General features: G+C 39.8%; 66 protein-coding genes (2 of these 66 cut by a window edge). 50 read left to right on the top strand and 16 right to left on the bottom strand.

Annotated features, from left to right (window positions below; all coding sequences use genetic code 11):
* Positions 1-335, bottom strand: the beginning of a protein-coding gene (locus NSQ54_05170) for a metal-binding protein ZinT (GenBank protein ID WYP27501.1). The gene continues 643 nt to the left of window position 1, outside the view; only the first 335 of its 978 coding nucleotides appear in the window; the start codon lies at positions 333-335; the stop codon falls past the left edge of the window.
* Positions 336-552: 217 nt separating this feature from the next.
* On the opposite strand from NSQ54_05170, the gene NSQ54_05175 reads away from it, so the two are divergent.
* From NSQ54_05175 to NSQ54_05245, 15 genes are all read left to right on the top strand, one after another.
* On the top strand, positions 553-1,689 hold the full coding sequence (locus NSQ54_05175; GenBank protein WYP27502.1) for an FAD/NAD(P)-binding protein: 1,137 nt from the start codon (positions 553-555) through the stop codon (positions 1,687-1,689).
* 15 nt (positions 1,690-1,704) lie between these two features.
* The gene (locus tag NSQ54_05180; protein WYP27503.1) at positions 1,705-2,145 is read left to right on the top strand and encodes a Fur family transcriptional regulator; all 441 of its coding nucleotides are present in this window, start codon (positions 1,705-1,707) and stop codon (positions 2,143-2,145) included.
* Positions 2,146-2,271: 126 nt separating this feature from the next.
* Positions 2,272-3,264, top strand: a complete 993-nt coding sequence (locus NSQ54_05185) for a ZinT/AdcA family metal-binding protein (GenBank protein ID WYP27504.1) — start codon at positions 2,272-2,274, stop codon at positions 3,262-3,264.
* A gap of 186 nt (positions 3,265-3,450) precedes the next feature.
* The gene (locus tag NSQ54_05190; GenBank protein ID WYP27505.1) at positions 3,451-3,699 is read left to right on the top strand and encodes a hypothetical protein; all 249 of its coding nucleotides are present in this window, start codon (positions 3,451-3,453) and stop codon (positions 3,697-3,699) included.
* A gap of 31 nt (positions 3,700-3,730) precedes the next feature.
* The gene (locus NSQ54_05195; GenBank protein ID WYP27506.1) at positions 3,731-4,849 is read left to right on the top strand and encodes an NAD(P)/FAD-dependent oxidoreductase; all 1,119 of its coding nucleotides are present in this window, start codon (positions 3,731-3,733) and stop codon (positions 4,847-4,849) included.
* A 14-nt stretch (positions 4,850-4,863) separates the two neighbouring features.
* The gene (locus tag NSQ54_05200) at positions 4,864-6,522 is read left to right on the top strand and encodes a nucleoside recognition domain-containing protein (GenBank protein ID WYP27507.1); all 1,659 of its coding nucleotides are present in this window, start codon (positions 4,864-4,866) and stop codon (positions 6,520-6,522) included.
* Between the two features lie 346 nt (positions 6,523-6,868).
* A complete protein-coding gene (locus tag NSQ54_05205) occupies positions 6,869-7,258 on the top strand; it encodes a hypothetical protein (GenBank protein ID WYP27508.1) in 390 nt (129 codons plus the stop codon).
* Between the two features lie 43 nt (positions 7,259-7,301).
* Positions 7,302-7,985, top strand: coding sequence for a response regulator transcription factor (locus NSQ54_05210; GenBank protein ID WYP27509.1), 684 nt, complete (start codon positions 7,302-7,304; stop codon positions 7,983-7,985).
* Positions 7,986-7,996: 11 nt separating this feature from the next.
* Positions 7,997-9,034: a sensor histidine kinase gene (locus tag NSQ54_05215; protein WYP27510.1), complete on the top strand. Its 1,038-nt coding sequence runs from the start codon at positions 7,997-7,999 to the stop codon at positions 9,032-9,034.
* Positions 9,035-9,202: 168 nt separating this feature from the next.
* Positions 9,203-9,976 (top strand): ABC transporter ATP-binding protein, encoded by a 774-nt coding sequence (locus NSQ54_05220; GenBank protein WYP27511.1) that lies wholly within the window; start codon positions 9,203-9,205, stop codon positions 9,974-9,976.
* Between the two features lie 2 nt (positions 9,977-9,978).
* A complete protein-coding gene (locus NSQ54_05225; protein ID WYP27512.1) occupies positions 9,979-11,883 on the top strand; it encodes an ABC transporter permease in 1,905 nt (634 codons plus the stop codon).
* A gap of 15 nt (positions 11,884-11,898) precedes the next feature.
* Positions 11,899-12,213: a YxeA family protein gene (locus NSQ54_05230; protein ID WYP27513.1), complete on the top strand. Its 315-nt coding sequence runs from the start codon at positions 11,899-11,901 to the stop codon at positions 12,211-12,213.
* Positions 12,214-12,392: 179 nt separating this feature from the next.
* Positions 12,393-13,445, top strand: a complete 1,053-nt coding sequence (locus NSQ54_05235) for an aminotransferase class V-fold PLP-dependent enzyme (GenBank protein ID WYP27514.1) — start codon at positions 12,393-12,395, stop codon at positions 13,443-13,445.
* Positions 13,446-13,559: 114 nt separating this feature from the next.
* A complete protein-coding gene (locus tag NSQ54_05240) occupies positions 13,560-14,180 on the top strand; it encodes an SDR family oxidoreductase (GenBank protein WYP27515.1) in 621 nt (206 codons plus the stop codon).
* Between the two features lie 230 nt (positions 14,181-14,410).
* A complete protein-coding gene (locus NSQ54_05245) occupies positions 14,411-14,725 on the top strand; it encodes a hypothetical protein (GenBank protein WYP27516.1) in 315 nt (104 codons plus the stop codon).
* On the opposite strand, the gene NSQ54_05250 is transcribed toward NSQ54_05245, so the two are convergent.
* Together NSQ54_05250 and NSQ54_05255 are read right to left on the bottom strand one after the other, a co-directional pair.
* Positions 14,726-15,172, bottom strand: coding sequence for a hypothetical protein (locus NSQ54_05250; GenBank protein WYP27517.1), 447 nt, complete (start codon positions 15,170-15,172; stop codon positions 14,726-14,728).
* Between the two features lie 415 nt (positions 15,173-15,587).
* A complete protein-coding gene (locus NSQ54_05255) occupies positions 15,588-16,412 on the bottom strand; it encodes an alpha/beta fold hydrolase (protein WYP27518.1) in 825 nt (274 codons plus the stop codon).
* Positions 16,413-16,550: 138 nt separating this feature from the next.
* On the opposite strand from NSQ54_05255, the gene NSQ54_05260 reads away from it, so the two are divergent.
* The 3 genes from NSQ54_05260 (at position 16,551) to NSQ54_05270 (ending at position 19,450) form a co-directional block, all read left to right on the top strand.
* The gene (locus tag NSQ54_05260) at positions 16,551-17,804 is read left to right on the top strand and encodes an aminopeptidase (protein ID WYP27519.1); all 1,254 of its coding nucleotides are present in this window, start codon (positions 16,551-16,553) and stop codon (positions 17,802-17,804) included.
* A gap of 96 nt (positions 17,805-17,900) precedes the next feature.
* The gene (locus NSQ54_05265) at positions 17,901-18,770 is read left to right on the top strand and encodes an AraC family transcriptional regulator (GenBank protein ID WYP27520.1); all 870 of its coding nucleotides are present in this window, start codon (positions 17,901-17,903) and stop codon (positions 18,768-18,770) included.
* A gap of 230 nt (positions 18,771-19,000) precedes the next feature.
* Positions 19,001-19,450, top strand: a complete 450-nt coding sequence (locus NSQ54_05270) for a DUF1569 domain-containing protein (protein WYP27521.1) — start codon at positions 19,001-19,003, stop codon at positions 19,448-19,450.
* On the opposite strand, the gene NSQ54_05275 is transcribed toward NSQ54_05270, so the two are convergent.
* Positions 19,447-19,773 carry a hypothetical protein gene (locus NSQ54_05275; protein ID WYP27522.1) on the bottom strand — a complete coding sequence of 109 codons (327 nt, stop codon included), beginning with the start codon at positions 19,771-19,773 and terminating at the stop codon, positions 19,447-19,449. The two genes, NSQ54_05270 and NSQ54_05275, sit on opposite strands and share 4 nt — an antisense overlap.
* A gap of 194 nt (positions 19,774-19,967) precedes the next feature.
* On the opposite strand from NSQ54_05275, the gene NSQ54_05280 reads away from it, so the two are divergent.
* The 5 genes from NSQ54_05280 (at position 19,968) to NSQ54_05300 (ending at position 24,185) form a co-directional block, all read left to right on the top strand.
* On the top strand, positions 19,968-21,500 hold the full coding sequence (locus NSQ54_05280) for an AraC family transcriptional regulator (protein WYP27523.1): 1,533 nt from the start codon (positions 19,968-19,970) through the stop codon (positions 21,498-21,500).
* 105 nt (positions 21,501-21,605) lie between these two features.
* A complete protein-coding gene (locus tag NSQ54_05285) occupies positions 21,606-22,574 on the top strand; it encodes an ABC transporter substrate-binding protein (protein ID WYP27524.1) in 969 nt (322 codons plus the stop codon).
* Between the two features lie 49 nt (positions 22,575-22,623).
* Positions 22,624-23,355 carry a (2Fe-2S)-binding protein gene (locus NSQ54_05290; protein WYP27525.1) on the top strand — a complete coding sequence of 244 codons (732 nt, stop codon included), beginning with the start codon at positions 22,624-22,626 and terminating at the stop codon, positions 23,353-23,355.
* A 19-nt stretch (positions 23,356-23,374) separates the two neighbouring features.
* The gene (locus NSQ54_05295; protein WYP27526.1) at positions 23,375-23,893 is read left to right on the top strand and encodes a YfiT family bacillithiol transferase; all 519 of its coding nucleotides are present in this window, start codon (positions 23,375-23,377) and stop codon (positions 23,891-23,893) included.
* A gap of 13 nt (positions 23,894-23,906) precedes the next feature.
* The gene (locus tag NSQ54_05300) at positions 23,907-24,185 is read left to right on the top strand and encodes a hypothetical protein (GenBank protein WYP27527.1); all 279 of its coding nucleotides are present in this window, start codon (positions 23,907-23,909) and stop codon (positions 24,183-24,185) included.
* 159 nt (positions 24,186-24,344) lie between these two features.
* On the opposite strand, the gene NSQ54_05305 is transcribed toward NSQ54_05300, so the two are convergent.
* From NSQ54_05305 to NSQ54_05315, 3 genes are all read right to left on the bottom strand, one after another.
* Entirely contained in the window at positions 24,345-24,920 is a 576-nt protein-coding gene (locus NSQ54_05305) for a TetR/AcrR family transcriptional regulator (protein ID WYP27528.1), read from the bottom strand.
* A gap of 95 nt (positions 24,921-25,015) precedes the next feature.
* Positions 25,016-26,233 carry an MFS transporter gene (locus tag NSQ54_05310; protein WYP27529.1) on the bottom strand — a complete coding sequence of 406 codons (1,218 nt, stop codon included), beginning with the start codon at positions 26,231-26,233 and terminating at the stop codon, positions 25,016-25,018.
* 65 nt (positions 26,234-26,298) lie between these two features.
* Positions 26,299-26,949: a hypothetical protein gene (locus NSQ54_05315; protein ID WYP27530.1), complete on the bottom strand. Its 651-nt coding sequence runs from the start codon at positions 26,947-26,949 to the stop codon at positions 26,299-26,301.
* 165 nt (positions 26,950-27,114) lie between these two features.
* Here NSQ54_05315 and NSQ54_05320 point away from each other — a divergent pair, with 165 nt between their 5' ends.
* The 8 genes from NSQ54_05320 to NSQ54_05355 all read left to right on the top strand — a co-directional run bounded on the left by NSQ54_05320 (position 27,115) and on the right by NSQ54_05355 (position 34,457).
* Complete coding sequence (locus tag NSQ54_05320; protein ID WYP27531.1) at positions 27,115-27,327, top strand: hypothetical protein; 213 nt, start codon at positions 27,115-27,117, stop codon at positions 27,325-27,327.
* A gap of 101 nt (positions 27,328-27,428) precedes the next feature.
* Positions 27,429-28,805, top strand: a complete 1,377-nt coding sequence (gene rlmD, locus NSQ54_05325; protein WYP27532.1) for a 23S rRNA (uracil(1939)-C(5))-methyltransferase RlmD — start codon at positions 27,429-27,431, stop codon at positions 28,803-28,805.
* Positions 28,806-28,901: 96 nt separating this feature from the next.
* Complete coding sequence (locus tag NSQ54_05330) at positions 28,902-29,198, top strand: hypothetical protein (protein ID WYP27533.1); 297 nt, start codon at positions 28,902-28,904, stop codon at positions 29,196-29,198.
* A 215-nt stretch (positions 29,199-29,413) separates the two neighbouring features.
* Complete coding sequence (locus tag NSQ54_05335; GenBank protein WYP27534.1) at positions 29,414-29,839, top strand: NUDIX domain-containing protein; 426 nt, start codon at positions 29,414-29,416, stop codon at positions 29,837-29,839.
* 40 nt (positions 29,840-29,879) lie between these two features.
* On the top strand, positions 29,880-31,181 hold the full coding sequence (locus tag NSQ54_05340; protein ID WYP27535.1) for a DUF262 domain-containing protein: 1,302 nt from the start codon (positions 29,880-29,882) through the stop codon (positions 31,179-31,181).
* Positions 31,174-32,928 carry a DUF262 domain-containing HNH endonuclease family protein gene (locus NSQ54_05345; protein ID WYP27536.1) on the top strand — a complete coding sequence of 585 codons (1,755 nt, stop codon included), beginning with the start codon at positions 31,174-31,176 and terminating at the stop codon, positions 32,926-32,928. Before NSQ54_05340 ends, NSQ54_05345 begins: the two co-directional genes overlap by 8 nt.
* Before the next feature lie 168 nt (positions 32,929-33,096).
* Complete coding sequence (locus NSQ54_05350) at positions 33,097-34,080, top strand: tRNA-dihydrouridine synthase (GenBank protein ID WYP27537.1); 984 nt, start codon at positions 33,097-33,099, stop codon at positions 34,078-34,080.
* Positions 34,081-34,190: 110 nt separating this feature from the next.
* On the top strand, positions 34,191-34,457 hold the full coding sequence (locus tag NSQ54_05355) for a hypothetical protein (GenBank protein WYP27538.1): 267 nt from the start codon (positions 34,191-34,193) through the stop codon (positions 34,455-34,457).
* Between the two features lie 233 nt (positions 34,458-34,690).
* Here the strand turns inward: NSQ54_05355 and NSQ54_05360 are convergent, their stop codons facing one another.
* The 4 genes from NSQ54_05360 to NSQ54_05375 form a co-directional block, all read right to left on the bottom strand.
* Positions 34,691-34,987 carry a hypothetical protein gene (locus tag NSQ54_05360; protein ID WYP27539.1) on the bottom strand — a complete coding sequence of 99 codons (297 nt, stop codon included), beginning with the start codon at positions 34,985-34,987 and terminating at the stop codon, positions 34,691-34,693.
* Positions 34,988-35,002: 15 nt separating this feature from the next.
* Entirely contained in the window at positions 35,003-35,455 is a 453-nt protein-coding gene (locus NSQ54_05365) for an OsmC family protein (protein ID WYP27540.1), read from the bottom strand.
* Positions 35,456-35,506: 51 nt separating this feature from the next.
* On the bottom strand, positions 35,507-36,085 hold the full coding sequence (locus tag NSQ54_05370) for a hypothetical protein (GenBank protein ID WYP27541.1): 579 nt from the start codon (positions 36,083-36,085) through the stop codon (positions 35,507-35,509).
* A 303-nt stretch (positions 36,086-36,388) separates the two neighbouring features.
* Positions 36,389-36,772: a hypothetical protein gene (locus NSQ54_05375; GenBank protein ID WYP27542.1), complete on the bottom strand. Its 384-nt coding sequence runs from the start codon at positions 36,770-36,772 to the stop codon at positions 36,389-36,391.
* A 44-nt stretch (positions 36,773-36,816) separates the two neighbouring features.
* On the opposite strand from NSQ54_05375, the gene NSQ54_05380 reads away from it, so the two are divergent.
* Positions 36,817-37,290 carry a hypothetical protein gene (locus NSQ54_05380; GenBank protein WYP27543.1) on the top strand — a complete coding sequence of 158 codons (474 nt, stop codon included), beginning with the start codon at positions 36,817-36,819 and terminating at the stop codon, positions 37,288-37,290.
* A 152-nt stretch (positions 37,291-37,442) separates the two neighbouring features.
* Here NSQ54_05380 and NSQ54_05385 read toward each other — a convergent pair whose 3' ends face one another.
* On the bottom strand, positions 37,443-38,402 hold the full coding sequence (locus NSQ54_05385) for a LacI family DNA-binding transcriptional regulator (protein ID WYP27544.1): 960 nt from the start codon (positions 38,400-38,402) through the stop codon (positions 37,443-37,445).
* 304 nt (positions 38,403-38,706) lie between these two features.
* On the opposite strand from NSQ54_05385, the gene NSQ54_05390 reads away from it, so the two are divergent.
* From NSQ54_05390 to NSQ54_05460, 15 genes are all read left to right on the top strand, one after another.
* Complete coding sequence (locus tag NSQ54_05390) at positions 38,707-39,192, top strand: GNAT family N-acetyltransferase (GenBank protein ID WYP27545.1); 486 nt, start codon at positions 38,707-38,709, stop codon at positions 39,190-39,192.
* Complete coding sequence (locus NSQ54_05395; protein WYP27546.1) at positions 39,189-39,770, top strand: GNAT family N-acetyltransferase; 582 nt, start codon at positions 39,189-39,191, stop codon at positions 39,768-39,770. Before NSQ54_05390 ends, NSQ54_05395 begins: the two co-directional genes overlap by 4 nt.
* Before the next feature lie 14 nt (positions 39,771-39,784).
* Positions 39,785-40,012: a hypothetical protein gene (locus NSQ54_05400; GenBank protein ID WYP27547.1), complete on the top strand. Its 228-nt coding sequence runs from the start codon at positions 39,785-39,787 to the stop codon at positions 40,010-40,012.
* Positions 40,013-40,039: 27 nt separating this feature from the next.
* Positions 40,040-40,396: a hypothetical protein gene (locus NSQ54_05405; GenBank protein ID WYP27548.1), complete on the top strand. Its 357-nt coding sequence runs from the start codon at positions 40,040-40,042 to the stop codon at positions 40,394-40,396.
* A gap of 23 nt (positions 40,397-40,419) precedes the next feature.
* A complete protein-coding gene (locus NSQ54_05410) occupies positions 40,420-40,968 on the top strand; it encodes a DUF402 domain-containing protein (GenBank protein ID WYP27549.1) in 549 nt (182 codons plus the stop codon).
* Positions 40,958-41,467: a hypothetical protein gene (locus NSQ54_05415; protein ID WYP27550.1), complete on the top strand. Its 510-nt coding sequence runs from the start codon at positions 40,958-40,960 to the stop codon at positions 41,465-41,467. The genes NSQ54_05410 and NSQ54_05415 overlap by 11 nt, the downstream gene beginning before the upstream one ends.
* 77 nt (positions 41,468-41,544) lie before the next feature.
* Complete coding sequence (locus tag NSQ54_05420; GenBank protein WYP27551.1) at positions 41,545-42,249, top strand: response regulator transcription factor; 705 nt, start codon at positions 41,545-41,547, stop codon at positions 42,247-42,249.
* Entirely contained in the window at positions 42,236-43,240 is a 1,005-nt protein-coding gene (locus NSQ54_05425; GenBank protein ID WYP27552.1) for a HAMP domain-containing sensor histidine kinase, read from the top strand. Before NSQ54_05420 ends, NSQ54_05425 begins: the two co-directional genes overlap by 14 nt.
* A 79-nt stretch (positions 43,241-43,319) precedes the next feature.
* Entirely contained in the window at positions 43,320-44,003 is a 684-nt protein-coding gene (locus tag NSQ54_05430; GenBank protein WYP27553.1) for an ABC transporter ATP-binding protein, read from the top strand.
* The gene (locus tag NSQ54_05435) at positions 44,000-46,585 is read left to right on the top strand and encodes an FtsX-like permease family protein (protein WYP27554.1); all 2,586 of its coding nucleotides are present in this window, start codon (positions 44,000-44,002) and stop codon (positions 46,583-46,585) included. Before NSQ54_05430 ends, NSQ54_05435 begins: the two co-directional genes overlap by 4 nt.
* 223 nt (positions 46,586-46,808) lie before the next feature.
* A complete protein-coding gene (locus tag NSQ54_05440; protein ID WYP27555.1) occupies positions 46,809-47,372 on the top strand; it encodes a hypothetical protein in 564 nt (187 codons plus the stop codon).
* Between the two features lie 244 nt (positions 47,373-47,616).
* Complete coding sequence (locus NSQ54_05445) at positions 47,617-47,913, top strand: hypothetical protein (protein ID WYP27556.1); 297 nt, start codon at positions 47,617-47,619, stop codon at positions 47,911-47,913.
* A gap of 42 nt (positions 47,914-47,955) precedes the next feature.
* Entirely contained in the window at positions 47,956-48,210 is a 255-nt protein-coding gene (locus tag NSQ54_05450; GenBank protein ID WYP28500.1) for a hypothetical protein, read from the top strand.
* A 26-nt stretch (positions 48,211-48,236) separates the two neighbouring features.
* The gene (locus NSQ54_05455) at positions 48,237-48,665 is read left to right on the top strand and encodes a hypothetical protein (protein WYP27557.1); all 429 of its coding nucleotides are present in this window, start codon (positions 48,237-48,239) and stop codon (positions 48,663-48,665) included.
* Positions 48,655-49,899, top strand: coding sequence for an alpha/beta fold hydrolase (locus NSQ54_05460; protein ID WYP27558.1), 1,245 nt, complete (start codon positions 48,655-48,657; stop codon positions 49,897-49,899). Before NSQ54_05455 ends, NSQ54_05460 begins: the two co-directional genes overlap by 11 nt.
* Before the next feature lie 312 nt (positions 49,900-50,211).
* Here the strand turns inward: NSQ54_05460 and NSQ54_05465 are convergent, their stop codons facing one another.
* Positions 50,212-51,381, bottom strand: coding sequence for a DUF418 domain-containing protein (locus NSQ54_05465; GenBank protein ID WYP27559.1), 1,170 nt, complete (start codon positions 51,379-51,381; stop codon positions 50,212-50,214).
* A gap of 516 nt (positions 51,382-51,897) precedes the next feature.
* On the opposite strand from NSQ54_05465, the gene NSQ54_05470 reads away from it, so the two are divergent.
* Both NSQ54_05470 and NSQ54_05475 read left to right on the top strand, forming a co-directional pair.
* A complete protein-coding gene (locus NSQ54_05470; protein WYP27560.1) occupies positions 51,898-53,226 on the top strand; it encodes a sodium-dependent transporter in 1,329 nt (442 codons plus the stop codon).
* 273 nt (positions 53,227-53,499) lie between these two features.
* A complete protein-coding gene (locus NSQ54_05475; protein WYP27561.1) occupies positions 53,500-54,846 on the top strand; it encodes an IS4 family transposase in 1,347 nt (448 codons plus the stop codon).
* A 239-nt stretch (positions 54,847-55,085) separates the two neighbouring features.
* Here NSQ54_05475 and NSQ54_05480 read toward each other — a convergent pair whose 3' ends face one another.
* The 3 genes from NSQ54_05480 to NSQ54_05490 all read right to left on the bottom strand — a co-directional run bounded on the left by NSQ54_05480 (position 55,086) and on the right by NSQ54_05490 (position 57,212).
* Entirely contained in the window at positions 55,086-56,180 is a 1,095-nt protein-coding gene (locus NSQ54_05480) for a CAP domain-containing protein (protein ID WYP27562.1), read from the bottom strand.
* A gap of 90 nt (positions 56,181-56,270) precedes the next feature.
* Positions 56,271-56,765 (bottom strand): tetratricopeptide repeat protein, encoded by a 495-nt coding sequence (locus tag NSQ54_05485; protein WYP27563.1) that lies wholly within the window; start codon positions 56,763-56,765, stop codon positions 56,271-56,273.
* Positions 56,766-56,786: 21 nt separating this feature from the next.
* Positions 56,787-57,212 (bottom strand): NUDIX hydrolase, encoded by a 426-nt coding sequence (locus NSQ54_05490; GenBank protein WYP27564.1) that lies wholly within the window; start codon positions 57,210-57,212, stop codon positions 56,787-56,789.
* Between the two features lie 82 nt (positions 57,213-57,294).
* Between NSQ54_05490 and NSQ54_05495 the strand changes: the two genes are divergently transcribed.
* Positions 57,295-57,671, top strand: the 5' portion of a protein-coding gene (locus NSQ54_05495; protein ID WYP27565.1) for a GNAT family N-acetyltransferase. The gene runs 160 nt beyond the window's last position; 377 of the gene's 537 nt are visible here — the first part of the coding sequence; its start codon is at positions 57,295-57,297; the stop codon falls past the right edge of the window.

Here is a 57,671-nt window from a genome sequence, read left to right on the forward strand (position 1 = left end):
AACCCATCAGTAGTGGCTTCTTCAGAGAATGTATCTCCCTCTTGACCGGAAGCAGCTTCCCATTCAGCTTGCTCATCTTCTTTTGTGTACCAGTGCCAATGATCGTAATCAACATCTTCACTTAACGCAGCAGTTAATTCGATTTGATCACCTGTGTGATAATGGTGAGCTAATCCTTCAATTTCAATATCTGCAGAATCAACTGTTTCAGATTCTTCTGAGGCCGTATTATTATCAGCTTCTGTCGACGATGTAGTTGATTCACTTTCAGAACCGCAAGCAACAAGCGCCACTTGTAAAGCTAGTACGAATGATAATAAAGACAATTTCTTCAAATAATATCTCCCCTTATACTTATTAATCGTAATAATTACGATCGTAATCATTACGTTTTAAAGAATATAGAGATTTTCCCATATTGTCAAGAGAGTATTTTAAAATTTGTTGTACTCACCTTCTAAAACAATATTGACGTTAAGAAAAATAATAGCTATTATTAGTCCTAAATCGATAAATCGTAATTATTACGATTAAAGCAGATGAGGAAAGTGAGTGAATGATGTGAAGTGGGCCATCATTGGGGGAGGAGTGCAGGGTTGTACGCTGTTTAACTACCTCATTAAAAAGAAAAAAGCATCAGCTGAGGATATATGTGTGATAGATCCTCATAGTGATCCGATGGAGCTTTGGCGACAATATACAAGCCGAATTGGTATGTCTTACTTACGTTCACCTGTATCTCATCATATTGATGTGTTTAATGCATCTCTTGAACAGTTTGTCGAAAGTCATGCGGATAATAGGGAGTCAGCCTTTAGTCAGCCACATGACCGACCCTCACTATCGCTTTTTAACCAGCACACCCAAAAAACGTTGCAAGATACTCAAATTATGAAGTCTTGGATAAAAGGACGGCTTATTTCATTAGAAAAACTAACCGATAGCTGGCAGCTTGTCGTAGACATGACTCAATCGCAACAAATGTTCAAAGCAACTAACGTCGTTTTAGCTATTGGGAATTCAGAAAAACCAAACTGGCCAGAATGGGCAAGAACTGAACAAAAGGCAGGCAAAGATATTTCTCATGTCTTTGATCATTCATTCAAAGTGGAGAACAAAAAGGGACCAATCTTAATTTGTGGGGGTGGACTTACTGGTGCTCATTTAGCTTTAAAATACGCGGATGCTTCGCAAGGGCATGTCACACTAGCAACAAGACAGCCTTTAAAAGTCAGCGACTTTGAGACCGATTTAAGCTGGCTTAGTGAAGAAAAGGATCAAATATATCAACGGATACATTGTTATGAAAAACGAAGAAATGTTATAAGCTCTGCAAAGGAAAAAGGATCAATTACAGCCGAATTTAAGAAGAGTCTATATCATAGTGTTGCTTCCGGAGCATTATCGATTACGCATACAAATTCGTTTCGTGAATTATGTGCCAAAGCAAAAACTGTGATTCTTGCAACGGGCTTTCAATCCAACCCATTAGGAACAGAGTGTGCGTCCACATTCTTAAAAGAGAAAGTACCGTTAAGTGAATGTGGGTATCCCATACTAGACAAAAAGCTTCAATGGTTGCCTAACTTGTACTGTATAGGAGGGCTGGCAGAGCTTGAATTAGGGCCAATGTCTAGAAACATTGCAGGAGCAAAAAGGGGATCAGAACGAATTGTTAAGAGTCTTTAGTAGGAGTTGAAATTGATGGATTTAGAGGCATGTCACCAGCTATTACGAAACAATAAAATTAAGTCAACCGATCAACGTAAAGAGATTCTGTGCTATATCGCTGCACAAGCTCATATTCATCCTACTGCACAACAAATTCATGAAGCAATTGTACGTAAATACACCTCAACGAGTCTTGGCAACGTCTATCATAATCTATCTTTGTTTGAGGAAAAAAAAGTCGTTCGAAAAATAGTTAGTGGAGATGCGGCCTCACCCTCTAGGTATGAAATTGTCGAAGATCATTCTCATCTACATATTGTGTGTACAGAGTGTGGCAGCATTGAAGATGTATATAGTTTACGTTTTTCAGAAAAAATGAAACACCTTATTTTCCAAGAAACAAGATATCAATTGCATGAATTTCAATCAAACCTTTCTGGGATTTGCTCGAACTGTATTGAGAAGACTGATTAATCATACGGCATAGAATTGTTGGGGAGAAAGCGAAACAAAGGTCATGTTAAAACGAACACTTGACTTTAAATAAACGTTTACTATACTCTTAAATCGTAAGTATTACGATTTAAGAAAGGAGTATCAATGAAAAGTTTGTATGTTAGTAGTTTAAGCGTTATCATTTTAGCTTCGTTATTAGGAGGTTGTCAGTCAAGTGATTCTGTTGAGAGTACAAATGACAATCAGGAACAGGTTAACAACGAGGATCAGGAAGAATCCATTCCTGGAACACTTACTGTAGTTGGTTTAGCTGACCATTATCATACAGGTGACACTGTAGAATTAACTGCTACTACAGAAGGGGATCTGGATTCTAACCATTGGCACTGGTACACACTACCTCCAGGTGGAGACGCTACTAATGAGGAAGCATGGGAAGATGTACTAGATAACAGTACCAATACGTATTCTAGTACGGCAGAAGAAGATGGGCAGCAGGTTTTAGTTCGTTTACTTGATGAAGAAGAAAATGTTGTATCTGAAAGTCAGCCTCTGACTATTGCAATTGACGATCACCATGGTCATGACGATGTAACTAAACGAATTTATGAAGGATTCTTTTATTATGATGAAGTAGAAGATAGAGAACTATCTGATTATGCGGGAGATTGGCAGTCAGTCTATCCATACCTTATAGAGGGTGATCTAGACGAAGTCATGGAAGTAAGAGCAGAAAAAAGTGATGAACGAAACAAAGAAGAAATGATCGAGCATTATACTTCTGCATATGAAACGGATGTAGATAGAGTGGTTATAACTAATGACTCATTTACGTTCCATTACAATGATGGCAAAGAAGTAACGGCTGAATATGCTTCAGATGGCTATGAAATTTTAGAACGTGATGCCGGAAACAGACAAGTTCGATTTGTATATAAGCGCCAAGATGATACAGATGAAATGCCTACGTATATGATATTTAGCGACCATAATATTAATCCTACTCCTGCGCATCACTTTCACTTGTACTTCGGAGAGGACCGCGATGCACTTTTAGCTGAACGTTCCCATTTCCCAACCTACTATCCTTCTAGCTTAGATGCTGCAGGAGTTGTTAGAGATATGCTAGCTCATTAATGATTTATATCTCTTGAAAAACGACGATGATCATCGTCGTTTTTTTGTATGTTTACGTCTGTGAGAAAAAAGTTCGATTAATATAAAATCTCGATTCAGTAAAAACTCCCTGTGTTTTTCAAATTAAATCGAGTATACTTACATCACTAAAACGTAATTATTACGATTTGAGGGAAGGGAAGACATTTGTCAAATAGAGTTGAAGTAAAAAATTATTTAGAGCAACACGTACAGAACCACAAGAGATATCATCTTGTAGTGAATCACTCTCTACACTTTATGGATAGTGAATTTATTATTCGTGAAATGATTGATGCAAGTGAGGATGAGATTGATGTACTGTATGAAATATTTGAGCAAATGGAACCTAATGAAGAACACATACATCAGTACTTAGAATATATGGCTAAGCTTTATATCAGGATGAATCAATAACAAGTTGTTTAGATTGTTGGAGGGATAAATAGTGAGTCAGTATAAGAGGTTAATTATTGTTGGTGCCGGACCAGCAGGTATTGGGCTGGGTATTTTGTTAGAAAAGTTGAACTTTCACTCGTACACCATTTTAGAGGCTGACCAAATTGGATCATCCTTTTTAAATTGGCCAAAAGAAATGAAGCTTATCACACCTTCATTTACAGGCCAGGGATTTGGTGCGCTTGATTTAAATGCTATTACGCCAGGTACTTCACCAGCATATTCTTTTAGAAAAGAGCATTTGTCAGGATTAGAGTATGGTGAGTACTTAAGATTACTAGCGGATCATTTTGAAGTAAATGTTGAAGAGGGGTATGCTGTCCTTCATGTTGAAAAAACGAATGGTCGCTTTACACTTGAAACGTCACAGGGGGATTGGACATGTGATGCGTTAATTTGGGCAACTGGAGAATTTCACTTCCCTAAAACAGATGGAATTCTAGGTTCTAGATACGGTGTCCCTAGTGGATTCATTCAATCCTATAAAGAGTTGGAGATTGGTCAACGTTACATAATCGGTGGTGGAGAAAGTGGAATGGATGCTGCTTATCATCTTGCATCCAACGGAAGCAAGGTAACGGTTCTTCTAGAAGGACATCTAAAGGATTTCGCTGCAGATCCAAGTAGAACGATATCTCCCTACACCTTTGAAAGAATTCAAAAGGAAGTAGCACAAGGACGGATTCAGTTTCTAGAGGGAGTGAAAGTAGAGGAAATTAGATTAGAGCAAGATGGATATTCGATTCACCTTCAAAATGGACAGACATTATCTTCTCAGATGCAACCGATCCTAGCAACTGGTTTTAAATCAGGTGTTGAACAAATTCAGGAATTTTTTGAGTGGAAGGAAAACGGTAAACCAAAGCTTAGTGAAGAGGCGGATGAATCTACCCTCATCAAAAACCTGTTTGTTGCTGGCCCAAGTGTTGAACACGATTCAGCTATCTTTTGTTTTATATATAAGTTTAGAGCAAGATATGCTGTAATGATTGAACACCTTTTGAATAAGTGGTCAATAAAAATAGACCAAAACGTGTTAAAAGATTACCGAGAGAATCAAATGATTGCTGATGATCTTTCCTGCTGCGAAGTAGATTGCGAATGCTAAACGAAGCTTCTCGAATGAACCAACGAGTTGTCCTTGTTGGACTTGAATCTGTTGGCAAAACAAGTCTATTTTCATTTTTAACAGAGCAACGCACAGGGGAAGAAGTGAATGCAAAAGGATCTACCGTCTATTTAAAGGAGCAAAAGCTTGATTCTTTTACGGTTGTAGATACTCCAGGTCTTCGGATGGATGACAGTGAAACATATCATGCAGTCAGGGAGGAAATTAATCGAGCCGATCATGTTCTCCTTACGATTAAGGGAACACATTTTCAGGAAGAGTTTGAATTCTTAAGGCCTCTCTTAGCAAAAGGTTCCTTTTGTTCAACGTTACTTGTCACATTTGTTGATCGCATGACAGAATCAACTAGGAATAAATTAAAGAACTATGTGATCAGACATAAGTTAAATGTCGTGTTTTTAAGTCCAACTGATAAAACGAAGCAGAGACGTCAACAGATTATTACATCAATAAAGGAAGGTAAAAGTCTTACTCTTGATGCCAGGAACAAACTAGCTAGTATTCACATTGATCCTACTCATCCTAAAAAAAATTGGTATGAGAATAGAATACTAGGCGTACCACTTGCTATACTGTCCATCTTTCTTATGTTTGGTCTACCAATATTTCTAGCTTACCATTTCTCTAGTGTAACTGAGGATCTTATTAAACAAGTAGTTATTAATCCAGTCATTGCTCTTTCAACAAACTGGCCGGAATTTTTGCAAATTTTGTTTGCGGGAGACTATGGACTTTTTACTTTAGGTCTGTATTCATTTATTTGGGCTTTTCCTGTAGTGCTATTTATATCTATTGCAAGTGCGATAACAGATGATGCGGGAATTAAAGATCAAATTATCGATACTCTTGACCCGTGGATGAAAAAAATTGGGTTACATGGACAGGATCTTGTACCAATTTTAACGGGCTTTGGTTGCAATGTGGTAGCTGTTCATCAAACTCGTGGTTGTAGCCTTAAAACTAGAAAACAATGTGTTTCCCTACTTTCTTTTGGCTCAGCATGTAGTTATCAAATTGGAGCCACTCTTTCTATTTTTCAGGTCGCTCAGTTACAATGGCTCTTTATACCTTATCTTTTAACTTTATTTATAGTAGGTGTCCTTCATAACCGAATTTGGTTTCCGATCAAGGATATCAAATGGGCTAGGTACTTTAAGACTCAAAGAACCTTTTTACAAAAGCCGTCATATCAAGGAGTCTTCTTTAGAGTGAAAAGTGTAATTTCTCAATTTCTTACTCAAGCTATGCCTATCTTTTTAATGATATGTTTAATAGCTGCACTATTAGATTATACACATATCCTGACTTATTTGACTGGAATAGTGACTCCTGTCATGACTATGATTGGAGCTCCTCCTGAAGCAAGTGCAGGTCTTATCTTCTCGATGATCCGTAAAGATGGTATTCTTCTATTCAATGAAGGAAACGGTGCATTATTAAATATGATGTCTGCGGGGACAATTTTTGTACTCGTTTATCTTGCGTCAACACTGTCCGCTTGTTTGGTTACACTTTGGACTATAGTTAAAGAGTTAAAAGGTCGAATTGCACTTTCACTTTTTGTAAAGCAATTCATAACATCAATTGTTTCTTCTATGGTTATACTGTTGATCCTTAACTTAGCCGTGGCCCTTCATCTTAAAGTATTTTAAAAATAACTACCAATCGCCAGTCGTTGTAACGAAATAAAAAGTGAGCCAGATGAATGAATGGATTCATCTGGCTTTTATTAGTGGACGAATCTGAGCGGATCCGATGTATTCGACAGGTATTCGGATGTATTGCAGCTAAACTGGATGTATTACATATAATACTCGATGTATTTACAGATTTTACGATGTATTTTTGCCTAGGATAGATGTATTTCAACTCGTTTTCTTGGTATCTACTCATTCTTTCTTACTTAGTTTGTTAAAAAATCGATATCGACTAAAGAGAAGACGAATCCAACAAAATAGTGTGATATCCTAATAGAAAAATAGAGAATAGAGGAATGTTATGGCAAAGAAGATTTTTTACCTAACGTCTGTTCTTTTTATCATCACTAGTGGTGTTGCTATCTATGCGTATAACACTTGTAACAATGTGTTTCAAAGTAAGCTATTGAATGCAGGCTTTAGTTCAATGGTTGTTCATTCAGATCAAGGTGAAATGATCGTATCCGACGCGGATGAGATCGATTCATTCATAGAAAAAGTCAATCAATGTCCTAGAAGCGAAACAGATGAAATGTCATTTGAAGATTCGGGACTACCGATCATTCTCGAACTTGAAGAGAGCCACTCAACGGAGGAACTCTATTATTTACACACAGATAATATGCACCTCTTATACAAGGGATATGTAATTAAAACAGATATGAGTCTTGAAGAATTGTTATCTAATTGATTTAGTCTGTACTCACTTCCGAATAAGCAAAGGAGGCCGCGACATGAACAGGAACATCTTCATCATTGAAGACGATATTCACCTTTTAGAAGCCTTAACAGAAGGTTTAAGGCAATGGAGCTTCACGGTTAGTAGTCCAAATGATTTCTCAAATGTGATGGAAGGCTTTGTTGCAAATAAGCCGCATCTTGTGATGATTGATATACAGTTACCTCAGTTTGATGGGTTTCACTGGTGCAGAGAAATTCGGGCAGTGTCTAAGGTGCCAATTCTTTTTCTTTCGTCGAGAGACCATCCGATGGACATGATTATGGCGATGAATTCTGGGGCAGATGATTATGTTCAGAAGCCCTTTCATATGGACGTTCTTCTTGCAAAGGTGAATGCGATCCTTCGTCGAACGTACACGTATGAAGAGGCACAAGCTGATGTGATTGAATGGAATCAAGCAATCATTGATTTAAAAAGAGGCGACATTTATAAGAATGGAACATCCGTCGATCTTACAAAGAATGAGTTCTTTATCCTTTCCGTTCTCGTTAAATCATCGAATCAAATCATCTCGCGTAACGAACTAATGAAAATGCTTTGGGATGATGATCAATATATTAATGACAATACGCTCACTGCCAATCTAACAAGGCTGAGGCAAAAGCTTTCTACGATTCAATTAGCTGATGGAATTGTGACTAAAAAAGGGCTTGGCTACATGGCTGTCACACTTTAGGAGGGTACGTCTTGTTTGGTTCATATCTCATATATAAGAAGAGTTGGATTGGTTTCATCGGATCACTGCTTCTGCTGACCAATACCCTATTATTCGTTGACTCAGGAATTCAAATAGAGTTGATTTCAATTCTTTATTTAAATGGATTGTTTCTACTCTCCTCCGTTGTATTCTTACTCGTTCGATACACAAAAGAAATGAACTATTACAAGAACTTGTCCTCTCAAATGAATGAAGTAGAAGAGGGATGGTTTGAAAACATTCCTTATCCGAAAAAACGATATCCGGACGGAGCAATCTATTCTATTTTGCAACATGTTCATGAGTACGAACAAATGAAACGTAATGAGAATGATGCTACAAATCAAGCTAGCCAGACCGATCTTGCAGCGTGGGTTCACGAAATGAAAACACCCTTAACGGCAATGAAGATTACATTAGATGCTCACCGCTCAAATGAATTAGCCCAACGTCTTCAAGCTAATTGGTTGAAGATGCATTTATTGCTAGACAGACAGCTCTACATATCAAGACTTGCGACCCTGAAAACGGATCTTCTCCCAGAACAGCTTGAAGTAAAAACACTGCTACAAGCGGAGATTCGTGAGTTATTCAGTTGGTGTCATGATAAAGATTTAGCCATTCAACTAACAGGAAATCCTTCGTCTAATGTCTATACAGATAAAAAGTGGTGTGGGTTTGTAATACGGCAGCTTTTAACCAATGCGATAAAATACAGCCCGGTTGGTAGAACAATAACCATTCACACCGAGCAGTACGATGAGCAATCTGTGATGGTCACCATAAAAGACGACGGACCAGGAATTAAAGCTCATGACTTGCCGCGTATATTCGATCGAGGCTATACGGGGGAAAATGGACGAGTGCAGCACGGGGCAACAGGAATGGGTTTGTATCTTGCTCGAGAGATTAGCAAAAAGCTGCAGTTTGAGCTTCACGTTGCGTCCGGTTTAGATGAAGGTACATCTGTCTCCATGATTTTCACCAAGACACATTCGTTTAATCAAATCAGACGATCATCAATGTAACAGACATCTTGCAGGAGTCAGGTCATTCGTTTGGCCTGGCTCCTTTTTTACATAGCGTCAACGTGATAAAAATATCACATTGAATCCTTTTTTATCATCTAATTGATGCGATTTTGAGCGAAATTGTATTTACACTGTATATAGATCAACTAGATTGGAGTGTGTAACATGAATTCTCATGAATCACCAAGAACCGTTCTCCTTGCAGAAGGTGTACGTAAATCCTTTGGAACAAAGGGCAGTGCACAGAAAGTATTAAAAGGGGTTGACCTTCGAGTATTAGAAGGTGAATTTGTTGGCATTATGGGTCCATCAGGCTCAGGTAAAACAACTCTCCTAAATACATTAGCAACAATTGATCGTGCCACAGAAGGACGGATCTTTATTAATGACGATGAGATATCCAAGCTGAAGGATCGACACCTATCAACTATTCGTCGTCGTCACTTAGGATTTATTTTTCAGGATTATAATTTGCTTGATACATTAACCGTAAAAGAGAATATTCTTTTGCCTGTTTCACTTACTAAGGTAAGTAAAGATCAGGCAGAGAGAGAGTTTCAGGCGATTGCAGGACTGCTCGGAATCTCAGGCTTAGCAAACAAGTATCCTACTGAAATCTCTGGAGGTCAGAAGCAACGGACTTCTGCAGCGCGGGCTCTCATTCATTCGCCTTCTCTTGTTTTTGCCGATGAACCAACGGGCGCTCTAGATTCAAAAGCAGCTTCAAACCTACTTGAAAACTTACATGAAATTAACCACGTACGAAAAGTAACGATCGTGATGGTTACACATGATCCACTCGCCTCAAGCTATTGCAACCGAGTCATCTTTTTAAAGGATGGACAGATTTTTTCAGAACTGTACCGCGGAGAAAAAACAAGGGAATCCTTTTTTAAGGATATCTTAGACATGCAAGCCGTTCTTGGTGGGGGGAAGTAGATATGAACACACAGAAGCTAATTTTTCGAAGTATGCGAAAGAATATTAATATGTATTACCTCTATTTTTTCGCGATGATCATTAGCATCAGCATGTATTATATCTTTTCTACTCTTCAAAATGACCAATTGATTGTTGAGATGAATCAAGCAAGTATGAACTTTTCAACAAGCTTTCAGGTAGCAGGAATTTTACTCATCTTGATTACCATGGTGTTTACAATGTATGCGACGAGTATTTTTATCAGGAGGCGTAGTCAGGAAATTGGATTGTATCAACTGATTGGCCTGTCTAAGGCTTGGGTTGCGCGAGTATTCATTACAGAACATGCTGTTCTTGGACTGTGTGCCTTAGGAATTGGATTGATCGTTGGTACGGTTCTCTCAAGACTTTTTATGCTTCTTTTCATGAATATGATTGGTCTTGAAACAGTAATTGGCCTTCCTTTCTCAGGAAGAGCCGTCATACAAACGCTTGCTGTTTTTACGTGTTTGCTTTTACTCACATCCCTACAGGTGATTTGGACGATTTATCGAAGTACGTTGCTACAGTTATTTCAGGCGAGTCATAGAAAAGAGGAAGTAGTTAAGCAGCCAAGTATCGTATCCATTCTTCTTGGGATAAGTGGGATTGTGCTAATTGGGTTTGGCTATTATATATCCACCTTCATTGTAGAGCATGCAGATCTATTAATGTTTCTCATGCTCATTGTGTTGGCAAGTACCATTTTTGGAACCTATTTGCTCTTTCATACAACCATCAGTTGGTTATTTAACTCATTTCGAAAAAAGAAAAATGGTCACCTTGGCTTGTATCATAGCCTTTCAGTCGCATCATTTATGCACCGGATAAAAGGACACGCTAATTCGTTAACGCTCATTACGGTGCTTTCTGCTATGACCATTACGATGATTTCTCTCTCGTATTCTCTGTATTATTCAACCGAAGAAGATGTCAGGCTTGCGATGCCCTTTGATTTTGCCTTAGAAGATATGCAGGAGGAAGCCGAACAAATATCCGTTCAATTAGAAGAAGCAGGAATTGAATATGAGACCGAACAATTAGAGGCTTTACGGTTTGAAGGGACATGGCTTAACCAGGATACAACTCTAGATCGAGCATTTATGCTCTTCTCCGCAGAGCAGTTGATACAGGCAGGATTAGATGTTGACATCCCTAATTCAGGGGAGGCCATCCATTACAATACGAGAGCAATTATTGAAGGAAACGATACATCCTTACCAAAATCGATTGAATACGCAGATGCCAGTCAAATTGATGTGACTGAATTTAAGCTTGAGAATGTCATGAATTATCGATTTTATGGGGAACAGATTGTTGTTTCTGAGGGGACCTTTAGAAGTATTGAGGATGAACTAGAGATGGATGAGACGACAGATTTATCGAGCTTTGACATATTTCAGTTAGAAGATAAAGAACATGCTGAAACCGCATCTGCTATCTTTTTATCAAATGTGGATCCTGACGTATTCATAACAGACTTCCATTCTGCCTACAAAGAATCTCTCCAAACCTTTGGTCTCCTTATCTTTATTGCAGGGTTACTTGGCTTTGTGTTTATTCTTTCAACGGGCAGTATCTTATACTTCAAACAAATGACAGAAGCCGAGCAAGAAACAAGTCACTACCGAACATTACGGCAACTTGGATTTCAAGTAAGTGATATTCTTCGCGGGATTATCCGTAAACAGATGTTTGTTTATCTCATTCCTCTTATCGTTGGATTGGTGCATGCTGCTTTTGCATTAAATGTTGGTTCCGTTCTTATGGCGACAAGCATGATTACCCCGATCATTATAAGTATGTTAGCTTACATTGTAATCTACTTACTCTTTGCACTCCTCACGATCGAGTATTACAAACGAATCGTTAAGGGTGCTCTATAGAAAGGAGAATGTATGATGAAAAAAGTGTTAATAACGGCTTTGATTTTGATTGTGGCAGTAGCAAGTGTATATCTTGTCTTTCGCGAAACCTTTGATCGATTTAATCCGCTCATTTCCCAAGAGTATGTCTATGTAGAGGTCCAAGAGGCACCAGCAGATGATAACGGAAGATACAAATATCGTTTGCAAGGTGTAAATGAAGAGGGAGAGACTAAAAGAGTTGTGTTTAGCACAAGCGCAACACTTGATCATGGAACCTTTGTAAGAGTGTTAGCTAAAGGATCTTATACTGAGGAATATGAGCTGATCGATAAAGAGAGAATGCCATAAAAGAGCCAAATCATCCTCTAACAACGAAGGAAGCACTTTCAAAAATGACTTTTCCACGAAAACAGAGTAATTAGTTTGTCTATTCTGTGAGAATACATGATAGAATGGAATCATAAAATAATTCCATGCTTCTGTGCTAGTCATTTGAGTGTTTAGCCAAGGTTGGAGGAGAATGATCTATGATACGATTTGAAAATGATTACAGTGAAGGTGCCCATGAAAGAATACTTAAGCGAATGGTGGAAACCAATGAAGAACAAACCGCTGGATATGGAACCGATGAATATTGTGAGAAAGCTAGAAATGATATAAGAAAAGCGTGTAATGCAAGCGATGCAGATGTTCACTTTTTAGTTGGGGGAACTCAAACAAATACAACGGTCATTTCATCTATTCTACGTCCTCATCAAGGAGTGGTCTCTGCAACAACAGGTCACATTGCCGGTCTTGAGACGGGAGCCATTGAATCGACGGGTCATAAGGTGCTTACCGTACCAAGTGAAGATGGTAAAGTTCGAGCAGCTCAGGTGAAAGAAATGTATGATGCACATATGAGCCAAGGGACGCCTGAGCATAGGGTACAGCCAGGGATGGTCTACATTTCGCATCCGACTGAAATGGGAACCACCTACAGCAGGACAGAACTTGAGGAATTACAACGAGTATGTCAAGAGTGCGAGCTGCCATTATTTCTAGATGGGGCAAGACTAGGGTATGGCTTGGTCTCTGAGGGGACGGATCTCACGTTAGAAGATATCGCAAGACTCTGTGATGTTTTTTACATAGGGGGAACGAAAATAGGCGCATTGTTCGGTGAAGCTGTTGTAATTACAAATGAACGTCTGAAGAAGGATTTTCGTTATTTAATCAAACAACGAGGCGGCCTACTGGCAAAAGGGAGATTACTCGGAATTCAGTTTGAAACCCTGTTTGAAGATGGCCTATATCTACGTATTTCGAAGCATGCAGTGGATATGGCGTTAATGATCAGAGAAGCGTTTGTTGAAGGAGGATTCTCTTTAAAGTATGACTCTAAAACGAATCAACAGTTTCCAGTCTTGCCTAATGAAGTCTTAGCGGTGCTCGGTAAACACTATTCTTTCAACCTATGGGAAAAGATAGGGGATACCCATAGCGTGGTACGAATCTGCACAAGCTACGCGACAAAAAAAGAACATGTGGAAGCCTTCATTCAAGATATTAAAAAATGTCAGTTAACTGCAGTGCATTAAGCAAATAGTGAAGACGGCGAACGATCTGGTAGAATAGATTGTTCGCCGTTTTTAGTGTGATTCGTAAAATAAACGGGTAAAATGATTTCCATAGTCGTAAAAGGGAGTGGACGTATGAAGATCCTTATTTTAGGTGCAACAGGTCGAGTGGGTAGCGAATTACTTCAATTCGCTTTAAAGGATAACCACCAAGTAACCGTACTCGTGCGTAATCCAGATAAGGTGGAAAATCGTGATGAACATCTATATACGGTAAAAGGCAATGTGTTAAACAAAGAAGACTTACAGACTGCAATGGCAGAAGTAGATGTGGTCATTAGTGCACTCAGCACAGATGGAACAACAACCTTATCAGAAAGTACGCCTTTGATACTAGAAGCGATGGAGGATGCAGGAATCAAGCGAATCATCACCATTGGCACTGCAGGCATTTTGCAAAGTCGAACTCACCCAGAGCTTTTACGTTATCAATCACCTGAATCAAAGCGTAAAACAACTCGTGCAGCTGAAGAACATCATAAAGCGTATCAGACTCTTGAGCAATCGAATCTCGAATGGACCATTGTGTGTCCAACCTATTTGCCTGATGGAGAACGGATAGGGAAGTACAGAGTAGAGAAGGATTTCCTGCCAAATCAAGGGGTAAAGATTTCAGTTAAGGATACAGCCGAATTTGCATATGATCAGCTGACGGATCCATCGTATATACGTGCGCGTGTTGGGATTGCGTATTAAAAATGAATTGAAACGTGGCTGGGACAAAACGTTAATGTAGTGAGCAAAACACGAAAATAGCACCAAATCCGCTACAGGAGAATCCCTCGTACCCACAAGAACGGCCTTAGTCCCTTCCGAGGAAAGGGCGCCGCTACAGTGTCTTCATAACGCTGATTAATTTCTATCAGAATGGGAATTAGTAAAAAAGTATTCATCAGAGTATATGAGTTAAAAGGAGTAAATACAAAATGAAAAGTGAAAAGAGCCCAATTAAAACAGATAAATCAATTGAAAAAAAAGCTTCTAAAGGAAATATGATTGTGAATACAATTTTATTTTTACCTATTTTTTTAATGAATCTTGTCGGAATTTTTGATAGGAGTTATTTTGCCGATAACTCTATATATTTTGTAGTAGTCGCAGCTCTCGATCTAATATTAATTATGTTGTTTTACTCAAATATAACCACTTCAAAAGGGTTTGAAAAGTTTTTATACATAGTATTGAGCAGCATACTGACTCTCTGTCTAATAAGCTGCTCAATACGAGTTATATTCTATTAATTACAAGACAATGAAGAATACAGTTTTAACTACTGGGGTTGCAACAACGCTTGGAACCCCTAAAGTATCTGTTAGATAATCCGTAACAGCATCTTCGGCGGTATCAGCTGCACCTGTTACTTCTCCTAAGTATTTAGCAATACCAACTGCGGTAATGGTACCTGCCCATTTCTTTTTATTTTCATCTGATAATCCTGGAATAGCATAAATAGCTTTTTCTATTGCATTATCGATCTTTGTTTTATTCTTTTCGATTAACTCTTTAGCAGCCTTAATAGTTATAGTTGCTTTTCCTTGAGTTTCAACTACATTATCGTCCTCTACTGGTACTATAATCTCTTCTTCACTATTGTTTGCAGCACTAGCAGTAGTAGCAGCATAAGGAGTAAGACTAAAAGTAGATACTAGTGCTCCAGCAAGTCCTAAATTTAAAAGCTTTTTTTTCATAAAAAACCAAACCCTTCAATTTTTTTATGTTTCATAGTTTCAATTTCCTATATAAATTACATTTAAACACTTTATTGGAATTATAGTTAATTGTTACTAATTAAATGGATTAATTATGAAGGTTTTTGCAACTTTGTTAGGGGTACAATCAACATTTTTAAGCGTATGAAAAACCAAAAAGGGACCTTAAGAGGCGCCTTTTTTTAATTCGTTCATTTTTGATTGGAAACAATTTTACCGATGTCTGTATACTCTTCAATCCAAGATTTTACCGGATATCTAATTGTAGCGGGTTCATCGTCACAACTCATGCAGCTAAGGCCAAGTGAGAGTGGTTCCTCTGTATAATTTTGAATAGCTATGCAACGGTTTGACAATGAAATAATCTCTACTCGTGAAGACCCTTGATCTTCTTTTATTCATGACCAGTTAGATTAACGTTAGTTGTTAAGACTTCCTTCTTTCCAGATAAGAACTGAGAGACGGAAACCATGGCTGCAGCTTGCTGCTCCTCTGTAAAGTGATGGCCGGCTCCCTTGATGAGCTGCAGGTGACACTGCTCAGGTGCGTAGGCATTACGAGCTTTTAACGCGTAAGAATAAGGAACGGTAGCATCAGCTGTTCCGTGTATGAGAAGGACGGGTCCAGGATAAGAAGTAATCTCTTTATATGGATCCATCTGTACCACTGTGTCATGAAACACTTTTCCTAGAAGCATCTTGCCACAATCGATCACCTCTGGCACCTGATTGATGTCATAGGACGAGCCAGCGAGTGTGCCACTTCTTGCATGATCAGGAATGCATAAAGCCGGATAAAACAAGATGAGTGATTGAATTTCGTCAGGACGCTTTGCAGCGGCGAGTGCAGATACAAACCCACCTTGGCTGAAGCCTAAAAGAGAAATTTGTTGCTGATCCACATAAGAGTTGGTTTTTATATAATTGATGACACACAACAAATCATCTGTTTCAGTAAGTATAGTCATATCTGTTGTTTGCCCATCACTGCGACCCTCTCCAGGAACAGACCCGCCACAAAAGTCAAAGGAATAAACGACATAGCCTAAAGAAGCTAAATGCGCGCAAACGTTTACTAAATCATCTCCATTTCCACCAAAACTATGACTGATAATGATGGCGGGAAGGTCAATGCCCTCCAGTTTGAATTCCTTTCCTCTGATGGTTAATCCATCACGCTTACACGAGAAATGACTAATTGTATATGTATCCGTTTTCAATTATATCGTCTCCTTTAAATTAGTTCTCTTTGACATAATTATAAGCTGAAGGGAAGAAAGTACATAGAGATATTGCGTACAGATTATTTTGGTTAGATAATACAGGGAGATTAGGATGAGGCTGGGAGTTGGTATGTAATGTTGAGAGGAATATATGAATATGTGAACAAAAAGCATTTAGAAGGATATGCAGAGCTAGCTGTACGTCTAAGTGTTAACGTACAAAAGGATCAATTAGTCATTATTCATAGTGATATAGAACACGCTACATTTGCACGTTTAATTCAACGGTATGCTTATGAGTCTGGCGCATCAAATGTCTGGATTGACTGGACAGACGAACAATCGACAAACGAATTTTATATACACGCAGCAGAGAAGGCAATGGACAATATTCCTAATTGGCAGGTGGATCGCTTTAGTGAGTGGAACGACAAGGGAGCCGCATATATCCACATTCGTTCTGAAAGCTTTGAGTCCGTTGCAGACATCCCCTCTGATCGGATAAGCCGATATGAGAAAGCGTATCGTACCAAGCTACAACCTCATAATGCAAAAATAAGGTCACACGAAATACGATGGTGTATTCTTGCTGTACCGTCCTTCACCTGGGCTAACAAGGTATTCCCTCAATTACCTGAAGAAGAGGCTTTACGGTTATTATGGCAACGTATGATTCATGGAGCTAGGGCGGATGGAGACAATCCAACTAAGAATTGGGAACGTCATAATAGAGATATTGAGCATAGAAAGAACAGGTTAAATAAAAGTCAATTCACAACCTTACATTTTAAAAACACAAGAGGAACTGATCTAACAGTAGGATTACCAAAAAACCATATTTTTTTAGGTGGTAGTGTGAGAGATCAAGAAGGCATACCGTTCTTTCCGAATATCCCTACAGAGGAGATCTTCTCTGCTCCTCATAAACATAAAGTGAATGGCAAACTGATTGCAACAAAACCACTAATCTATGGAGGGAGTATTATTAATGACGTTTCCATCACATTTAAAGATGGTCGAATCATCGATTATGATGCTGCTTCTGGGAAAGATGTGTTACAGGGCCTTATAAAGACAGACGAGGGGTCACAATACTTAGGGGAGATCGCCTTAGTTTCTAATCAATCGCCCCTTGCTCAAACAAACACTCTTTTTTATAACACGTTGTTTGATGAAAATACGGCCTGTCATATAGGCATTGGCAATGCTTCTCCTTCTAACCTACATAATGGTCATCATCTATCGTCAGAAGAATTAGAGGCAGAAGGACTTAACACGTCCGTTTTGCATGTTAATGTAGCCTTTAGTACGGAAGATATGACTGTGATTGGTATTCATGATGACGGGGAGGAAGTGCTGCTGATGAAGCAGGGTGAATTTCAGTTTTGAAATGAATTCTAGAATGCTTATCTGCCACAACAAAGCACAAATAGACAGGATCCTTTATTTATTTGTTGCTAAGATTAATTTAAGGAGTTGAAAGCCATGGCATGGGTGGAGTCAATACAAAAGGCAATTGAGTATATGGAAGAGAATATGTTAGAAGGTATGACGATAGACAATATTGCTAAACAAGCCAATGTGTCACCTTTTCATTTCCAACGAACCTTTTCGGTGCTGACGGAATGTACGGTTGGTGACTACATAAGGCGACGGAGATTAACATTGGTCGGTAGAGAACTACTAACAACAGACGCAAAGATTATTGAACTCGCCTATAAGTATGGCTATGACACTCCTGAGGCTTTTTCAAAGGCATTCCGCAGGCAGCACGGGGTTACTCCAAGTGAAGTGCGCAATCAAAAGGGGAAACTACAATCCTATAATCGCCTGATCATTCAGGTAACGTTGAAAGGGGCAGAACCAATGAAGTATAGCGTAGTGGAGAAGAATGAGTTTCAAATTATTGGCGTGAAGCGAGAGTTTTCTAGTGTGGGGGAGGAGGAGAACATAGAGGGCATTCCGGAATTTTGGGAAGAGGTCAATCAAAATGGAACAAGCGACATGCTGTTTCAATTGAATGATGAGGTAGTAAAAGGAGTGTTAGGAGTTTGTGGAGAAGTCAGTGAGGAACAGAAGAAGGATAATGTGTTTGAATATTGGGTGGCAACCTCTCATGCTGGGAAGGCTCCAGAAGGGATGGCAAGCTTAAGACTTCCTGCTTCCAAGTGGGCAGTATTCGAAGTGCATGGACCTATGCCTACTGCGATGCACCATGCATGGAAACAAATCTACTCCGAATGGTTCCCTTCCACTGGATACGTGCATGCAGGTATACCAGAATTTGAATGTTATACAGACGAGGATCCGAGTAGCCCCGATTTATATTCGGAGATCTGGATCCCGATTAAATAAGTGCCCCGGCACATGAGCATGTATCAAAAAGCCTAATTTCTCGAGTGTACTGCTGAGAGGTTAGGTTCTTTTAATATCAAAATACATGTCACTCAGTTCATTTCAATTATTAATTACCAGAATCTACAAGATCAATTAAAATGGACTCTTATCCTCATTATGAACAGGTAATCTACGATTTGTTATTGAATAAATAGTGGATGCCACAACACTCTATAAAGGAGAGATAGATGAAGACACTCTATGATCAATCAGTAGTCAATGAGGTTCTTACTCGCCTCGATCAGTTAACACCCCAATCACAACCTGCTTGGGGGAAGATGAATGTGTCTCAAATGCTGGCTCATTGTTCTATATTTCAAGATCTCGCACTTGGAAACCGCACGGAATCAAGAAGCTGGTTGGGGCTTTTAGTAGGAAAGTTTGCAGCGCCGTTATTTTATAATGCTAAGCCGCTTCCCCATAATATGTCTACACTGCCAATGATGGATCAGCCGGATCACGATGATTTCCTAATTGAAAAAGAACACTTAAAGCAAAAGCTACTGATTTTTCAACAAAATGGCCCAGACAAATGTACTTCACAACCACACCCTTTCTTTGGAAGGCTTACCCCCGAACAGTGGGGAAAAGGGATGTATAAACATGTAGACCATCATTTAAAACAATTTAACTCTTAATTTGCAACATCAATCAAAACCTGAAAGCGTTCTTTAGTTTGACTTATCTCCTTTTTATTAAACAAGAATGTACCTAATGAAATAACCTCTCCTAAATGTTTAAAAGAGACAGTCACAAGATCTTGAGACTCTGAACTAGTAGTTATGAACAGAAGATCTCTGTTAGGATAGCTTATTTTATTCGCACCAATCTGATCTTCAAATGAAAAGAGAATAGGAAGCTTCCCTAAAAATGTTGTGTTCTTCTCGTTATCGTGACTAATGACTAGAGTTTGTTTCCTAATCCCATTACTAAAATGAAATTCTATCGTAGACATTTTCATAAATGTTCCCACCATTCTTTAATCTGGTACCCTTAATTCCTATCATACGCCTAAGCCATTAACTAAACTGATCTTATTTAGACTAGAAAAAATGTTCTTATCATCAAAAAAATATATAATTAAATAAAGCTAGCCTTAAATCTTCATGAAGGTTCATCATTTATGAATCGTTCGAGTAGTACTTGGGGGTTAATATGAAAGTAAATGAAGAGATCCTGCTGAAGAATAATATCTATGTATCAAATGTGCATGTAAAACGATTTATGTTCACTGGGGAAGAACGAACCTACATCAGAACAATGAATAGTTATTGCATGATCTATATGAAAAAGGGGAGTGGTTCCTTATCAGTTGACCATAAGTTCGTGCCAGTAGGAAGTGGAGATTCACTTATCCTGACACCTGGTATGAACGTTACTTGGAATTCTGATAAAGATACCCTAGTTGAATGTTTAGTCGTTTTCTTTCATTGTGCTGAACTAAGTAGGAAGAATAAGGAATGGGTGGTCACTTCACCTACTTATCCGATCATAGTCGATCCTTCTGCTGATATAAGATTGGCTTCTAATGGATTGTTTTATCTTTGTACGTATGAGAAGCATAATCTGTTGAAGGTGAAACAGGTCTTAGGTCAGCTGTTATACCAAATAAGAAAGAAAGCTCAGATGACTAATTTTCGATCGATGGAGGATGTCAGAGCCTATATGGACAAACACTTTACAGAGAACCTGACAGTTTCATTTTTAGCGACTTATTCTGGATACAGCATGACACAATTTAGTAAACTATTTAAACAAACGTATCATATCACTCCCACGCGTTATCTAACGGAAAAGAGAATGAAGCTAGCGAAGCAATTATTGTTCTCAAGAGTGAAAGCCAAAGACATTGCAGCGTACTTAGGATATACCGATGAATATTACTTTAGTAGAGTATTTAAGAAAGTAGAGGGTGTAGCTCCTTCACTTTATATGAAAAAGAAGAATTTGAATATCGCTTCAGTATATTACGGATTTGATGATCATCTTTCTGTTCTTGGACTTAATCCTGTTTCTTCCCTTTCGTACAAGCAAAGAGTGTCACAAAGTATGATCAATAACAATCAACACGGCATATTAATTGATAGTGTGATCCCAAACTACTTTAAACTAAAAGATGCGAACCCAGATATTATTTTAGCTAGTGAGTCTTTTATTCCATCGACTGAGTTAGACCATATTGCTCCTATTATCATTTTGCAAGAAACTAAAAATTATCAAGACGTATTAGTAGAATTGGCTTCTGCTTTTGGGCGCGAAGCTCAAGCTGAGAATTGGATCAATCAGTTCGAAGAGAGAAAAGAAAGAGTAAAACATATAATACATGAGTCATTAGGGAAAAAAACGGTTTGTTTCATAAGGGTAGGGTCCAAAGGGTACCGAATGTACGGTGAGATGAGTCAAATGGGACACTTATTATACAAAGATTTAGAGCTTAATCCTTCTGAGCTAATTACAGGGCCCCACAGAGAATTTGAATTGGAAGAGCTTAACGCAAGTCTTGCCGAATATATTTTTATAATGGTTGATTCAAATGATGAGGCACATCAGAAAATGAAAGCTTTTAGGAATGGCTTGAATAAAAAGAACCAGGTGATAGAAGCTCACGATTTGTTCTATCAGACCCTAGGACCTAGAGGATATCAGTATTCGATGGAGTTTATCTTTAACCGTTTAATCGAGCCATAATGCATGTAGAAAAAAAGTCCATCAAAACAGGCTATAAAGTCCATTGATTGAATCATATTCTTAGGTCATGATAATGATAATTATTATCATTATGAGGTGGACAATATGAACAACAAAACAAATGCAGTTATTTTAACATCGTTAATCGGGTCTCTAACGATTATTGGTGCGTGTAGTAATCAAGGTGAGGTTGCAGAAGAACAGGGTACAACGGGTGTAGAGGAGACTCAAACAATTACGCATCTTAGAGGAGAGTCAGATGTTCCTTTAGAGATTGAAAAGGCCGTTGTATTATCAGCATCATACATCGACCATATGTTAACAATTGATGAAAAACCGTATGCAGTAAATGTGGAGGCTCGATATGGTGGAGACTACCCAGCTTATCTCGAAGATCAATTAGATGGAGTGCACCTAGTTGGTTCGGCAGATGAACCTAATCTAGAAGCCATTACATCATTGGATCCAGACGTTATCCTCGTTGAGAGTAGAACACCAGATGACACCTATAATTTATTAGAGCAAATTGCACCTACGATTGTTCTTGGTAATGAGTGGCTTGATTATGATGATGATCCTGATTTCTGGACAGAAGATTTATTAGCGATTGCTGGTATGTATGACAAAGTGGATCTTGCGCAAAAGAAAATAGAGGAATTAAACCAAAAAACAGAAGATGCGAGAAAGACGATTGAGACATTAGAGGATAGAAAGCTTGCATACCTACGCTTAAGAGATGATATGGTTCAGATATACGCGGAGAGCGGGCACCCCATGAATACACTTTTGTATAAGGATTTAAATTTTGTGCCTTCGCAAATGACGCCGGTTGATCAACGAGAAGATCTCTCCTTGGAAACCATTCCTGAGATTGACGCAGATTATATCTTTTTAGAAGGTGATGTGAATAGCTCTGAAACAGTAGAAGAAATGAAGCAAAACGAGCTCTGGAACCGGATTCCCGCAGCCCAAAAAAATCAGATTTACGCAACGGATTCATACTGGCTTTCAAAAGGGTGGGGAGCCATTGGAAGAGGTCAAATCATTGATGAAATAGTGAATGACATTGAGTGATTCTCGGAGGGTACCGGAAATAATCGTACCTGATGAGACAAAACATTTTTTGTCAACACAGTTTTATATAACTGTTACTCATCATTCTGAACTTGAATATCCGTACACCTTAAGTGATTATTTCGACCCAGCCAAACGAAAAGAGATCTTAGATACACAATCATCTCTTTTAAATACACCTCCTGCGATTGTAGTTGGTTCGTTATTTGCAAAACGGTTCTCAGTATTTGTGACTGCTGCATTGATGTCAGTTAGTTTATACGATCTTAAACTTCCCATACAACCTAGCTCTACTCTTTTTAATATCATAAGGCAAGCTCAATTTACTTACAGAATGAATGAGAGTGATGTTAAGCCTCTTACCTATAAAAGTTTGTCTGATAGAGATCACTTGGTAAACAGCTTTCTTCAGGACTTTATTGTTCAAGTTGAAAGAATTATAAAAGCCGTATCATCACATACAGGGTGTAAAACGACAATCATGTGGTCACTGATATGGCATAATGTATTAAATTATTATTTAAACGTCAAAACGAGATACAGCAACGAATTAAGCTTTGATAAACTAAACATACTCTTACATGATGAAAAACGACTCCATGAAAGTTTATTTATCCCTAATCAATTTAAACGGTTTACCCTTTATAAGTACTCAGATAAAGAAACCTTTTATTTGCGTAAACATTGTTGCTTAGCATTTAAGCTTTCCGCTGGTCACGGATATTGTGCAACCTGTCCGAAACTAACTGAAAGTGAAAGAGACAAGCTGTTAAAGGCTTAGGAATGAGGAGGAATAGCATATGGATCTCCGTTATCCAATTGGGCCATTTGTGGAACCAACAGTCATACATTCAGAGCAGATTTCGAATTGGATTAAAGAAATGGAGAGGACTCCAGCCAACGTCAGAAAGGCAGTAGAAGGTTTATCTGATGCACAGCTTGATACACCTTATCGCCCAGGTGGATGGACTCTTAGACAGGTTGTTCATCACATTCCTGATAGCCATATGAATTCATACATTCGTTTTAAATGGGCACTTACGGAGGAAGAACCGACCATCCGCCCTTATTTTGAAGATAGGTGGTCAGAGCTGTCTGACTCAAAGCTTGCGATTGAAGTGTCATTGAATTTGCTTGATTCATTACACGAGCGATGGACAAAGCTGTTACACTTTTTGGATTCAGCGGCGCTTGACCGAACCTTTATCCACCCGGAGAATGGGGAAGTGAAGCTATCTGCTGCGATTGGCATGTATGCGTGGCACGGCAATCACCATATCGCTCATATCAATTCTTTGCGCGAACGAATGGGATGGTAGGGGGAGACACACGATGGATCAAGACATGTTTAAGAATTTCATGTACGGTAGTGTTGTTCTAATCATTTTAGGCTTAATCTTCATATTAGCCAGTACGAATATAGGACTGTGGATGTCAGATAGTTGGTTAGATAGTTACATAAATAGATTCCCAGAGGACGACGTTGATTTTAGCGAATTGGAATTGCGAAGTTCAACTCATATCCAGCAGATTTTAGTTATTGGATCAATCTTGTTTTTTGTTGGGTTGATGGCATCATTTATTACGCTGTTTAAACGATTTGTAAAATAGGAAAAAGAAGCAATCATGTGAGCTATTCACATGATTGCTTCTTTTTTATGAATTGGGAATGACAAAATGCTCCTTATACTTTCGATCATCAGTATCTTTAAATAGAGAGGAGTTATTCAGAAAAAGAGGCAGTGTTAATAGCATCAATTAATTCATTTCTCACGTTCCAACGCCGTTTAGAAAAATATCAATCATTTTTTTAAGAAGCGTATATGATTCCAATTCGTTTCCGTAGAATTCCTTATAATTTACACTCATAAATTGAGACATTAAAATAAATCCTAATGTTTTTGGGTTTTCGTTAGGGTCAACCAAATCAGCTTCTTGGCATTTTTTAACTATTTCTGTGTAGAAATTCAAATAGGTCTCATCAATTATTTTTATTCTCGACGTTGTTTGTTCAGAATTGAATGAACTAGCATAAAATTCTTCTGTTGCTTGATGGAAAAAGCTGTTTAGGCTATTTTTTGAAAAGAACTTGGCGAGTGTATATAATACATTTTTCTCTTCTGATTTGTTGTATTTCTGCCAGTCATTTAACCATTTGTTTAAGTCTTCTTCCAAAATGGAGAGGTAGAGTGCTTCTTTACTTTCAAAATGGTAGTATAAATTGCCTTTACTTGTGCTTGCCTTTTTGATTATTTCACTCATCGAGGTCTCAGAATATCCTTTTGAGTTAAATAGCTCACGAGCAGCTAATATAATGTTCTCTTTCAAATTTACCTTTTTGTCCACTTAACCTCAGTCCTTCATATATGTCCTTATAAGAACAGCCACATTCTTATCGTATCAAATGTGGCTGCTCATAACTAGACTTAGCGTGTTGCTAGCTAACTAATATGCTTAAACTCTTTGCCTCTCCAGAAGATAATGGCGGTAGCAGTAAGCCCAATGATACTAGACACTAGGAGAACGATTTGTATGTTTAGTCCAGTCGCAACAAATCCACTAATCATTCCATAAGCAATTGGATCAAATCCATTCATCGCGAGAAAGATGAGGCTCATTACCCTACCCATTAAATGCTCCTCAGTATTCTCCTGAGCCAGTGTAAATACAGGAATGAATACAAACGCCATCGAGAAACCAATGACAAATAAGAGGATCGTTAACAACGTTAAGTTGGGAAGTAAACTAAAAATGAAAAAGAAAGCAAGGGTAGAGAATAAACCGATGAGTGAAGCAAATCCTTTTCTTTTTATTTTTATAAAGCTCAGTATAAGAGTACCAACTACCATGCCTACACCTAAGCTAACCTCCATATAACTTAGATTGATCGGGCTTCCACCGTGTACATCGACTAGTAACGGAATCGCAATGTGCAATGACCCAAAAACAAAGAAATTTAAAACGACTAGTACAAGAATTCCAGTTACCAAAAATCCCGAAGAGCGTACAAAATGAAATCCTTCTTTTAACTCTTTAAGTGGACTCTGTTTCTGACTCCATTCAACGGCTTTTTCTTTAATTAATGGTGGAAAGACAAAAATAGCTGAAACAAGTATTAAGACCGTTGCTACAAAGTAACTATCAGAAACGCCTCTAGTTTCCATCATCACTCCAGCAAGAATGGGTCCAATGATAAAGGCAACCTGATCAACACCTTGAAAGTAAGCATTCGCTTGTTGCAGCTGACTTTTCGGAACAATTTTAGGAACCATCGAAGAGCTGGCAGGGCCAAAAAACGCATCTAGCATGCCAAATAAGGCAGCAAGAACAAGTAATAAAGATAAGGTCATTGAATCATTCGCAATTAACAAGTAGATTACGAACATAAGGATGGCTTGAATTAAATTTGTGCTAAACATAATCGTTGTTTTCTTATATTGATCTGCTAGCACCCCGCCATACGTAATCATAATTAGCCTTGGAACAGTGGCTGCTATTAACACAATGCCTAACATACTTGGCATGTTCAGTTCGGTCACAACATACCAAGTGGTTGTTGTTAAGAACATGCTAAAACCCATCACGGCAAAGATCCCAGCCATGAGAATTAATACATACGTTCTATTCTTAAAGAGGGACAGGTTTGTATTTGTTTCCATATCTATATTCCTTTCAAAATAAACCGACTGATCGGTCTATATTTTATACATTTTTAATGAAAAGTTCATGAATCAAGCTTTATTTTTTCGATAGCGATGCGATCGACTATTTTATAAATCTCGGTTCCATTTGTAATTGAGGGTAGGAATAGTCCGTTCTCAAAATCAGTTGAAAGTCTTCTAAAATAAAGTCCAGAATTCTTATTAGGTTCATGTGTGCAAACTAATGTAAGATCACCATTCACCTCTTCATTCAAATAAGCAAATTTCCCAGATTCAAATTCGTCTTTCTTAAAAGGTAATAGATTAATCGAAAGGAGATGCAAATCACTCTCTGGAAAATGCTTTTGAACCATTTGACTCACAGAACCATAAATCATGGTATCTAGAAAATGTTCTTCCTCGTTGACCGACAGTAGTTGAGAATACGCTTTGAGCTTGTATTTCTCCTTCAAGATCTTTAAATAATCCGACTCACCCCTTAACTCTTCAAACCAGATATCCTTAGTCAATTGACTAGTAGTTGAGAAGCTTTCTAGGTCACTTTTAATAAATTGTAATTCGTCTTCTTGATCCTCCTCATATACATCAAACATAATCACAATATCTATCGTCGTGTTAAAGGCCTTAGCTAGTTCTTCTGCTTTCTTCAACACAAGAGGGTTGTAATGATGTTTTTCCAAGAAAACAAGCAGGGTCTTTGTCGTTTTAGTCACTTTAATCATCCTTTTTATATTATACCGACTGATCGGTCTGTATTTCAGATCATACATAAAAAGAAGATCATTGTAAAGCTTCTAAACTTATATTAATTTAATGTCAAAATCGGCGGTTATTGGACAAATTTCATCGACATACCATAGTGGGAAGGAGGGGGCATGATGTCAAAAAGCAACAAGGATCAAACCGTGTTTTACAGTATAAAAGGTTCAACCATACGAAATTTCATCATGATCGATTGTATATCTGGAACAGGAATTTATTATGTGGCTAAAATAATGACGACTAGTATTGTTATTGGCATGATAAGTAGTATTGTCGGTACTGTTGAAATGAAAAAGCTTTCAAAAAGGAAATTTCTTAAAAATCCATAAGTTTTTGATTGATGAAATGGAATCCTACGCTATATCAACGAATTTCCATTCATGCTAAAATAACGATACGATCAAATTTAGAAGTAAAGGAATTAACATAGATGAGTAAAATCACACCACCCGTACAAAAGAATCAAACACTTGATGTCACCATCACCGACTTAAGTCATCAAGGGGCTGGGGTTGCCAAGCATGAGGGGTACACATTGTTTATCCCTAAAGCATTGCCCGGTGAAACCTGTGAAGTGAAGGTTACAAAAACAAGTAAAGGCTATGGATTTGCACGTTTAATGCAGATTCATACGCCAAGCCCTGACCGGGCAGATGCACCCTGTCCAATCTACGACCAATGCGGAGGCTGTCAGCTGCAGCATATGTCCTACGCTGGTCAGCTGCGCTATAAGCAAAAGCAAGTACAGGACGCTTTAGAACGATTAGGAGGAATTACCGACGTTCCTGTTCTGCCAACACTCGGAATGGACGAGCCTTGGCGCTATCGTAATAAATCGCAAGTACCAGTCGGCGAACGTGACGGAGAAGTCATCGCAGGATTTTATCAGGAACGAAGCCACCGCATTGTTGATATGGAAGAATGTATCATTCAAAACAAACACAACGATGAGATTGTCCAAAAGGTAAAAGAACTAGCCAACCAATATGGTATACGTGGATATGATGAAGACAAACACCGTGGCACCCTAAGACATGTGGTTGTTCGCTATGGTCGCCAAAGTGGTGAATTAATGGTGGTTTTTGTCACGCGCGATGAAGCTCTACCAAACAAAAAGAACCTTATTGAAGAAATTCGGTCAGCTTTTCCATCAGTGAAGTCAATTGTGCAAAACATCAACCCAAAACGCACAAACGTTATTTTCGGAGACAAAACCAAAGTCCTTTGGGGCGAAGAGTATATCTATGACTCCATAGGGGACATCAAATTCGCGATCTCTGCCAGATCCTTTTATCAGGTCAACCCAGAGCAAACCAAAGTGCTATACGACAAAACCTTAGAGTACGCAAACCTGACCGGATCAGAAGCCGTAATTGACGCTTACTGCGGCATCGGAACCATTTCGCTGTTTTTAGCCCAGCAAGCAAAGCATGTCTACGGTGTGGAAATTGTCCCTGAAGCCATCAGCGATGCGAAGCGCAACGCCGAGCTAAACGGTTTCACAAACACCGACTTCGCAGTAGGCGAAGCCGAAAACGTCATCCCATGGTGGGCCGCCCAAGGCATCCGCCCAGACGTCATGGTTGTTGATCCACCACGAAAAGGCTGTGACGAAAAGCTACTTAACACCATGCTTCAAATGAAGCCAGAGCGAATTGTCTATGTAAGCTGTAACCCAGCCACACTAGCACGAGATCTGAAGGTGCTTGGAGAAGGTGGTTATAAGACAAAGCAAGTGCAGCCGGTGGATATGTTTCCGCAGTCGACGCATGTGGAGTGTGTGGTGGAGTTGGAGTTGGCGGAATAAAGAATGATAGCAAAACAATAAATGACATCAAGAATGCCTCTCCCTAATTACTTTTCGGAGTGGTATTTTTGATTTTAGGTGAAAAAGGAGGATTACATGAAAAAAGTCCACATAATCGGCTCTGTAGGAAGTGGCAAAACCACCTTTGCAAAGAAATTGTCCTCGCAAACAAGTATCCAACACTACGAACTTGATAATGTGGTATGGCAACGAAAAGAAGATAGTGGAGACATAAAAAGAAGTAAGGAAGAAAGAGATCAATGCCTATCCAACATTGTACAGTTAGATCGATGGATCATAGAAGGTGTCCATCATACTTGGGTGGGCCCCAGTTTAGATCAAGCGGACCTCATTATCTTTTTGGACACGCCCTATCGAACAAGGATCTATTGAATCATTAAACGATTTATTCGACAGAAGCTAGGAATGGAAAAAGCGAACTATAATCCGACGTTTCAAATGTTTTTTAATATGTTCAAGTGGAATAGACATTTTGAGGTTAAGAGTAAACCTGAGATTCGAGACTTACTAGAAATGTACAATATTAGAGTGGTTATTCTTAAAAATAATACCGATATGAATGAATTTATAGAATTGGAGCTAATGCAATGAGGGATCGTGGGTCTGTGGTACTTATCACTGATAAAAAGGTTGCTCTAATTAAGCGAATAAAAGAAAAGGATACATATTATGTGTTTCCAGGTGGGGGCATTGAAGAACGTGAGACATCAGAGGAAGCTGCGGTAAGAGAAGCATATGAGGAGCTAGGTTTAGAGGTTCGTATTAAAGAACTTATGGCAACTGTTGAGTGGCAGGGAACGCAGTACTTTTACTTAGCAGAGATGGTTTCAGGTACGTTTGGCACAGGAAGAGGTGTTGAATTCACGAATAAAGTGAAGGACAAAGGTCAATATGTTCCTTTATGGATTTCTATAGATGATCTGGTTGAACTTGATGTGAGGCCAAGAGAGGTTGCGCAAAAGGTTCAATTATTAGGGATTTTATCCGATACTAACAATGATCACTGCTATTAAATATGTGGAAACAATGTTAGATCATTGGAAGGGATGACAGATGACATTAATAGATGAAGAACTTCGCATCACACCTCTGAAACATTTACTAAACATGCCTTTAGCAATCCCAACTTATCAGCGCCCATATTCATGGAGCGTAAAATCTACAAGCCTATTATTTCAAGATACATATCAAGCATTTAAAGATGGGTTAGAGGAGTATCGGTTGGGATCCGTCATTTTGCATAAGGATCGCGATCGATACTACATTGTTGATGGGCAGCAACGGTTAACGACATTATCTATTCTTTTTTACTGTCTTGGAGAAGAAGAGGAACTGGAACTGTTAGACGAGAAATTCAAGGGCTCAGACAAGGCCATACAATTAAACTTTCAAATCCTGAAGAATCAAGTGAATGATCTAAGTTCAGATAAACGAGAGGCCTACAAAGCGTATCTTTTAGAGAAAACAACCACCGTGCAAATTGTGACAGATAATGAACAAGAGGCCTTTCAATTCTTTGATTCTCAGAACTCTCGTGGGAAAGCGTTAGCCCCTCATGATCTCTTGAAATCCTATCATTTGCGAGAAATGAATGATGTGAAAGAAAATGAGAAGGTCGATATCATTAATCAGTGGGAGCAAATGAATCAAGCGGACTTACATATTCTATTTACAAATTACTTATATCCATTATCACAGTGGTACAAAGGAAAAAGTGGCTTATATTACTCAACGAATAGGATTAATACATTCAAAGGGACTAAGCCAAACGTACTTTACCAATACGCGATGTACCATAAATCAAGTCATTTGTTTGTTGAACAATTTAACTCAAACGGTAGCCGAGAGTTGCTTGCAACAGATGCCTTAAATCAATTCCAACTCACTCAACCGATTTTAGCTGGAAAACGCTTTTTCTATTATGTGGATTATTATAGTAAGCTGCTTGAGCAAGTGCGTGTGCTTATTCGTAACGAGTTTACAAATGACGAAATTCTTACTGACGGAACTGGAAACCTCTACATTAAACAATTATTCGAGTGCTCCCTCTTATTTTTTGCGGATCGGTTTGGGATAGATCATGTAACCAAAGGAGTTTTGCGAAAGCTGTATACGTGGTGTTATTCGTTAAGAGTGGTGATGACCGCTGTGTCCGTAAAAACGATTAATAAATACGCTCGGGGAAGACATGATGAAGTGAACAAAGGAATTGATCTGTTTGCGAAAATGAACGAGATGGATCAGCCAGGTGAGCTGCAATTGGTTGTGTTGAACCAGCCGAAACGGAACAATGATAAGTATAAAGATATCTATCAGAATCTTAAAAAATGGAATGGGTGGTTGCCTTATGAATAATCAATTAAAAAAGACACCTGTCTCCAAAGTTTTTAATAATATACGATATGTGGTACCGATCTATCAGCGTAATTATGCCTGGGGAGCATTACAGATTGAGCAGCTAATTGAAGACATTGTTAATGCTGAAGGCACATACTTTCTTGGGAATCTAATTCTCAACCAAAGGGATCACCAGGAGTATGAGGTCATTGATGGACAACAAAGGTTAACGACTCTGTATCTATTACAGACCTATCTTGGAGTGGGGATTGCAAAAGGTACATTAAGCTTTGAAGCCAGGGAACGGTCAAATCGTACGTTAAATATGTTACCAGATAAGGATGAAATGCCGAATGAATTAATTTCCTCTGAAATGGTAGATGGCTATCACATTATTGAACATTATTTTGAGGTAAATCAAATCAATAAGGATGAATTTATTAAAAAGCTGCAAACCGTCTTTTTAATTCAAATTCAAGTTCCACGAAACATCGATTTGAACCATTATTTCGAAGTGATGAATACACGTGGAGAGCAGCTGGAGCTTCATGAGATCGCAAAAGCAAAGGTATTGGATGCCTTAGATACGGCGGCTGAGAAGAATACAGGTGCAATGATTTGGGAAATGTGTGCTGATATGGACTCATATGTGCAGATGAATGTCCGCTCAGAGTTACGAAACAAACTATTCTCAGGTGACTGGTCTAGCTTGGATCATTCAATTAATCAGTTTGCTTCAGTCAATGAGATACTGGCAAGTTCTAAAGAGGATCAAGCATCCCGTTCGCTTATGGAAATCTTAGAGGGCAGAGCAGAAATGCCGTCAGAGGAAAATGAAGATGTTGATGAAGGGAACGAACGTTTTGAATCAACGGTGTCCTTTCCAAACTTTTTACTTCATGTTAGTAATGTGTTATATAGGCAGAACGATGGCGAATCTTCAATTGATGACAAGCAATTCCTAGATCATCTCTCAAATGCTTGGACAGATGCAGAAAGTGCCAAAACCTTTCTCTTCCACATGCTAAAGCTTCGAGTGCTGTTTGATAAATTTATTTTAAAGCGTGAATACGCTAGAGATTACAAAGAAACAGGAAGATGGTCGCTTCAGAGAATTAAGAGAAACGGTAAAAAGGCGACATATGTAGCGACGTTTGGTGAGGACGCGGGGCAGAACAATAAACAATTACGCACGCTTCAATCCTGTTTGCGTATTACTTACACATCTCCAAAGGCCATGCATTGGATTTCTGTTGTTTTAGCCGAGCTTTTAGAAGATGAATCGACTAATTTGACTCATCTTTTGGAGTCGTACTGTTATGACAGAGTCAAACAGTCAGAAATTATGAAAACAAGTGGATTTGGTTATGATCGCATTGCGTTCTCCTATCTAGATTATCTTCTATATCGAGATGGGTATAGACTAGGTGAGAAGGAAATCATTCAACCATTGCGGGATGATTGGCAGTTTCAATTTAGAAATTCAATCGAACACTTCTTCCCTCAAAATCCATTTGAAGGGGAGCGTTGGGAGAAGAAAGATCTTGACGGGTACGGGAATCTTGCGTTAATTACAGTTTCAGGAAACTCAAGGTTTTCAAACTTGCCGCCGGGAGGTAAGATCAATTCGTATCCTAAAATGATCGAACAGAGTCTGAAGCTAGTCATTATGAAAGAACGAACTCATCAAAACGATGGAAACTGGACAGAAGAAGTTGCCGCTCAACATAAAGATGAGATGTTCGACATTTTATTGAAAAGGTAAGAGTCTAAAAGTCTATGTCAATCAAAAAACACTTGCGAGACATACCCTGATTTCGGTAAAATCGAATTCGGGGTTCTTTTAGTGAAACCCGCTTTGTGATAGGATTATGAGAGTTTGATACGATCGATAAATGCACAGCTTCATAGATGAAAGGATCTGAATGAATCAATGAGTACAAATTTCTGGCGTGACTTACCACGACCATTTTTTATATTAGCACCAATGGAGGATGTGACGGATGTTGTGTTCCGTCATGTTGTCGCACATGCCGCTGCTCCAGATGTGTATTTTACGGAATTCACGAACTCTGAGAGCTACTGTCATCCAGACGGGAAGCAGAGTGTTCGCGGGCGTTTGACCTTTACCGAAGACGAGCAGCCGATTGTTGCCCACATTTGGGGAGACAAGCCTGAATACTTTAAGCAGATGAGTATCGGTATGGCTGAGATGGGCTTCAAAGGAATTGACTTAAACATGGGCTGTCCGGTAGCGAATGTGGCTGGAAACGGGAAAGGCAGTGGCCTTATTCGTCGTCCTGAGGTAGCGGCAGAGTTGATTCAAGCGGCTAAAGCCGGTGGACTACCTGTCAGTGTGAAAACAAGAATCGGTTATACGTATGTAGACGAATGGCGTGACTGGTTGACGCACGTCTTAAAACAAGACATTGCAAACCTTTCTATTCACCTTCGTACGCGTAAAGAAATGAGTAAGGTGGATGCGCACTGGGAGCTTATTCCTGAAATTAAAAAGCTCCGTGACGAGATTGCGCCGGATACATTGCTAACGATTAATGGGGATATCCCGAACCGTCAAGTGGGGATGGAGCTTGTTGAGAAGTATGGTGTGGACGGTGTGATGATCGGGCGTGGTATCTTTACCAACCCGTACGCATTTGAAAAAGAACCAAAAGAGCACACAAGCGAAGAATTACTAGGACTTTTAAGAATGCAGTTAGATCTTCATGATCAGTATCATGAGATTGAATCACGTGCATTCAAGCCGCTCCATCGTTTCTTTAAAATCTACGTTCGTGATTTCCGCGGAGCGGGAGAGCTGAGAAACCAGCTTATGAATGCGAAGTCTACGGATGAAGTTCGTGCATTGTTGGATGCATTTAAAGTAGAAGAACAGAAGGAAGTTTTACAGGATTAATTGAAACAGCGTACCCAAGTTGAGGGTGCGCTGTTTTGTTTGTATTAAAGGAATAATTACGTTGATGTGGAATAAGAAATAACAGATGTTAAGGAGAGGGAGCTGGAGTCGTGTTATATATGATTTATGGTGTTGTCGTTGTAACTGTATTCTGGCTTTTTCAGACTGTATTTTCTTATTTCGGTCTAATAGGAAATGTGCTGTTGGCGCTAGCGGTCAGCTTCATTATTTGTACGCCGATTACACTGCTATATCTTATTTGGCTAGAGTTGGTTGAGCTGAAAGAGATGAAGGAAGGGGAGATTCGGGAGGAGCAGAGACTATTGAAAGAGATGCTCGATGTGCGGAAAACGAAGGACTGTGCTCAAAAAAAATGAGAATGCGCGCAAACTCAGGGTAGGTGCTCAAAAAAGCTGAGAATGCGCGAAAATCGAGGGTAGATGCTCAAAAAACTAGAAAATGCGCAAAAAACCAAGGTCTATGCTCAAAAAACATGAGAATGCGCGAAACCCCAGGGTCGATGCTCAAAAAATTTGAGAATGCGCAAAAAACCAAGGTCTATGCTCAAAAACACCAAGACTGCGCAAAACCCAAAATCACCACCTCACGCCTACTTCTCCCGCTCAACCGACTTCCACCCATGCCCAGCTAAGTGCTCCTGATATTCCTCAAACGAAATCTCCTGCAGCTCGATAACCAACGGCGACAGCGACACAAGACATTCGTTGTTAGAGTAATCGATGGTAACCTTCGCCACTTCATAGCCGTTATGAAACTGCGAGTGAAACCCGGGATCATGGATGATATCTCCAACCACTGGGCGGATATCTGATTGGTAGGTTTTGCTCATGAGCTCCTGCTTAGCGTTATCGGTCGAGTGAAAAAATACGAGTAATGTAATGTTCATCACCATTAGCCTCCTCTATTTTTCTGCTTTCTCTATCTTCGCTTCTAGCTTCACTTCTACATTCCCTTGAATCGCACGACTGATCATACAAGAGGTTTCTGCTTTTTCAGCAAGTTTGTGGGCAAGCTGAATATCTTTTTCTGTGGCTTCTGCAGTTAATACAACTTCTGGTCTATGAATGATGGTTTTGTAGGTGATGACGCCTTTTGTGACATCTACTATTCCCTCGGATTCCATGGTGAGAGAGACTTTATCCAGCTTACTGCGCTCCATCATAGCTGCGAGTGTGATGATGTAGCATGTGGCTGCGGCGCCGAGTAGCATTTCGTCAGGGTTTGTCCCAACACCGGGTCCGTCCATTTCAGGAGGGATAGAGATCTTCGTCACGAGATTACCTGATTCAATGTCACCCACATCATTACGCAAGCCTGGCCAGTTGGCTTTTAGGTGAAAGCTATGTTCTGCCATGTTTATGCCTCCTAAAAAAATTATCTATATTTAGTCTAGCATACTGACCGTTTATCTAAAGATAATTGTGAGTAAAAACATTGAAAATAAAAAACCATGCTGAGAAGCAGCATGGCGATGTATGATGTATTTAACAACTTGTCCTAATTTTCTTAAATTAATTGCTGTTGCTGTTGGAATTATTATTCGAGCTGTTATTTGAGTTATTGCTGTTGGAATTATTATTCGAGCTGTTGCTTGAGTTATTGTTGTTGGAATTATTATTCGAGCTGTTGCTTGAGTTATTGCTGTTGGAATTATTATTCGAGCTGTTGTTTGAGTTATTGCTGTTGGAATTATTGTTCGAGCTGTTATTTGAGTTATTGCTGTTGGAATTATTGTTCGAGCTGTTGTTTGAGTTACTGCTGTTGGAGTTATTATTCGAGCTGTTGTTTGAGTTACTGCTGTTGGAAGTATTGTTCGAGCTGTTGTTTGAGTTGTTGCTGTTGGAGTTATTATTCGAGCTGTTGTTTGAGTTATTGCTGTTGGAATTATTGTTCGAGCTGTTATTTGAGTTATTGCTGTTGGAACTATTGTTAGAGTTGTTGTTCGAGTTATTGCTGTTGGAATTGTTATTGCTCTGATTTCCACCCTTGGCTCCAATCTCTTGGAAATGTTCTTTATTATGAGTTCTACTTGTTTTGTTTCCGCCTTTTCTACCTGCTTCTTCGTAACTCATTTTTTCTTGTTGATTGTTATTTGCTTGTGCCATTTTAAATTCCTCCTTTGGGATTGTATTTGCTTACATTCCTGTTTAGGATAAATTGAAACATAGCATTTTGAATTTATAGTAGTGCGCTTACATGAGACGGTTGAGATAGCAGGTAGTTTACTGATTAATAAATTATTTTTAGCGACCTTTATTATTGATACGGTTTTGCCATATTTCAATTTCTAGTTCAAGTTGATTATTAAACACAATATAAACAGCATTCCCGACAACGGAGTCATTACCATTCGTTCCTTTTTACTTTGAGAAAGCGAATTCCCCACTGTATTCAACGCAAGAAACCCTGTGAATGCCCATGCTAGAATCGTAGTTGGAAGGAAGGTAAAAGAATCTAAAACCCCGGCTTCCATCAGATATACTGATCCCATTAAAAGTAGAATCATACCGTTAAATACACTCACTATCCGTAGCTTAGTTGGCAATATCCGATGAGACCCTCCCATAGCATATTCTCCAAAAGGAAAACCAAACGCAAGCAGGAATTGGAAGACTGCAACTAGAAAGAATAAGATCATCACACAGATTGCAAGTGTACTCGTTACATCCAAAGGGCAGATCTCCTTTATTTTATTAATAGAAGGGATGGAAATCGATGAAAAAGGGGTGTGTCCTCCTGTTTATCCTATTTATCATAAGTGGCTGTGATCAGTCGTTCTCTAAGCAAATGCCAGATGATTTTGCGTTCTCGCTTAAGTATGGAGTAACGCTTGCAAATGAACTTAATACATATGAGCACACGTTTACAAAGGATCTTGTTTCTGATGGTAAGGTCGAGACAATTATGGAACTTACAGACGAGGAACGTTCTCGAATTTATCAATTGTTTAGAGAGGTCGATGTGTTTAAGGTCTCAAAGAGTTCAGGTTTTCCATGTATGGAACCTTATGAAAAATATGAGCTGAAGATGACTATGAATGAGCAAGATTATGATCTTAGCTGGAACACGTCGTGTGATTTTCAAAAACAATTAAAATGGGAAACCGTTCTGAATGAAATACGTATAGATATTATTCAGACTAAACCAGGGTATCAGCAGCTACCGGAAGCGAATGGCGGGTACGAATAGAAGGAGTGTGGGACCATGTTCATTTTAAATATACTAAAAGAGATGACTCTTGATTTGTTCGCCATGACGAAGGGTTTTCTTTAGGGTTTTGTGATGGTTGGCGGTTTTATGTTGATTGCAGGGGCATTACTTTATGCCATCCTCATGCTATTTTAAACCGTTCCCCGCTTAATCAACTCTAGCTTCATTTCATGCCTTGTCACATTTGGTTCTAATGCTTGTTTTACAAGCTGTTCGCCAATTTTGTTAAAAGGAATCTGCACCGTTGTCATGTCCAAGGCTTTTGAAATCGATTGATTATCAAATCCTATGATAGCAAGATCCTCTGGAATGCGAAGGCCGGCGCGCACGCATGTGGTGTAAAGTCCAGCAGCTACCTGGTCATTTGTCACTAAAAAGGCAGTTGGCCGACCATCTGATTGTAGAAGGTGGTTAGCTAGTGTGATGCCATCTTCAAGATATAAGCAATCGGTCACAATGTCTTGTTCTAACAGTGAGAGCTTGTGTGCTTCCATAAAATCAGCAAATGCTTTTTTACGTTGCAGACTGCTTGTGCTATTTTCTCTGCTTAAACAAATACCAATCCGCGAATGTCCATGCTCATAAAGAAATGTTAAGGCCGCATAAAACGAATCATAATGATTCATGTAGGTACAGCTGATTTCTTCCACTTGAACGTCCTCTAGCAGCACTATTTTCCCACTTCGACTATAGCTTTGTAGTACGTCCAATTGAACACTTCTAGAACAAAAAATGAGACAATCAATTTGCTTTGTTTTTAATAGCTCCAGTGCTTCAAGCTCTTTTTCTTCAAGATATTGAGTTTGAATAATGAGTAGATGACAGTCCGTTTTAGAAACAGCTTTGGCGATCCCATCTACAAGCTGACTGAAATAGTTTTGATCCATAAAGGGCACAACGATCCCAATTAGGTTCGTTTTGCCTTTTTTTAAATGAACGGCATGAATGTTCTTTGTATAGCCCGTCTCTTTAATAGCTTTTTGCACCGCTCTAACGGTTTCTTCATTCACATGTGGATGATGATTCAATACTCTTGATACCGTTGTTGCAGATACACCAGCCATCTTCGCAATGTCATGAATGTTCGTCACAATAAAACAACTCCTACGTCGTTTACTGAGTCTTATTTTACCTCAACTAACGAAACGAAAACCACTAGTCGTTACGCTTCTCGGGGAATCTCGCCGACTAGTGGCACCTTGAGCATACGATATGAAATGCATTTCAGGTCAACTCTTTTCTAAAATGCAGTGAAAAGGAATTCTCCTGGATTTGTCGAATAGTAGGAGGGAGGTGACAGTATGGAAAAAATAGCAAGAGATATAGTGTTTCCATTCACATTTGCTAGCAAGAGGTAGGATTTATAAACAGCACTTATAAGATTGGAGAATCAACATGATTACATTTAAAAAGATTACCTGGGAAAACCTTGATCAATGCTTGAAGCTTGAAGTGGCAGATAATCAGAAAACATTTGTTGGTTCAAATGAGTACAGTTTGGCCCAAGCATACGTGGCTTTAGAAGAAGGAAAACTAGCTGTTATGCCTTTTGCAGTATACGCGAATGATGAAATAATTGGTTTCATTATGATGACATACAGCGAGCAGCATGAATTCAGCGGGGGTCCTAGTTATACGATAGCAAGGCTGATGTTAGATAAACAGTTTCAAAGCAGGGGCTATGGGATGCTTGCGACTCATGAAGCGATAAACTATATTCGTACCTTCCCAAAAGGCGAGGCAGATACGATCTATCTATCATATGAGGCAGATAATAAAGTAGCGCGAGCGTTATATACCTCGTGTGGGTTTGTGGAAACAGGACAAGTGGATGAAGACGGTGAGCTTATTGCTGTGTTGAACTTAAAAGGAGCTGAATGAACATCGAAATCAGACTGTATCAACCATCAGATGAAGAGAGCTGGCTTCGTTGCAGGGTACTAGCATTCCTCGATACAGCTTACTTTGACAATGTTTTAAAGGAAAAAGAAATCTATGAGAATCCCTCCATTGAGTTAGTGGCAGTTAGAGATAATCAAGTAGTAGGGCTCATTGATGTGGAATATGAAGTCAAAGAAAAAACAGTTTGCTCTAGAGGTGACGGATTAGGCGGAATGATCTGGCACATTGCGGTTCACCCGGACTACAGGCGGCTTGGCATCGGCAATCAGTTACTTGCGGAAGCAGAAAAGCTGGCATTAGAGAAGAATTTTAACCGCCTTGAAGCATGGACGAGAGATGACGTGTGGGTGAGCAATTGGTATGTACAAAACGGGTTTAAGAAGGTGGATTCCTACTATCATGTTTTCATAGATAACAAAGAAGAAGTCTCTGTAAAAACGAAGGGGCTGCACTTTATCCAAGGATTTGCTCACTATACGGGAGATGATATTGAGCAAATTAGCAAATACTACAGCCGGGTTCATGAGTGTAATTGCTATGAGAAGAAATTTTCATAAAAAGGAGTCTACACATGTCCAACCAAACGCACCCCCTCATGTCCTTCTTTGAAGGATACGTTCGAAATTTTCGTCGCTTAAATCTGTCTTCCTTACATAATCGTTCAATGTTTACAAGCAGAGAGATTGATTACTTTGCCCGTTTAGGAGAATGGTTAGGGTTTGATGCGTATGTGGAAGATTCGAAGCGAAATGATTTAACCGGACGCTCAAGACCCATGGACTTATCCTGGTGGAAATAGGATTCACGAATCGATAAAGAAAATTACGTGGCTCTTTCGCTTCACTTAGAACGCGAGTCATTACCTCAAAAGGCGGAGGATACGATTGAGAAACTTTTTACAAAGACAGCGGAAGGCTATCATCCTGATCATGTCATAGGTATTCAATACGCCGATACATTGGCGGATATTGATCAGCTGAACGAAAAAGTGCTGACGCTAAACAAACATCAAAAATCACAGGTACTTATGATTTATCGCGAACTGGATCGTAAAAAACAATCTGAGAGAATAAGAGCATACGAGGGAAACAGTGAAGGTTGGATTGAATCAAGAAACGCTGTTGCAGTGCTTGATCCTTCTCATTATTGGTATATGTGTTTTGAGGAAGAGTGGGTGGGTTAATTCATATATCATTGGAGGCTTTTATGATCCCATACAAGCTAGAGAAGAAACACGCAGATCGACCTAACTGGAAGCGTGTGACCAAAAAGAGGTACACACAACGGTATATCAAGTCTGAGGAATTTACCGGAACGATTGCTTTAATAGATTTACAAGAGGTGACGGAACGGCTAGTCGTTCAATACGAGTCAAAAGAAGTATGTATTGTGGATTCAGGATTTGTTTGGCTACAGCATTTCCCTGATAACGGACACCACGTTTTGACGACGGTCTTTAATGAAAGTAGTGAGATTGTTCAATGGTATATCGATATATGCAATACGAAAGGAAATACACAAGGAGTACCTTGGTATGAGGATTTGTTCTTAGATTTAGTTGTTCTTCCAACGGGAGAGGTGTTTCAACTAGATCATGATGAATTAGAGGAAGCACTACAACAAGGAATGGTGTCTTTCATCCTATACCAACTTGCTCATGACGAGATGAACAGTCTCCTACAAAAAATTAAAGATAACAATTATCCACTTTTTAAAAAGTCAAAAGAACATAAGGATGAGCTGCATGATCTTTAGCTACACCGCCCCAACCATAGCTAAATCCTCGGATTCCTTCCCAATCTTCCATAATGAATCAAAGATTGGAACGATGGAGAGATTTTTTACGAAGCAAACACGAAATCCGATCTATGATGTGAACATTCGTGCTTATGATCAGAGCAACCAGGATACATACACAATTACTCAAACTAAAAGCAAATTCCTGGGTGAAACGAAGTGGGAGATTTATAGAAACGACAAAAAAATTGGTGAAGCTGAAGTACCAAAAGGTTTTTTCAAAGTACACCAGGTGGCTGTGAAATTAGAGGACCATCCAACCTTCACGTTTAAAATTAAAATGGACGGGACTGCTGTTATTTTGAATGATAAAGAGGATCAAATTGGAAGCACTGAGCGCACAACTAAAATCAAGCATACCTACGAAGGTGAAGTGGACGAGCATTTTTTAAAGATACCCCTTATCCTATTCTATGGTCTTGTCCATACGTTTTGGTGCTCTTCACATCTTAGCTAAGTGTAAAAAGTAGAGTATACTCCGCACGAAAAAGTGAGTAGAATGATGGAGAGGACGATACAGAAAGAGGGACTTATATGACGATCCTAGTTGTAGAAGATGACCGAGCCATCGCTGAAGGACTAAGCTATTCTTTAAAACAGGAAGGCTATGATGTTCGGTTATGTGAAAATACAAAAGGGGCAAAGCAAGTCATTGAGCAGGAGCTTGAGACCATTACCCTTTGCTTATTAGACTTAACGCTCCCCGATGGAAGTGGATACGAGCTTTGTCAGCTGGTTAAAGAGAAAGCGGATCTTCCTGTTATTTTCTTAACGGCAATGGATGAAGAAGTGAATGTGGTGATGGGGCTTGATATGGGCGCCGATGATTATATTACGAAGCCTTTTCGGGTAAGGGAGCTCACTTCAAGGATTAAATCTGTGCTTAGACGGTATTCCAAGCAAACGCCCGCGCCACAACCAAATACTTTATCGATAGGGCCAATCAATATCCATACATTAGAAGCAAAAGTATACAAACGTGGGCAGGAAATTGTGCTCACTGCCTTGGAATACAGACTGCTCATGATTTTTGCTGCACATCCTGGACAAGTCCTTTCAAGGGCGCAGCTTTTGGACCGAATTTGGGATGTAGGTGGGGAATTTGTGAACGATAATACGTTAACGGTTTACATAAAGAGACTTAGAGAAAAGCTTGAAGATGATCCGCATCAACCTGAGATCATTCAAACGATTCGAGGAATGGGTTACAAAGCAGGTGACGGCCATGCTACGTCATAGGGAAGTAAAAAGTCTACTGATTTATTTTGCTTTGGTTATTGGAGGCAGTGTACTTTGTGCTATGTTTCTCCACGTTCTTGCTGTTTGGCTTGTTCTGATTCCTTCTATTCTTATAGTAGGAGGTTTTTTTGTTTTCACGAATAGGCGGTATAAGGATATTGAACGACTGTCTGAATATGTGCGGAGTATCGCAGCTGGGAGTAAAACGCTTGATATCCGAGATAATCAAGAGGGGGAACTCAGTATCCTCAAAAACGATGTCTACCGGGTGACACGCATGCTTTCTGAGCAAAGCGTTGATTTACAAGGAGAAAAGAAGAAGCTAACTGACGCAATCTCAGACATTTCTCATCAGTTGAAAACACCGCTTACGTCTATGACTGTCATGGCTGATCTTTTACATGAGCCAGAAGTCAGTGATGACAAAAGGCGTGAATTTGCCCGTCATCAGCTTGTCCAGCTTGAACGCATGGAATGGTTGGTGACCTCACTCTTAAAGCTTTCAAAGATGGATGCTGGGGGGATTGCGTTTAAAAGGGAGGAGGTTTTAGTAACGGACTTAATTGAACGTTCGCTTCAACCCTTGCTGATCCCTATTGAGTTAAAAGAGATTCATGTCCAGGTTGAAGGAGAGCCAGATGTTCAATATGTCGGAGATTTTCAATGGAGTATGGAAGCAATCGGGAATGTGTTAAAAAATGCGGTGGAGCATACGCAACCTGGTGGGAAGCTAACGATCTCCTATACAAGTAACATTCTATTTACGGAAATTCAGATTGCAGATAGTGGAAGTGGGATTCCAAAGCAGGAGCTACCTTATATCTTTCAGCGATTTTACAAAGGAACACATGCTAAAGAAGGAAGCGTCGGCATTGGTTTGGCCTTAGTTCAACAAATGATTAAAAGTCAAAATGGAGAGGTTGACGTCCAGAGTAAAGAAGGAGAAGGCACGGTGTTTCGCATTACATTTTATAAGCAAAGCCGAAAGTGACTGAATTGTCACCTGATGAGTCATTAAAGCGTCATCTTTTCTTTGTACACTTAGGATATCAACTGCTGGAGGGAATTATATGGAATTAGTAAAGGTTGAAAACCTATCTAAAGTGTATGGCAAGGGAGAAACAGCTGTTAAGGCATTGGATAACGTCTCATTTACTGTGAATAAGGGAGAGTTCGTGGCGATTATTGGTCCCTCTGGATCTGGTAAGTCTACACTCCTGCACTTGCTTGGCGGGGTCGATCGTCCTTCAAGTGGGAGTGTGTTGATCGATCAAACAAATATCTATGATTTAAACGAAACGCAGCTGGCGATCTTTAGACGACGCCAGATTGGTCTCATTTATCAATTTTATAATTTAATCCCGATCTTAACAGTTGAAGAGAACTTAACACTGCCTCTTTTACTAGATGAGCACAAGGTAGACCAGCAGCATTTTACGGACTTGATTGGACAGCTTGGCCTAGATAATCGATTAACACATTTACCTAATCAATTATCAGGAGGTCAACAACAACGCGTCTCTATTGGACGTGCGTTGATCAGTCACCCATCAATTATGTTAGCTGATGAGCCAACTGGAAATCTTGATAGTAAAAATAGTAAGGAAATTATTGATCTACTCAAACGATTTAACCGAACATATAAACAAACGTTAATTATGATTACCCATGATGATCGGATTGCTCTGCAGGCAGATCGAGTGATCACAATTGAGGATGGCAAGGTTGCGAGTGATGAGGTCATTCGGCCATGAACATTGTAAATAAGCTGACAATTCGTCATTTAAAGGGAAATAAAAAACGTACCTTGGTAACAATCCTCGGAACGATTATCTCAGCAGCCATGATTATGGCGGTTGCGACGATTGGCGTGTCTTATACAGACCTATTAAAAAAGCAAGCCATAGAGAACAACGGGAATTGGCACGTTTCCTATAAAGATATTACAACGGAACAAATCGACAGTTTGCTTCAGGATGAACAAACGGGGTCACTGTCACTGATTGAAGATCGTGGATACTCAGAGCTAGATGATTCAGAGAGCGGGTTTAAACCATATATTTGGGTAAGAGGCATGAACGATGAAGCATTCACTCAATTTGATGTGCAGTTACTGGAAGGACGCTTGCCTGAGACGAGAGATGAATTGATCGTAAGCTCGTCTTTAGATGAAGAGGTTACGTGGTCGATTGGAGACGAAGTGACGCTAGCCACTGGAAAACGATTCACAGAGGCAGAATGGGCAGAGCCTCAGGACGGTTTATTGACAAGTGAAAATTGGCTGGAGCAGGACGACGAAGGCAATTTGAACGAAACACTCATTGAAGTGGAAGATGCGTCCTACACAATTGTAGGTTTTTTTGAACAACCCAACTGGGAGTGGGGCTGGACGCCAGGATATATGGTGCTCTCTTATATTGATGAAGGTGATGAGCACTATCCAGTGGATAGCTTTGTGTATGTAGACAAACCGGATCGATCGGTCTATGATCATGCGAACGAGCTTTCAGATGAGCTGGGTATCACAAATGTTCAGTACAATAGTGAACTCCTACGTCATTCAGGAATAACGGCAAGTGACAGTATCGACCGAACGATGAATGGAATGTTAGGGGTCATTATTGTTGTGATTATAGCGGGATCCGTTGCATTAATTTTTAATGCATTTGCGATTTCAGTTTCGGAGCGTTCAAGATACTTAGGAATGCTTTCAAGTGTTGGAGCAACAAAACGTCAGAAGCGTAATTCCGTCTTCTTCGAGGGAGCTATCATTGGTGTAATTAGTGTTCCAATTGGAATAATAGCTGGGATTGTTGGAATTGGGATCACGTTTTTAGTGATTAATCCGATGCTTGATTCCATTGGACTTGAACAGCAGCTGAGCTTAACGGTTACGCCTTATTCCATTCTAATTACGATTTTATTGTCTGCATTAACAATCTTTATCTCTACCTGGTTTCCTGCGCTGCGTGCATCGAGAATTACAGCATTGGATGCAATTAGACAAACGCATGATATCAAGCTTAAAAACAAATCCGTTCGGACATCCAAGCTCGTCAGACGATTGTTTGGCATTGAAGCTGAACTCGGTCTCAAGAATCTAAAGCGCAACAAAAAAAGATATCATGTAACGGTGCTGTCTTTGATTGTAAGTATTGTTCTGTTTTTAAGTGTCTCATTTTTCACTGATAGTCTTAAGCAGTCATATCGGATTGCGGAGTCTGGGGATTCTGTGAGTTATGATCTCGAGGTTTATGCAGACGATGCTGAATCGGTGGATAAATTAAGAGAGAGCATTGAGGGTGCTGAAGAGGTTACAGGAGTTTTAACCCAGCGGGAAATGAGTGTCCACTTGTATTTGGATGAATCAGAAGTGGCACCTGAACTGCTTGATTCTGGGGAGATTGAAAGAACAGAGGATGGAAAGTATATTTACTATGCTAGTATCACATCTATTGATAAAGATAGTCTGGATCAATATGTAGAAGAAGCAAAAATTCCTAGCTCCTGGGATGATGAGACTATGTCTGCCATTGTTCTTGATACAATCACCTATGAGGATTATGAGCAGAGTAAATATATCCAAACAAAAGCAATTCGTACGAACATCAACGATTCCTTAAATCTTGTAGAAACAAATTGGGAAACAGAAGAAACAAAAGAGTTGCCACCGCTCACGGTCACAGCTTTAACTGGTGAGTTGCCAATGGGTGACTATTACTCATCTTTAGGATCCATAGTTATCTTTGTTTCCAACGAAACATTTGAAGCCCTGCTCTCTGAATCAGATCTAAAAGAAATAAGTTATTCAATGTATGTTCAGAGTGATGATCCGATGTTAACAGAACAAGTTCTTTCAGAAAGTCAGGAACTGTACTATTCTATGTATAACTTATACGATCAAAGAACACAAGGCGAGCAAATGATTGCTGTTCTATCCGTATTCACCTATGGATTCGTCACATTAATTACACTAATCTCACTAGCAAATATCCTAAACACGATCTCAACAGGTGTTGCTTTGCGTAAGCGGGAGTTTGCAATGCTGCGCTCGGTTGGATTGACAAACAAATCATTTAAAAAGATGATGATGTTTGAGAGTGCGTTTTATGGAGTGAAGGCTCTGCTTTATGGGTTGCCGTTAAGTATCCTAGTCATGTACATTATCTATCGCCAAACCCAATATGCGTTCACGTACAGCTTCATGATCCCTTGGCTTCATATACTTGGAGTTGTAGTAGGAGTGTTTGTCATTGTTGGGCTAGCCATGCTGTACTCTTTAGTTAAAACGAAAAATGAAACGATCATTGAAGGGTTAATTCAAGAAAATCAATAAAGAAGATAGCCAGCTGACATTATGATGTCAGCTGGCTTTTTAGGTGGATAAGAATCAATCGTTGTGTGGTCTTGCTATTTTTTGCTAACATCTTGAACAATTTAACCGTTTTATGGTCAGAAACGTCTACAGAGATCTTGCTTCGTTCGACACTTCAAAAGAATTCCAGATCCCCTTACCATTTTATGTGTAGATCATTTTCAAACTTTTTAGGAGGTTTTAGATGATGAACAGGATGAGTTTTCTTTCAGTTATGAGTGCTGTGTTGCTAGTCGCCTCTCTAATCTTTCCAACCGGCCAGGCTTCTGCAGCATCCAGTGAAGAGCCATTACAATTTCCGCCAGAGGCTCTTGAAGCATTAGAAAGTAGTGTATATGTAGACACACAATCAAGAACGGCACACATTGACCAGGAAAAAGCATTAGAGCTTTACTCATTTACAGATGAAGAATTCACGCTTATTCAAGAACGACTTGATCAACTATCAGACGATCAAATTCAAGAGATGATTAACTATGCAACACCTGATTCTGGAGATATTTCAACGCAAGTCGCTCCGGCCATCATCTGGGGAGGAATTGCGGTCATTGGGATCTTCACAGGGGCAGCATTGTACTTTTCTTCAAAATATATGACACACCAAGAAAAACAAAATTTGATTAATCGCTGCTATGACATGGGCGGTTCACCATCCATTGATTCGGGTGATGTAGGTGGAATGGGTGGAGAACCTCAAAAGGCATGGTGGAAGATGTCAAATGAGTACAGCTTTGAATGTGTCCAGTAGCATGAACCCTATAGAAAAGAGGTGATACCATGGACTTACTTGACCTATTTATGTGGCTCATCATGGGCGTCATTGTATTTAGTTTAGGGATGCTAACGTATTCAACATTTAAAGATCAGAAAAATAAATAAGATAGTATGGAAGAGTTGGACATATAATGGTTCAACTCTTTTTTTGTATTAAAATAATTGAAGGAATTTAAAGAGTGTATCAAGAAATCATTAAGGAAGAGGGGGAGTAGGTTATGGAAAGAGAAAACACACAAGACACGCGTGGAAAGCGCCTAGCATTAGGCTCAATCGCCTTAATGCTTATTAGTATGATCATTTTTTACACTCAATTAATTGCAGATGCGGGCATTTATGTAGAAATTATTTTATTTGCTGTACTATCGATTGCTGGTATCACACTCGCTTATTTATCAGGGAAAGCTTCAAAGAGTTCCAAGCTATTTGTTGTTGGTGTGGCTGGAAATAGTTTTATGTTGATGATCAGTGGATTCTTGTTTTTGGTTATGTTGGTGGTTGAGTCTGGCACATAAAATAGGGGGGACATCACATTGAATAAACATGGAGTAGGTAGATTGTGTGGAATCGGATCACTCTTGTGTATTGTTTTATATGTGATATGTTTTTTTGTATTGAGAGGTCCAAATTCAGATGTGTATCTTATCATCAGCATTGGAGGGATACTCTCAATCATTGGGATCCTTATAGCCATTGTATCTGCCATTCTTTCAAAAAGATTTGTTTATCTAATTATAGGTCTTCTGGGGAATTGTGCTGTACTTGCTTTGTCATATTTTTTATTATTAGCTATGGGCATTAGTGAGCCTTAAAATGTATATTAGAGCGAGGAATTTTAATGAAAAAAAGTACGATGATCGTTTTGTTATGTTTAATTCTTGGTGTGTTAGGCGCTTGTAATCAACAAAACCAACCCAATCACGGAGTACAGGAAATTAAGCTGTATGAGTTGGTTGGTTATGAACAAGTTGATGATGAACCGATTGAGGAATGGACAGAGAAGGAAGATGTAGATCAGATGGTGTCCATTTTGCAATCGGCTAAAAAGATGGATGGGATTCTGGATATTGAACCCGCACAATATCGTTTAGATCTTATTGAACAAGAAGCGAATCCGATGTTTCTTTGGTTACGTGATGATACGACTGAAGCCATTTTAATGGAGCGAACGGAAGACGGGACAGAAGTGTATTATACGTTACTTGAAGACGAGACTTCGAGCTTGAAGGAACTGTTTCATCAGAGGGGAGTATTGGATGGAGAATAAACCAGAGATTCATGTTACGCCTAGGCAAGCGTTAATTGATGAATGTACAACGATTACGGTATCAGGATGCACGCCTGAAGAGAAGCTAGACATTGAACTGAGACTGATTGACCAACAGGATCGTGAATTTAAGTCATCAGTGTGTATTAACGTAAATGAAAAAGGCGAACAAACCCTTCCCCAATCAGATGTGGAAGGGTTGTTTTGGTCTGCAGAAGAAGTCGGTAAGGTGCATGGTGATTACTTTTATAAATCGGATGCAGCTGAGCTTGAAATGAAGTGGACGTTGAAGCGAGAAGGTGAAGAAGTTGATCAGGTTACGGCCATTCGAGCATTTAAGCATGAGGATGTGAGTCGAGAGGTTGTTCGTGAAGATGGGGTGGTGGGAACACTTTTTTACCAAGAGCAGGATATGGTAAAACCAGTTGTAGTTGTTTTAGGAGGGTCGGATGGCGAGATTCAAGAGCATGCCGCCGCTCTGCTCGCTACTAAAGGCTACAACGTGTTTGCCTTAGCGTATTTTGGTCAAGAGGGTGTGCCAAAGGATTTAGACCAGATCCCTTTAGAATCTTTCGATGGAGCCATTCAGTGGGTGAAGGGACGATTTAATATTGAGAAAGTGACACTCATTGGTTACTCCAGAGGTGCAGAAGCAGCATTATTACTTGCCTCCGTTTATCCTGATGAGTTTAAGGCCGTTGTGGCTGGGGCACCAGGTGCCTATGTGACCTCAGGTTTAAGAAATACAATTTATGCTCCTATTCCTTCCTGGACACTGAAAGGAAAGGATTTACCGTACCTCACCTTTAAGTATCGACCTGCACAAATGTTCTCAATGCTTGGAGGGATGATTAAACGTAAGCCCGTTTCCTTTCTATCTATTTGGGAGAACAGCCTATCTAAGCCGGAGAAGCTGGAAGCGAGCCGAATAGAGGTCGAACGTATCAATGCTCCCTTGCTGCTTATCGCAGGTGGGCAGGATCAAGTGTGGCCCTCAGAGCGATTTGCGAGACAAATTGCGCAGGAAATAGAGGGAGAGTCACGCGAACTACATTTTGAAGAAGCTGGACATTTTCTTGCGTTCCCTTACGCATTACCAGGGATGCCAGCGAATGTGCTCATGCATGTAGGCGGTAGAATGATTATGGATTTTGGTGGAACGAAGGCAGCAAATGCAGAAGCTACAAAGAAATCGTGGAAGGAGCTACTTTGTTTCTTGGAGGAGTTTGCGTGAGTTGAGGGGAGCGGGGAATCGACGAAGAGAGCGTGGAATCGGCGTAGAGAGCCGGGAATCAACAAAGAGAGCACGGAATCGGCGAAGAGAGCAGGTGAATCGACGGAGAGAGCAGGGAATCGACGAAGAGAGCAGGTGAATCGACGGAGAGAGCAGGGAATCGACGAAGAGAGCAAGGAATCGATGAAGAGAGCAAAGAATCAACGAAAAGAGTAAGGAATCAACAAAGAGAGTAAAGAATCAACAAAGAGAGCAGGAAGTCAACAAACAAGCCCCCTCATCTTCATGAAGGAGCTTACCAAACCCTAACTCTTAAGCCACTTTCTTAAATGGAGCATTTGAACATTTTCTCCAAATCCATTCAAGTGGTCCTGTCCCGAGATATTTTACAAACAACTGAGCGACAATCATCATAACGGCTGTAATTCCTGCCCAGGCAGCTAGTACTTGATAGACATTTACAACAGGTGCGAGGCCAAGGCCCCAGCTGTAGAATAAAATGGAGCCTAGAATATTTTGCAGGACATAACAGCTTAAGGCTGTTTTACCGATCATTTCAAAGCGTGCAAGAATCCACTTTAATACATTTCGTTCTAATAAAAAGGCAAGAAGTCCGATGTATCCAAGCGATAGCACCGGGGCGAAGAGATAGCGACTGGCCAGGTCAAAGACGTTACCAGGTACAAAGACAAGGGCGTTTAATGGAATACCGAGTCCGAGTCCACAGACCATTAATCGTTTACGGATCGCGCGTCCTTTTTCGTCCTGGCTAAATGCGCCCGCACGATATAAGCGAATGCCTAAAAGATAAAGAAACAAGTTCATACATATAATGGCGATCGCTTCAAAGCGTAATTCGATAAAATCGGAGAGTCTGAACTGAATTTGTTCCAGATATGTACCTGTTGTATATACCGCTTCTGTTTCCTGGAACGAACCGATAAGCTCTTCGAGAGCGCCCTCTGCATTCATGAGCCACACCCAGGCAACGGAGATCAACATAAGACCAATAATATGAATCGTTGCGGCACCTGCCATAATCCAGTTTAATGTTTGATGACGAAGGCCTACAAGGAATGCGACGATGATTCCGGTGAATGCATAACTCATTAAGACATCGTACTCAAAGACAAAGACAAAGTGCAGTAGCCCGTCTAACCCGAGTAAGATCATCGTCCATATATACATGCGGAGCCAGGGACGACCATCACGTAAAGATTTCTGATACTTCAGTTCAAGTCCGATTCCAAACATGATCGTAAGGAGCCCGAGGAATTTTCCGTTGGTGAACACGGCAAGAAAGCCATGTACCCATGCGTCGGCTGTGCCCATTCCTTCTTGCATGGTTAACAATGAGAGTGCTGCACCTGGATCAGCAAATAACCAGATGTTTGTGCCAAGAGTGCCAATGATGGCAAAGCCTCGGAGTATATCTAATAAACGAATTCGATTTCCTTTTGAGTTGGTACTTATGGTTTCCATTCTATCCCCCAATCGTTATGTCTTCTTCCATCTATTCGGTTGAAACGCAAAAAAGTTTCAACATCTACCCATTGAAATGGTATGCGTCATTTCGTTATAATAAAGCTAGAAATGGTTGAAAAAACTGCCCCCACGCTAATGGGAGCAGATAGCTGATCTTTATTGAGACTGGCGCAATAGAGCACAAATAAGCCCCGTGAGCGGTCAACTCATATACGGGGCTTATTTTTCATTTCTGAAAGACAGGATGGCAAGTACGAGCATGGAAAATCCGATCATGGTCGTTAGTGCCTCATAAACTGTCATGTATGGCCTCACCCCCTTTGTAAAGAGGTGCTGCCAGCCCCGTATGAAAAGATCTGCTAGGGTAAGTATACATAGATGTGGTACGGAGAAATAGATAACTTTTGTCCCGATTTCTGAGGGCGAACTTGACTTTTGTCTAAAAAGCCTTCAATGTAAGTCTATTCGAATAAAAAAAGGCAGGTGTCATTCTGCGACTTAGCAGGTTTAATTATGAAAGAACAATGGTCTTCTAAACTTGGATTTATTCTTGCGTCAGCCGGGGCAGCTATAGGGTTAGGTGCCTTATGGAGATTTCCGTATTTAACGGGAACCAACGGTGGTGGCGCCTTTTTCTTGCTCTTTATCTTTTTTACTGTATTGATTGGAATGCCGCTGCTAATTGCTGAATTTGTAATCGGTCGTGGATCAAAAAGGGAGGCTGTTTCGGCATACAAAAAGCTATCCGCTACAGGCTTGTGGAAATGGATTGGCCATTTTGGCGTAGTCGGTTGCTTTCTGTTACTCACTTTTTATGCTGTCATTGGCGGCTGGGTCCTCACATATACATTTCTTTCTTTAACTGGATCGATTTTAGAACCAGGTAGAGATTATGAAATGTTATTTGGCTCCATCGTTGGCAGCCCGTTGATAAGTGCGATCGGTCTCATTGTTTTTATTGGTTTGAATGTCATTGTTCTCTCGTTTGGAATCAAAAATGGAATAGAACGAGTGAATAAGTATTTAATGCCGCTTTTATTTGTCTTTTTACTAATCATCATTGTAAGAGGGTTAACGTTAGATGGGGCGATGGAGGGAGTGAAATTCTTCTTAAGTCCAGACTTCTTCAGTATTACAACGGCAGGCACACTTGAGGCACTTGGACAGTCCTTCTTCTCTTTAGCGGTTGGGTTTTCATGTATGGTGACCTACAGTTCCTATCTTGGAAATGAACAAAGTCTTCCGAGATCAGCTGGATCCATAGTGATTTTGAATCTTCTTGTTTCCCTCATGGCAGGGCTTGCCGTTTTTCCGGCTGTTTTTGCATTTAACCTTAGCCCGGATTCAGGACCAAATCTTTTATTTGTTGTTCTGCCTACTGTGTTTGAACAGCTGCCCTTCGGTGGATTATTCTTGAGCTTGTTCTTATTACTCTTCTTTTTTGCGACGATTACATCTTCATTTAGTTTGATGGAGATTATGATCTCGGCATTTACGCAAAACAAAAAGCATAAGCGTAATCGTGTGGCACTAATTAGTGGAATCCTGGTAGTCATTGCTGGCATTCCAGCGGCATTATCCAACAATGTACTGTCTGATGTACTCATCCTTGATCGGACAGTCTTTGATCTGACAGACTTCTTTGTCTCAAATATTATGCTTCCCCTCGGGTGTTTATTTATCGCGTTATTTGTAGGCTTTAAAGTAAAGAAAAGCCTCTTGCTCGAGCAATACCGGATGGAAAGCGGCAGCCTTAGTGGAACAGCAAACTTATGGTATCTTCTGATGCAGACAATTGTTCCATTAGTTATTGTGATTGTGTTTATATTTGGACTGTTTTAAAACGAAGAGAGCTTGAAACATAACTAAAAATCAATGAAAAATGGCGAATGATTCTACGATCGAATCATTCGCCATTCGTGTTTCTCAAAACGAGCGGAAGGAGAACCTGAGACTCCAGTGGAAACAGTGCGAGGTGAAGACTCTGTAGCGGTGTATTTCCGCGGAAGAGGCTGAGGCCGTACCCCATAGCCGTCAAGTTAAGTAAAATCGGTTTAATTATAGACGATTCTTCGTTAGGATGGGGGTTTAACCAGTCCTAGGGAGGGATCGTTTGTGTCTTTAAAAGAGGAGTTCAGTACGTTTGCGAAAACCGTGTTGGACGTTTTATCTGTACCGAACCTTCGCCAATCTGCCCGAGACGTTGGGTTTGTACAGCGTCTAAAGAAATTAAAACCTGAGGATTTCTTGAGTATTTGTGCGTTTCTGCCTCAACCCGTGGGTTCTACAGAGTTAACACAGCTTTGTGGAGCTCTTTCGCGTGAATCGAATACCCAGCTCTCCAAACAAGCCTTACACCAACGCTTCGATGAAAAAGGAGCCGCTTTTTTGAAGCATGTGTTTTTTCAATTGGCGGGCAAACAAGAGGTCATCGCCATGCCACCTCTTCCGGAGACCCCGTTTTCTCGGATCCGCATCTTAGATGCGACTTCATTTGAACGACCAAGGAAAGAAGGTACTTCTTCAGATGGAGCGAAAATTCATTTAGAGTATGAGCTATATGAGGGGAAATTTTTGCATACCTTACTTTGCGGTTCAAGAGAAAGTGACCATCACGCCGCCTATGCATTAGCCGATACGATCCAGCCAGGAGATTTGATCATCCGTGATCTCGGCTACTTTTCTGGCGACCATTTGAAACAAATTGATCGTGCAGGCGCTTCTTATATCACGCGGACGCCGGCCAATATGACCTATTGGACTAGAGATGATCAAGGGGAACGAATCCAAATCAAACCAGAAGAAGATGCGAAGCAGCTAGAACCGGGAGCGATCAAAGATTATGGGGTCATCCAATTAGGGGTCAAAGGAAAGAACACCCTTCAAACCCGTGTCATCGTGCAACGATTGACAGAGGATCAACAAAACAAGAGGAAAGCCGGTTTACGAAAAAGAAGACGGAAAGGGGGTCATACCCAATCCGCCGACAAAAAGGATCATACCCAAATCCTTGCCACTAACCTAACACAGGAAGAAATGGATGTGCAAGCATTGTATCCGATGTATTCCTTACGCTGGCAAGTCGAGATTCTTTTCAAAACGTGGAAATCCCTTTTCGCCATTGATCACGTGCGCGCGATGAATCCAGATCGGTTTCTCTGCCACATGTATGGGAAACTTATACACATTCTGCTTTCTTCGATGGTGGCGTTTCAATGCCGGTTCTATCTTCATCAAAAACACCACCTCGAAGGCAGTGAATACAAGTGTATCCATCATGCCAAAAGGGCTATAGAAGAGTCAAAAGGATACGCTCTCTATCATCGTTCTTCATTAGAAGACGTTCTAGAAAATATCTACGAGAACATTTACCGATATGGACGAAAAGACCATCGCCACCGCCATCAAAGTCCCTATGACATCTTACAGATCGCCTATGAAACACATGCGCGTATGGAGTAAAACGGTAGAATCCGGTGCAAAAAAATATAAAAAGAGCCAATCTATCCATACGTACCCTGATGGAAAATACTAGATCCACTACAAGATAAAGGATGAGCTCTTTCTTTTTCCTTTCTTAACTTGACGGCTATGGGCCGTACCCACGGAAAGCGAGGGATTCTCCTGAAGCGGGTATTTTACTATGTTCGAGTTTTACTAACCGTATTAATGTAGTGTTACGGCATCTCTTATTTACCTCATCAACTCGTAAAAAAGTTCTCCGTGTAATAAGGCTGAGATTGGTCATTAAAGGCAACCCCTACACCTAGTCGCAGGAATCGATCCTGGAGGATATTTTCCCGATGTCCTTGTGAGTTCATCAATCCTTCATGCGCAAAAATGCTACTCATCTGGCCATAAGCTAGGTTCTCGCCAGCTGTTTTAAACGAAATATTATCCTGTTCCATGCGATCAAATGGAGACTGGCCTTGGAGGTTCGTGTGGCTGAAATATTGATTTTCGGCCATGTCCAAGCTGTGATTTCGCGCAGTCTCTCGTACTTGGTCATCCCATGTTAAGACTTCGAGTCCATGGTTCACGCGAGAGGCATTAGTTAAATCAAACAATTGATACTCAAAACCTTCTTTAAGTTCGTCGCTTGCCTGTGTATATAAATCCTTTTTCGATTGTTCCAGGTTTGCATCGATTAACTGAATGGCTGTCACCATTTGGTCCTGATGCTTGTCATAAAAGACAGTCACATAGCTATCATCTAACTGAAACAAGTCATATTCCTGATCCTGGTTCACCTCATAGCGGTATAGACCTTTCCTCATATAAGCCTCAGGTTCTCCAAATTGTTCTCGTACTTCATCCTTAGACGTACCATACTGAATAGGAGTAGTTGAGCTAATTAAATCTTGATTTGTATAGAGACCTTTCACGGAATCCTGCGCATCATACGCAACCATCACAAACTCATGATAGTCATCATGGTACGCTACCCAATCTATGCCATACTCATTTCTTGAGGTTCTCATAGGTTCTCCGAGTTCGGTTTCAACATCTGTCCGAGAATCGCCAAGCTCCGTATTGTGAACAGAGAATAGTTGATCAGGTGTATCTAATTCCGGTGCGGCTCTTTCTATTTCTTCGTCCTTGGATTGCGAAAGGCTATTTTGATTGGGAAGAATGGATTGAACTAGATCAGATAAATGATCGACTGAGCTATCCATGTCACGTTGAATCGGTTCGATGATGGAAGCAGGCAGTAGTTCTTTTGCAGGTTCCATCCATATATGTCGAGTGGTGAATACGAGTACCACCACGGCAATTAGTAAGAAAAAGCGTCTCATCTGTCACATCCCTTTTTGTTCGGTATTTCCGTAAATTATACTTGGTCAAAGGGCACAGTCCAACTCTTTTAATGTGGAAAATGTTGAAGCTTATGTGTCTGACGTATCAGTCCACGTTTCATCTAAATGTTTTGAATAAAAGGTCAGAGCTTTTTTGTACGTCTGAATCCATTCATTGGTAGGCTCTTTGAGTAGAAGACCTAATAGACGTTGGATCGATTGACGATTGTGTCCGAGGTTATACTCCGTAATCGCTTGAAAGGCAGACAGTGCTGCATTTTCAGGGAATTCTTTTAGCCCTTTTTGAAAGATTTCCTGAGCTTCTTCGTATTTACCAATACAACGTAAACTACTTCCTAACTGAACAAATGCTTTTTCATAGTTGATTCCAGTCAAACCGAGCTCAATTGCTTTCTGGTAAAAAGGAATGGCTTCAGCTTCCTGACCGAGTCCATCATACGTTGAGGCCAAATAAAAATGTAGTTCGGCATCGTTCGGCTTCTCTTTGACTAAAGCGAGTAAAAGAGTCTGAGCTTTTTTGTAGTCGCCATGTTCTAAATGGGAGATCGCTTCTCTAAACATCATACACACCAGCCTTTATTGGTATTACAAATCTAGTTGATAGAAAGGAGTAACATCTTGTTTTCTGTCTAACCGTAATGCTTTATACAGCTTTGACATGCATTGGCTAGCTGATACATCGTCCATCCATTGGATATCTATAATGTCTTGATCCGGATCGTTATTTAGCAGGCTGCCGCCTATGATCTCAGCGTAAAATGTGAAGATGATGGCATGCTGACCTCTCTCTTGAAAGGTTCTCTCACGAACAGAATGTAGTTCACCCACTTGCACGTGGTAGCCTGTTTCTTCAAATACCTCGCGAATAACAGCTTCTTTAATCGTTTCACCAGGTTCAACGGCTCCACCAGGAGTACTCCAATAGGTCTTTAATTCTTTTTTGTTTTCTACTAGTAAAATTCGTCCATCTCTGTCATAGATAATAGCAGAAGCAACATCAACACGTTTCAAAATCGATCAGCTCGTTTCTATCTAATATAGACAAAGTTTACTAGTTCTATTTAAACAAATCTATAGCAAAAGGATGATGGTAATGATTATTAAAAATCACCAGCTTCATATACGACCTCTTCTAAAAGAAGACGCTCCCTTTCTAGCAAAATGGTTATCGGATCCAGCTGTTTTAGAATTTTATGAAGGAAGAGACAATCCTTTTGATCTAAACAAAGTTTTAGAAACGTTTTATAAAGAAGAAGGCACCACCATTAGATGCTTAATTAAATGGGAGGATCAAGCGATCGGTTACATTCAATATTATGAGATTGATGATGAAGAGAGGAGCGAATATGGACTTCAGGAAGTAGAAGGAACCATATATGGCCTAGACCAATTCATTGGTGAAGAGGGGTATCGCGATAAAGGGGTAGGAACCATGTTAGTCCAGACAATGATTAGGAATTTAAAGAAGCA

Source organism: Alkalihalobacillus sp. FSL W8-0930, from assembly GCA_037965595.1.
Lineage (GTDB): Bacteria > Bacillota > Bacilli > Bacillales > Bacillaceae_D > Alkalicoccobacillus.

What these genes read in the sequence shown, in the direction of transcription:
- NSQ54_05180 (WYP27503.1), top strand. Translation starts at nt 1,705, where the DNA reads ATGGATTTAGAGGCATGTCACCAGCTATTACGAAACAATAAAATTAAG.
- NSQ54_05185 (WYP27504.1), top strand. Translation starts at nt 2,272, where the DNA reads ATGAAAAGTTTGTATGTTAGTAGTTTAAGCGTTATCATTTTAGCTTCG.
- NSQ54_05200 (WYP27507.1), top strand. Translation starts at nt 4,864, where the DNA reads ATGAACCAACGAGTTGTCCTTGTTGGACTTGAATCTGTTGGCAAAACA.
- NSQ54_05205 (WYP27508.1), top strand. Translation starts at nt 6,869, where the DNA reads ATGGCAAAGAAGATTTTTTACCTAACGTCTGTTCTTTTTATCATCACT.
- NSQ54_05210 (WYP27509.1), top strand. Translation starts at nt 7,302, where the DNA reads ATGAACAGGAACATCTTCATCATTGAAGACGATATTCACCTTTTAGAA.
- NSQ54_05220 (WYP27511.1), top strand. Translation starts at nt 9,203, where the DNA reads ATGAATTCTCATGAATCACCAAGAACCGTTCTCCTTGCAGAAGGTGTA.
- NSQ54_05225 (WYP27512.1), top strand. Translation starts at nt 9,979, where the DNA reads ATGAACACACAGAAGCTAATTTTTCGAAGTATGCGAAAGAATATTAAT.
- NSQ54_05230 (WYP27513.1), top strand. Translation starts at nt 11,899, where the DNA reads ATGAAAAAAGTGTTAATAACGGCTTTGATTTTGATTGTGGCAGTAGCA.
- NSQ54_05235 (WYP27514.1), top strand. Translation starts at nt 12,393, where the DNA reads ATGATACGATTTGAAAATGATTACAGTGAAGGTGCCCATGAAAGAATA.
- NSQ54_05240 (WYP27515.1), top strand. Translation starts at nt 13,560, where the DNA reads ATGAAGATCCTTATTTTAGGTGCAACAGGTCGAGTGGGTAGCGAATTA.
- NSQ54_05245 (WYP27516.1), top strand. Translation starts at nt 14,411, where the DNA reads ATGAAAAGTGAAAAGAGCCCAATTAAAACAGATAAATCAATTGAAAAA.
- NSQ54_05250 (WYP27517.1), bottom strand. Translation starts at nt 15,172, where the DNA reads ATGAAAAAAAAGCTTTTAAATTTAGGACTTGCTGGAGCACTAGTATCT.
- NSQ54_05260 (WYP27519.1), top strand. Translation starts at nt 16,551, where the DNA reads ATGTTGAGAGGAATATATGAATATGTGAACAAAAAGCATTTAGAAGGA.
- NSQ54_05265 (WYP27520.1), top strand. Translation starts at nt 17,901, where the DNA reads ATGGCATGGGTGGAGTCAATACAAAAGGCAATTGAGTATATGGAAGAG.
- NSQ54_05270 (WYP27521.1), top strand. Translation starts at nt 19,001, where the DNA reads ATGAAGACACTCTATGATCAATCAGTAGTCAATGAGGTTCTTACTCGC.
- NSQ54_05275 (WYP27522.1), bottom strand. Translation starts at nt 19,773, where the DNA reads ATGAAAATGTCTACGATAGAATTTCATTTTAGTAATGGGATTAGGAAA.
- NSQ54_05280 (WYP27523.1), top strand. Translation starts at nt 19,968, where the DNA reads ATGAAAGTAAATGAAGAGATCCTGCTGAAGAATAATATCTATGTATCA.
- NSQ54_05285 (WYP27524.1), top strand. Translation starts at nt 21,606, where the DNA reads ATGAACAACAAAACAAATGCAGTTATTTTAACATCGTTAATCGGGTCT.
- NSQ54_05295 (WYP27526.1), top strand. Translation starts at nt 23,375, where the DNA reads ATGGATCTCCGTTATCCAATTGGGCCATTTGTGGAACCAACAGTCATA.
- NSQ54_05300 (WYP27527.1), top strand. Translation starts at nt 23,907, where the DNA reads ATGGATCAAGACATGTTTAAGAATTTCATGTACGGTAGTGTTGTTCTA.
- NSQ54_05310 (WYP27529.1), bottom strand. Translation starts at nt 26,233, where the DNA reads ATGGAAACAAATACAAACCTGTCCCTCTTTAAGAATAGAACGTATGTA.
- NSQ54_05320 (WYP27531.1), top strand. Translation starts at nt 27,115, where the DNA reads ATGTCAAAAAGCAACAAGGATCAAACCGTGTTTTACAGTATAAAAGGT.
- rlmD (WYP27532.1), top strand. Translation starts at nt 27,429, where the DNA reads ATGAGTAAAATCACACCACCCGTACAAAAGAATCAAACACTTGATGTC.
- NSQ54_05330 (WYP27533.1), top strand. Translation starts at nt 28,902, where the DNA reads ATGAAAAAAGTCCACATAATCGGCTCTGTAGGAAGTGGCAAAACCACC.
- NSQ54_05335 (WYP27534.1), top strand. Translation starts at nt 29,414, where the DNA reads ATGAGGGATCGTGGGTCTGTGGTACTTATCACTGATAAAAAGGTTGCT.
- NSQ54_05340 (WYP27535.1), top strand. Translation starts at nt 29,880, where the DNA reads ATGACATTAATAGATGAAGAACTTCGCATCACACCTCTGAAACATTTA.
- NSQ54_05345 (WYP27536.1), top strand. Translation starts at nt 31,174, where the DNA reads ATGAATAATCAATTAAAAAAGACACCTGTCTCCAAAGTTTTTAATAAT.
- NSQ54_05350 (WYP27537.1), top strand. Translation starts at nt 33,097, where the DNA reads ATGAGTACAAATTTCTGGCGTGACTTACCACGACCATTTTTTATATTA.
- NSQ54_05360 (WYP27539.1), bottom strand. Translation starts at nt 34,987, where the DNA reads ATGAACATTACATTACTCGTATTTTTTCACTCGACCGATAACGCTAAG.
- NSQ54_05365 (WYP27540.1), bottom strand. Translation starts at nt 35,455, where the DNA reads ATGGCAGAACATAGCTTTCACCTAAAAGCCAACTGGCCAGGCTTGCGT.
- NSQ54_05380 (WYP27543.1), top strand. Translation starts at nt 36,817, where the DNA reads ATGAAAAAGGGGTGTGTCCTCCTGTTTATCCTATTTATCATAAGTGGC.
- NSQ54_05390 (WYP27545.1), top strand. Translation starts at nt 38,707, where the DNA reads ATGATTACATTTAAAAAGATTACCTGGGAAAACCTTGATCAATGCTTG.
- NSQ54_05395 (WYP27546.1), top strand. Translation starts at nt 39,189, where the DNA reads ATGAACATCGAAATCAGACTGTATCAACCATCAGATGAAGAGAGCTGG.
- NSQ54_05400 (WYP27547.1), top strand. Translation starts at nt 39,785, where the DNA reads ATGTCCAACCAAACGCACCCCCTCATGTCCTTCTTTGAAGGATACGTT.
- NSQ54_05410 (WYP27549.1), top strand. Translation starts at nt 40,420, where the DNA reads ATGATCCCATACAAGCTAGAGAAGAAACACGCAGATCGACCTAACTGG.
- NSQ54_05415 (WYP27550.1), top strand. Translation starts at nt 40,958, where the DNA reads ATGATCTTTAGCTACACCGCCCCAACCATAGCTAAATCCTCGGATTCC.
- NSQ54_05420 (WYP27551.1), top strand. Translation starts at nt 41,545, where the DNA reads ATGACGATCCTAGTTGTAGAAGATGACCGAGCCATCGCTGAAGGACTA.
- NSQ54_05425 (WYP27552.1), top strand. Translation starts at nt 42,236, where the DNA reads ATGCTACGTCATAGGGAAGTAAAAAGTCTACTGATTTATTTTGCTTTG.
- NSQ54_05430 (WYP27553.1), top strand. Translation starts at nt 43,320, where the DNA reads ATGGAATTAGTAAAGGTTGAAAACCTATCTAAAGTGTATGGCAAGGGA.
- NSQ54_05435 (WYP27554.1), top strand. Translation starts at nt 44,000, where the DNA reads ATGAACATTGTAAATAAGCTGACAATTCGTCATTTAAAGGGAAATAAA.
- NSQ54_05440 (WYP27555.1), top strand. Translation starts at nt 46,809, where the DNA reads ATGATGAACAGGATGAGTTTTCTTTCAGTTATGAGTGCTGTGTTGCTA.
- NSQ54_05445 (WYP27556.1), top strand. Translation starts at nt 47,617, where the DNA reads ATGGAAAGAGAAAACACACAAGACACGCGTGGAAAGCGCCTAGCATTA.
- NSQ54_05455 (WYP27557.1), top strand. Translation starts at nt 48,237, where the DNA reads ATGAAAAAAAGTACGATGATCGTTTTGTTATGTTTAATTCTTGGTGTG.
- NSQ54_05460 (WYP27558.1), top strand. Translation starts at nt 48,655, where the DNA reads ATGGAGAATAAACCAGAGATTCATGTTACGCCTAGGCAAGCGTTAATT.
- NSQ54_05465 (WYP27559.1), bottom strand. Translation starts at nt 51,381, where the DNA reads ATGGAAACCATAAGTACCAACTCAAAAGGAAATCGAATTCGTTTATTA.
- NSQ54_05470 (WYP27560.1), top strand. Translation starts at nt 51,898, where the DNA reads ATGAAAGAACAATGGTCTTCTAAACTTGGATTTATTCTTGCGTCAGCC.
- NSQ54_05480 (WYP27562.1), bottom strand. Translation starts at nt 56,180, where the DNA reads ATGAGACGCTTTTTCTTACTAATTGCCGTGGTGGTACTCGTATTCACC.
- NSQ54_05485 (WYP27563.1), bottom strand. Translation starts at nt 56,765, where the DNA reads ATGATGTTTAGAGAAGCGATCTCCCATTTAGAACATGGCGACTACAAA.